At 37.0% G+C, this 57671-nt stretch carries 50 protein-coding genes and 7 pseudogenes (1 of these 57 cut by a window edge); 11 read left to right on the top strand and 46 right to left on the bottom strand.

Features of this window, described 5'->3' with window-relative positions; genetic code table 11:
• On the bottom strand, window positions 1-240 hold the beginning of the coding sequence (locus LDX58_RS02595; protein ID WP_227935287.1) for an MDR family MFS transporter. The gene continues 1188 nt to the left of window position 1, outside the view; only the first 240 of its 1428 coding nucleotides appear in the window; it begins with the start codon at window positions 238-240; the stop codon falls past the left edge of the window.
• Window positions 241-450: 210 nt separating this feature from the next.
• Here LDX58_RS02595 and LDX58_RS02590 point away from each other — a divergent pair, with 210 nt between their 5' ends.
• Window positions 451-1371 carry a DMT family transporter gene (locus LDX58_RS02590; RefSeq protein WP_227935286.1) on the top strand — a complete coding sequence of 307 codons (921 nt, stop codon included), beginning with the start codon at window positions 451-453 and terminating at the stop codon, window positions 1369-1371.
• A 2-nt stretch (window positions 1372-1373) separates the two neighbouring features.
• Here the strand turns inward: LDX58_RS02590 and LDX58_RS02585 are convergent.
• From LDX58_RS02585 to LDX58_RS02545, 9 genes and pseudogenes are all read right to left on the bottom strand, one after another.
• Window positions 1374-1755 (bottom strand): annotated as a pseudogene (locus LDX58_RS02585) (TRAP transporter large permease subunit); the annotation flags it as partial.
• Between the two features lie 362 nt (window positions 1756-2117).
• Entirely contained in the window at window positions 2118-3305 is a 1188-nt protein-coding gene (locus tag LDX58_RS02580) for a sulfite reductase subunit alpha (RefSeq protein ID WP_227935285.1), read from the bottom strand.
• Between the two features lie 618 nt (window positions 3306-3923).
• On the bottom strand, window positions 3924-4748 hold the full coding sequence (locus LDX58_RS02575; RefSeq protein ID WP_227935284.1) for a DODA-type extradiol aromatic ring-opening family dioxygenase: 825 nt from the start codon (window positions 4746-4748) through the stop codon (window positions 3924-3926).
• Window positions 4749-4787: 39 nt separating this feature from the next.
• Window positions 4788-4988: pseudogene (locus LDX58_RS02570) on the bottom strand (4-oxalocrotonate tautomerase); the annotation flags it as partial.
• A 266-nt stretch (window positions 4989-5254) separates the two neighbouring features.
• Window positions 5255-6040 carry a 2-keto-4-pentenoate hydratase gene (locus tag LDX58_RS02565; protein WP_372459065.1) on the bottom strand — a complete coding sequence of 262 codons (786 nt, stop codon included), beginning with the start codon at window positions 6038-6040 and terminating at the stop codon, window positions 5255-5257.
• A gap of 14 nt (window positions 6041-6054) precedes the next feature.
• Complete coding sequence (dmpG, locus tag LDX58_RS02560; RefSeq protein ID WP_227935282.1) at window positions 6055-7080, bottom strand: 4-hydroxy-2-oxovalerate aldolase; 1026 nt, start codon at window positions 7078-7080, stop codon at window positions 6055-6057.
• A gap of 32 nt (window positions 7081-7112) precedes the next feature.
• Window positions 7113-8000, bottom strand: coding sequence for an acetaldehyde dehydrogenase (acetylating) (locus tag LDX58_RS02555; protein WP_227935281.1), 888 nt, complete (start codon window positions 7998-8000; stop codon window positions 7113-7115).
• A gap of 24 nt (window positions 8001-8024) precedes the next feature.
• Window positions 8025-8804: a 2-keto-4-pentenoate hydratase gene (locus LDX58_RS02550; protein ID WP_227935280.1), complete on the bottom strand. Its 780-nt coding sequence runs from the start codon at window positions 8802-8804 to the stop codon at window positions 8025-8027.
• Between the two features lie 13 nt (window positions 8805-8817).
• The gene (locus LDX58_RS02545) at window positions 8818-10281 is read right to left on the bottom strand and encodes an aldehyde dehydrogenase (protein ID WP_227935279.1); all 1464 of its coding nucleotides are present in this window, start codon (window positions 10279-10281) and stop codon (window positions 8818-8820) included.
• A 223-nt stretch (window positions 10282-10504) separates the two neighbouring features.
• Here LDX58_RS02545 and LDX58_RS02540 point away from each other — a divergent pair, with 223 nt between their 5' ends.
• Together LDX58_RS02540 and LDX58_RS02535 are read left to right on the top strand one after the other, a co-directional pair.
• Window positions 10505-11290 carry an IclR family transcriptional regulator gene (locus LDX58_RS02540; RefSeq protein ID WP_227935479.1) on the top strand — a complete coding sequence of 262 codons (786 nt, stop codon included), beginning with the start codon at window positions 10505-10507 and terminating at the stop codon, window positions 11288-11290.
• Between the two features lie 21 nt (window positions 11291-11311).
• Window positions 11312-12253 carry an amidohydrolase family protein gene (locus LDX58_RS02535; protein WP_227935278.1) on the top strand — a complete coding sequence of 314 codons (942 nt, stop codon included), beginning with the start codon at window positions 11312-11314 and terminating at the stop codon, window positions 12251-12253.
• Window positions 12254-12311: 58 nt separating this feature from the next.
• Here LDX58_RS02535 and pobA read toward each other — a convergent pair whose 3' ends face one another.
• On the bottom strand, window positions 12312-13514 hold the full coding sequence (gene pobA, locus LDX58_RS02530) for a 4-hydroxybenzoate 3-monooxygenase (protein WP_227935277.1): 1203 nt from the start codon (window positions 13512-13514) through the stop codon (window positions 12312-12314).
• 140 nt (window positions 13515-13654) lie between these two features.
• On the opposite strand from pobA, the gene LDX58_RS26340 reads away from it, so the two are divergent.
• From LDX58_RS26340 to LDX58_RS02515, 3 genes are all read left to right on the top strand, one after another.
• Window positions 13655-14416: an IclR family transcriptional regulator gene (locus LDX58_RS26340; protein ID WP_227935276.1), complete on the top strand. Its 762-nt coding sequence runs from the start codon at window positions 13655-13657 to the stop codon at window positions 14414-14416.
• A 30-nt stretch (window positions 14417-14446) separates the two neighbouring features.
• The gene (locus tag LDX58_RS02520) at window positions 14447-15238 is read left to right on the top strand and encodes an IclR family transcriptional regulator (RefSeq protein ID WP_227935275.1); all 792 of its coding nucleotides are present in this window, start codon (window positions 14447-14449) and stop codon (window positions 15236-15238) included.
• 105 nt (window positions 15239-15343) lie between these two features.
• Entirely contained in the window at window positions 15344-16552 is a 1209-nt protein-coding gene (locus LDX58_RS02515; protein ID WP_227935274.1) for a CynX/NimT family MFS transporter, read from the top strand.
• 128 nt (window positions 16553-16680) lie between these two features.
• On the opposite strand, the pseudogene LDX58_RS02510 reads toward LDX58_RS02515, so the two are convergent.
• Window positions 16681-16941 (bottom strand): annotated as a pseudogene (locus tag LDX58_RS02510) (aldehyde dehydrogenase family protein); the annotation flags it as partial.
• 118 nt (window positions 16942-17059) lie between these two features.
• Here LDX58_RS02510 and LDX58_RS02505 point away from each other — a divergent pair.
• Both LDX58_RS02505 and LDX58_RS02500 read left to right on the top strand, forming a co-directional pair.
• Window positions 17060-17941 carry a transposase family protein gene (locus LDX58_RS02505; RefSeq protein WP_227935273.1) on the top strand — a complete coding sequence of 294 codons (882 nt, stop codon included), beginning with the start codon at window positions 17060-17062 and terminating at the stop codon, window positions 17939-17941.
• A gap of 40 nt (window positions 17942-17981) precedes the next feature.
• A complete protein-coding gene (locus LDX58_RS02500; protein ID WP_227935272.1) occupies window positions 17982-18368 on the top strand; it encodes a hypothetical protein in 387 nt (128 codons plus the stop codon).
• A gap of 188 nt (window positions 18369-18556) precedes the next feature.
• Here LDX58_RS02500 and dgoD read toward each other — a convergent pair.
• Window positions 18557-19182, bottom strand: a pseudogene (gene dgoD, locus LDX58_RS02495) (galactonate dehydratase); the annotation flags it as partial.
• Between the two features lie 13 nt (window positions 19183-19195).
• Here dgoD and LDX58_RS02490 point away from each other — a divergent pair.
• Window positions 19196-19513, top strand: coding sequence for a transposase (locus tag LDX58_RS02490; protein ID WP_227935271.1), 318 nt, complete (start codon window positions 19196-19198; stop codon window positions 19511-19513).
• A gap of 114 nt (window positions 19514-19627) precedes the next feature.
• On the opposite strand, the gene LDX58_RS02485 is transcribed toward LDX58_RS02490, so the two are convergent.
• The 27 genes and pseudogenes from LDX58_RS02485 to LDX58_RS02365 all read right to left on the bottom strand — a co-directional run bounded on the left by LDX58_RS02485 (window position 19628) and on the right by LDX58_RS02365 (window position 48265).
• Window positions 19628-20152: a 3-phenylpropionate/cinnamic acid dioxygenase subunit beta gene (locus LDX58_RS02485; protein ID WP_227935270.1), complete on the bottom strand. Its 525-nt coding sequence runs from the start codon at window positions 20150-20152 to the stop codon at window positions 19628-19630.
• Window positions 20149-21501 carry an aromatic ring-hydroxylating oxygenase subunit alpha gene (locus LDX58_RS02480; protein WP_227935269.1) on the bottom strand — a complete coding sequence of 451 codons (1353 nt, stop codon included), beginning with the start codon at window positions 21499-21501 and terminating at the stop codon, window positions 20149-20151. The genes LDX58_RS02485 and LDX58_RS02480 overlap by 4 nt, the downstream gene beginning before the upstream one ends.
• A 401-nt stretch (window positions 21502-21902) precedes the next feature.
• Window positions 21903-22685, bottom strand: a complete 783-nt coding sequence (locus LDX58_RS02475; RefSeq protein WP_227935268.1) for an IclR family transcriptional regulator — start codon at window positions 22683-22685, stop codon at window positions 21903-21905.
• Window positions 22686-23140: 455 nt separating this feature from the next.
• Window positions 23141-23245 (bottom strand): annotated as a pseudogene (locus tag LDX58_RS02470) (transposase); the annotation flags it as partial.
• A 187-nt stretch (window positions 23246-23432) separates the two neighbouring features.
• On the bottom strand, window positions 23433-25334 hold the full coding sequence (locus tag LDX58_RS02465) for a TRAP transporter permease (protein ID WP_227935267.1): 1902 nt from the start codon (window positions 25332-25334) through the stop codon (window positions 23433-23435).
• Window positions 25335-25445: 111 nt separating this feature from the next.
• A complete protein-coding gene (locus LDX58_RS02460; RefSeq protein WP_227935266.1) occupies window positions 25446-26471 on the bottom strand; it encodes a TAXI family TRAP transporter solute-binding subunit in 1026 nt (341 codons plus the stop codon).
• A 54-nt stretch (window positions 26472-26525) separates the two neighbouring features.
• Complete coding sequence (locus LDX58_RS02455) at window positions 26526-27347, bottom strand: MBL fold metallo-hydrolase (protein ID WP_227935265.1); 822 nt, start codon at window positions 27345-27347, stop codon at window positions 26526-26528.
• Between the two features lie 228 nt (window positions 27348-27575).
• Entirely contained in the window at window positions 27576-28769 is a 1194-nt protein-coding gene (locus tag LDX58_RS02450; RefSeq protein WP_227935264.1) for an ROK family transcriptional regulator, read from the bottom strand.
• Between the two features lie 809 nt (window positions 28770-29578).
• The gene (locus tag LDX58_RS02445; RefSeq protein ID WP_227935263.1) at window positions 29579-31048 is read right to left on the bottom strand and encodes an aldehyde dehydrogenase family protein; all 1470 of its coding nucleotides are present in this window, start codon (window positions 31046-31048) and stop codon (window positions 29579-29581) included.
• 727 nt (window positions 31049-31775) lie between these two features.
• Window positions 31776-32702 carry a LysR family transcriptional regulator gene (locus LDX58_RS02440; RefSeq protein WP_227935262.1) on the bottom strand — a complete coding sequence of 309 codons (927 nt, stop codon included), beginning with the start codon at window positions 32700-32702 and terminating at the stop codon, window positions 31776-31778.
• Between the two features lie 210 nt (window positions 32703-32912).
• Window positions 32913-33128: a transposase gene (locus LDX58_RS02435; protein ID WP_227935478.1), complete on the bottom strand. Its 216-nt coding sequence runs from the start codon at window positions 33126-33128 to the stop codon at window positions 32913-32915.
• Between the two features lie 117 nt (window positions 33129-33245).
• The gene (locus LDX58_RS02430) at window positions 33246-33452 is read right to left on the bottom strand and encodes a transposase (RefSeq protein ID WP_227935261.1); all 207 of its coding nucleotides are present in this window, start codon (window positions 33450-33452) and stop codon (window positions 33246-33248) included.
• Window positions 33453-33467: 15 nt separating this feature from the next.
• Window positions 33468-33593: a hypothetical protein gene (locus LDX58_RS25750; protein WP_265416523.1), complete on the bottom strand. Its 126-nt coding sequence runs from the start codon at window positions 33591-33593 to the stop codon at window positions 33468-33470.
• A gap of 216 nt (window positions 33594-33809) precedes the next feature.
• Window positions 33810-34064, bottom strand: coding sequence for a transposase family protein (locus LDX58_RS02425; protein ID WP_227935260.1), 255 nt, complete (start codon window positions 34062-34064; stop codon window positions 33810-33812).
• A gap of 1087 nt (window positions 34065-35151) precedes the next feature.
• Window positions 35152-36249 (bottom strand): NAD(P)-dependent alcohol dehydrogenase, encoded by a 1098-nt coding sequence (locus LDX58_RS02420; RefSeq protein WP_308017418.1) that lies wholly within the window; start codon window positions 36247-36249, stop codon window positions 35152-35154.
• A 67-nt stretch (window positions 36250-36316) separates the two neighbouring features.
• On the bottom strand, window positions 36317-36583 hold the full coding sequence (locus tag LDX58_RS02415) for a hypothetical protein (protein WP_227935258.1): 267 nt from the start codon (window positions 36581-36583) through the stop codon (window positions 36317-36319).
• Window positions 36584-36626: 43 nt separating this feature from the next.
• Window positions 36627-37697: a TAXI family TRAP transporter solute-binding subunit gene (locus LDX58_RS02410; protein WP_227935257.1), complete on the bottom strand. Its 1071-nt coding sequence runs from the start codon at window positions 37695-37697 to the stop codon at window positions 36627-36629.
• A gap of 19 nt (window positions 37698-37716) precedes the next feature.
• A complete protein-coding gene (locus tag LDX58_RS02405; RefSeq protein ID WP_227935256.1) occupies window positions 37717-39684 on the bottom strand; it encodes a TRAP transporter permease in 1968 nt (655 codons plus the stop codon).
• Window positions 39685-40082: 398 nt separating this feature from the next.
• Complete coding sequence (locus tag LDX58_RS02400) at window positions 40083-40856, bottom strand: hypothetical protein (RefSeq protein ID WP_227935255.1); 774 nt, start codon at window positions 40854-40856, stop codon at window positions 40083-40085.
• A gap of 303 nt (window positions 40857-41159) precedes the next feature.
• Window positions 41160-41449, bottom strand: a pseudogene (locus tag LDX58_RS26960) (IS4 family transposase); the annotation flags it as partial.
• Window positions 41450-41747: 298 nt separating this feature from the next.
• The gene (locus LDX58_RS02395; RefSeq protein WP_227935254.1) at window positions 41748-41924 is read right to left on the bottom strand and encodes a hypothetical protein; all 177 of its coding nucleotides are present in this window, start codon (window positions 41922-41924) and stop codon (window positions 41748-41750) included.
• A 270-nt stretch (window positions 41925-42194) separates the two neighbouring features.
• Window positions 42195-42719, bottom strand: coding sequence for a 3-phenylpropionate/cinnamic acid dioxygenase subunit beta (locus LDX58_RS02390; protein WP_227935253.1), 525 nt, complete (start codon window positions 42717-42719; stop codon window positions 42195-42197).
• A complete protein-coding gene (locus tag LDX58_RS02385; RefSeq protein WP_227935252.1) occupies window positions 42716-44068 on the bottom strand; it encodes an aromatic ring-hydroxylating oxygenase subunit alpha in 1353 nt (450 codons plus the stop codon). Before LDX58_RS02385 ends, LDX58_RS02390 begins: the two co-directional genes overlap by 4 nt.
• A gap of 272 nt (window positions 44069-44340) precedes the next feature.
• A complete protein-coding gene (locus LDX58_RS02380; protein ID WP_227935251.1) occupies window positions 44341-45114 on the bottom strand; it encodes an IclR family transcriptional regulator in 774 nt (257 codons plus the stop codon).
• Window positions 45115-45262: 148 nt separating this feature from the next.
• Window positions 45263-46570, bottom strand: coding sequence for a TRAP transporter large permease (locus LDX58_RS02375; protein WP_227935250.1), 1308 nt, complete (start codon window positions 46568-46570; stop codon window positions 45263-45265).
• A complete protein-coding gene (locus LDX58_RS02370) occupies window positions 46560-47132 on the bottom strand; it encodes a TRAP transporter small permease (RefSeq protein ID WP_227935249.1) in 573 nt (190 codons plus the stop codon). Before LDX58_RS02370 ends, LDX58_RS02375 begins: the two co-directional genes overlap by 11 nt.
• A gap of 32 nt (window positions 47133-47164) precedes the next feature.
• Window positions 47165-48265, bottom strand: a complete 1101-nt coding sequence (locus LDX58_RS02365) for a TRAP transporter substrate-binding protein (protein WP_227935248.1) — start codon at window positions 48263-48265, stop codon at window positions 47165-47167.
• 592 nt (window positions 48266-48857) lie between these two features.
• Here LDX58_RS02365 and LDX58_RS02360 point away from each other — a divergent pair.
• A complete protein-coding gene (locus LDX58_RS02360) occupies window positions 48858-49784 on the top strand; it encodes a ketopantoate reductase family protein (RefSeq protein ID WP_227935247.1) in 927 nt (308 codons plus the stop codon).
• Window positions 49785-49808: 24 nt separating this feature from the next.
• Here LDX58_RS02360 and LDX58_RS02355 read toward each other — a convergent pair whose 3' ends face one another.
• The 4 genes and pseudogenes from LDX58_RS02355 to LDX58_RS02340 form a co-directional block, all read right to left on the bottom strand.
• Window positions 49809-50531: an HAD family hydrolase gene (locus LDX58_RS02355; RefSeq protein ID WP_227935246.1), complete on the bottom strand. Its 723-nt coding sequence runs from the start codon at window positions 50529-50531 to the stop codon at window positions 49809-49811.
• Between the two features lie 886 nt (window positions 50532-51417).
• Window positions 51418-51612 (bottom strand): annotated as a pseudogene (locus tag LDX58_RS02350) (5-methyltetrahydropteroyltriglutamate--homocysteine S-methyltransferase); the annotation flags it as partial.
• Between the two features lie 58 nt (window positions 51613-51670).
• Entirely contained in the window at window positions 51671-53035 is a 1365-nt protein-coding gene (locus LDX58_RS02345; RefSeq protein ID WP_227935245.1) for an MATE family efflux transporter, read from the bottom strand.
• A gap of 293 nt (window positions 53036-53328) precedes the next feature.
• A complete protein-coding gene (locus LDX58_RS02340; RefSeq protein WP_227935244.1) occupies window positions 53329-54150 on the bottom strand; it encodes a hypothetical protein in 822 nt (273 codons plus the stop codon).
• A 1057-nt stretch (window positions 54151-55207) separates the two neighbouring features.
• Between LDX58_RS02340 and LDX58_RS02335 the strand changes: the two genes are divergently transcribed.
• Window positions 55208-56473, top strand: a complete 1266-nt coding sequence (locus tag LDX58_RS02335) for an L-lactate MFS transporter (protein ID WP_227935243.1) — start codon at window positions 55208-55210, stop codon at window positions 56471-56473.
• An 87-nt stretch (window positions 56474-56560) separates the two neighbouring features.
• Here LDX58_RS02335 and LDX58_RS02330 read toward each other — a convergent pair whose 3' ends face one another.
• Window positions 56561-56701, bottom strand: a complete 141-nt coding sequence (locus LDX58_RS02330) for a hypothetical protein (RefSeq protein WP_227935242.1) — start codon at window positions 56699-56701, stop codon at window positions 56561-56563.
• Between the two features lie 136 nt (window positions 56702-56837).
• Window positions 56838-57593: a DNA polymerase beta superfamily protein gene (locus LDX58_RS02325; RefSeq protein ID WP_227935241.1), complete on the bottom strand. Its 756-nt coding sequence runs from the start codon at window positions 57591-57593 to the stop codon at window positions 56838-56840.
• Between the last annotated feature and the right edge of the window lie 78 nt (window positions 57594-57671).

The following is a 57671-nucleotide window of genomic DNA, read 5'->3' as shown; positions in this document are numbered from 1 at the left end:
CGTAATAAAGAGCTGTCTCGTTGTAAATCTCTCTAATAAAAAGGCACTTATCGGGATCATAATTCCATTTACAAGCATAAATACGGTAGTAAGCCATTGTGCACTGTTTGCCGTCACATTCATTTCTTCCATAATCGGCGGTATTGCTGTTATCATTAGCGTTTGATTTAATATTGCTATAAAAGATCCTGCTAGCAAAAGTGCAACAATCGTCGACTTCTTATAACTTATTGAATCCATTCTTTCCCTTCTTTCTTTACATACGTTAACTGTAATGTCTATCAAACAAAAATAGATACTTTTACAGAGTAAATGATTACAAAAAAATAATCTATCTTTTTCCCAACAAAGTAATCGATTATTAATGAAAATAAATTCCAAAACGGTATTTTATATAGCTGCGATACCTTTGTGTTACAATTACCACTGAGAAAAGGTGGAGATTTATATATGCTACGCTCTTATTTGTTCCTTATAATAACTATGATTTTGTTTTCAGGCAATATTCTAATTGGAAAAGCAATTAATGATTTGCCTCCGGTTACGATTACGTTCTTACGTTGTTGCATTGCTTTTACGATTCTTTTTCCTCTCGGCTTTAATGAACTAAAGAAAAATCGTTCACTTTGGATAAAGGAATGGAAACCTCTCGTTTCTCTATCTTTGAGTGGGATTGTTCTATTTAATTTCTTTTTGTATGCCTCTTTACAGTATACTTCTTCAACGAATGTAGCTGTCATTGAAGCAAGCACCCCCATTTTTGCCATAATACTAGGAATGGTCTTTTTACAGGAGCGATTAAACATCGTACAATACGTTGGGATCTTTTTATCATTAGTAGGTGCCTTATGGGTGATCACAAAAGGATCCTTGGAAGTGATTAGTCAATTTCAATTTAATATTGGAGATATCCTTGTCTTAATTGCCGTTTTTGTTTGGGCTATCTACTCTTTGTTAATTAAACAACACAATCATAAGTACCCTTTATATGGAAGTCTAGCAGTTATGTTGTTCATAGCCTTAATTATCTTGTTTCCATTTGCTGTCTATGAATGGCGAAAGGGCTTCGATTATTTATTTGATCCAAAGTTGATCGTTGGACTTCTATATTTAGGAATATTCCCTTCTGTGATTGCTTTAATTTTTTGGAATAAAGGAGTTGCTGCTATCGGCCCAGCTCGGGCATCTATCTTCTTAAACTTGATACCCTTTTTTACGATTATTGGGGCTGTTCTATTTTTAGGAGAAACCGTTACGATCATTCAGTTATTAGGGGGGATTGTGGTTATTGCCGGGGTTTATTTATCTACAAAAGCAACATCAAACGAAAAAACTAGATCGATTTCTAAAGAGCGAAAAGTTGACCTTTAGGAAAGGTTAATAATTAATAGAGTTATAATCCAATTGTCCGAAATCGCTAACATAAACTCTGTAACTTGAGCTGGGATTTTTTCTCGTGTTAAGTAAGACCCAAAAACAGAGGCCCCAACAATTATAAACATAATGACAGATGTAATTTGAATGGAAGAAGTGAATATATAATGCAAATCTTTCCACTTTATTTCTCGGTAAATCCTATCTCCTGCAATTAAGCCATACACAACTGCGACAAGCGCTGCTTCCGTTGGCGTAAATATCCCTCCGTAAATTCCACCTAAAATAATGACAGGCATCAAAAACGCAATCAGAAATTTTCTTGAAATTATATTTTTCGCCATCGCCGTATCCTTTTATAATTGAGATGACATATACGAGATCGTCAAAAAGCATCGATCCAGTCTTTAAAATTGGTTTGAATTTATTTATTAGAAAACTGTACGAAAGGCCTGAGTGGAAAAAGTTCCTGCCCAAATTTAATTAGAAATGATTAATCTGATAAACGTAATCAATGTTTTTAAACGTTGAAGAAAGGCATATGAACAGTTTCTACAGTTAGACATCCCACGGCACAAAAGGACGCATCCTTTCTACCGTCTATTAATGGTTTATCTGAGCTCCCCAAAGGCGGACTTGTACTTCCTAGTTAATGAAGATACCTCGTACACACAAATAAAGAGACAGGGAAAAGTCCTGTCTCTAAAGAGGTTTAGATTATAATTGTCATTAAACTTTTTCTTTTAATATACATCACGCTGGTATCGTTTTTGCTTTTGCATCTCAGTTAAATACTCTTCAGCTGCTTCACGGCTCATACCGCCTTCTTTTTCAATAATATCTATAAGCGTGTTGTGGACGTCTTTGGCCATATATTGCTTATCCCCACAAACGTAAAAATATGCACCATCTTCTAGCCAAGCAAACAATTCCTTGCTGTTTTCAAGCATTTTATGCTGTACATATACTTTCTTTTCTGAATCACGTGAGAACGCAGTACTTAGTTTTGTTAGTACACCATCTTTTTGGTACTTTTCCAACTCGTCTTCGTAAAGAAAATCAGTTGCCGAATACTGGTCCCCGAAAAATAACCAAGATTCACCTGTTCCTCCATTCACTGCGCGTTCCTGGATAAATGAACGGAATGGGGCGATTCCTGTCCCTGGACCAACCATAATTATTTTTGTATCTGTGGAGTCTGGCAGAAAAAAGTGCTTATTTTGCTGAATGAAAACCGGAATCGTGTCTCCTTGGTCAAGACGTTCTGCACATTGTACAGAGCATACCCCTTTTCTCTCACGTCCGTGAGCTTCATATCGAACAGCACCAATTGTCAGATGCACTTCATCTGGAGTTGCTGTTAAGCTACTGGCAATAGAATACAGACGTGGTGGCATCTTTCTTAATAGAGAGACAATCTCTTGCGCTGACCCCTTCCATGGACCAAAGTCACGCAAAAGATCGAGCAAATCGCGCCCTTCCATATATTCTTTTAGTTGATCTTTGTTCTCCGGTAATACAAGATTCTGAATTTCCTCATTTTCTGTTAGTTGTGCCGCTTGTTGCAGAATCTTTTTCGTTAATAAAGTAATTTCAAAGTATGTTGTCAGAGCTTCCTGTAGTGGAAGCTTATCATCTTTTTTATTAATTGTAACGCTTTCATGTGCGTCCCATTTCATTTCCTCAACAAGTGTAGCCACATATTCTGGGTCATTCTCTGGAAAGATACCAAGGCAATCACCAGGAACATATGAAAGGTTCGAATCTTTTAATGATAATTCTATGTGTCGCGTTTCTTTATTAGAGCCAGGTCGATTTAAATTTAAGGTTTCAAGCACTTCGGCTAGAAACGGATTCGTCCTTGAATATGTAGCTGAAACCGCTTTTTCTTCTTTGTTCTGTTCAGTATTTTTCACATCATTAAATTGCATAAATTTCACCTCACCAAGTATTTTAAACTTTTACATTGCTTAATTTTAGACCTATCTTCGATTAACCACAAATAAACTTTACAACTAAATCGAGTTAATTATACATATAAAAATTAATCTATAAATATTATAACGATAGAGAAATTGAATGTAAACTAAATTCGGAAAATTATAATTATTATATTTAAATATGTTTCTTTAACTTATGTGAGTTATAAGCAAAAAAAGAGACATAAATACTAACTATTCAACATTAAATATACTATCAATATACAAGTTCCTATTAACCCTCTTCCAACTCCAACAACAAATCCCCTGTTTGAATCTTCTCATTTCCCCACATGAATCGCTTTTACTACAACAATTGAATTCACATTATTATACTTGGTGAATATCTTTAAAGATATTTTATAAATCACTTTATTCTTTTTCAATGCCTTCGTTCCTACCTACAGTTTCCCCTAAAAAATCTATTGTTTTTTAAAAAAAAGACTATTTGGTCTGTTTAAGGGATATGGACTGCACTCTCAATCAAGTCAAAAATTCAAATAAAAAAGAGAAAAGACATTCCTCTATAGAATATCTTTTTGCAAGCATTCTTTGCAGTGTTCGCACTAATCATTTTGTACCTTGTAAATGATTTTCTAATTCAAATGTCATGATGGCATTCCCGCTTCCTGATGATTGAGCATACGTATGAAAAGTTGGTTTATATTGATCTTCTAAAGCACCTAGCATCATGGCAAGATGACGCCCTCCACCTTCCACCCCAGCGACTTTCGCATATTGTGGAAGCATCTCATTAGCTAGTTCCCAGTTTTTATTCATCACATAATCAATAAACTGTTTATCTAAAGCCTGTTCAGATACGGTCGGCATATGATGACGACCACGTACTAGATTATGAGCAAGCGCACCACTAAAAACAAACACATATTTTTTATCGGATTGATTTAACACTTTGCCTATTTCTTCGCCCCATTTATACGTTTCTTCTAAACCAGCTGCCATCGTGATAGACAAATTGACAACTGGAATATCTGCATTGGGTACAAGATAACGTAAAGGAACGACTGTGCCATAGTCCCATACATATGTTGGATCATTTACAGCAATAACGGGAAGTTGAGCATGTTTTCCTGCCAATACTAATGCGTTTCCAAGCTCTTGGTCGCCAGGATAATCATATTCAACATCAGAAATAATATCGGGACATTCGAATGCGGTTAAAATTCCTTTATGTCCGGGTAATACATCTACATAATGGTGAAAAGTCGATTGCCAATGACACGAAACCAAAATTACGGCATCTGGCTTCATTTCTGTTATTTTCACTGCAATGTCATCCATTTTTGTGACGATATCTTGTTGAAATTGAGGTACATTTTCTCTATGACAAATACTAGGAACGTGAGCAGCTAAAATGCCTAATTCAATAGTCATAAATAACCCTCCTACATTTAATTTATTTGTGATTCAAGGCTACTTTGAAGCGTTACGTTTCTCTACAGATTCCCCTGCAATTCCCCAGTGACTCTTAGGAATCTCCGTGACAATCACTCGAACCGTCTCTTTCGGAACTTCTAACGTATTTGTAATCGTTTCCGTAATATCGGCAATAACCCGTTCTATTTTTTCCTTAGGACGCCCTTCCATAATGTTAACGTTTACAATTGGCATCTGCGTTCTCCTTTCTAATTATCTTTATGTTTTATTGGGTTAAATTTGAGATCTATTAACTTCTATTCTATAAAAAGATTTGCGAGATCGTACAAAAAGGAAAACCACCTTTTTGAATCTAAAGATTTAGCAAACTCTATGAAGGCAATGGCTTCTCTCGCTGCGCGCCTTATGAGAAAACCACTCATAAGGCTTAAAACATGGCAGCGGTTTCGCTCATTGCTTCGAGATCGTACAAAAAGGAAAACCGCCTTTTTGTACGATCTCTCTTATTCTCCTACTGAAAAGCTTACTTCACCTAGTCCGTCAATTTTAGCGGTTACATGGTCTCCGTAGGATAAAGGGACAGCTCCTGTGATTCCACCGGTTAAAATGACTTGCCCTGCTTTTAACTTCTCGCCTTTGCGGTGGAGCATGTTAGCGAGCATCGCAACTGAATTTGCCGGATGACCTAAGACTGCCGCACCAGCGCCCAGATCTTTTATTTCACCATTAATAGATAAGACGGTTCCAACAAGATCCAATTCAAGTTCTTCTGGTTTACGAACTTTGTTTCCAAAAACCACTTTAGAAGATGAGGCATTATCAGCAATCACATCTGGTAGGGTGAAATTAAAATTTTCATAGCGACTATCAATAATTTCAAGCGCCGAACAGACATATTCTGTAGCCGCTAGAACTTGAGCTCCAGAGACACCCGGTCCTTCGATATCTTTTCCTAGGATAAAGGCTACTTCAGCCTCCACTTTAGGGTGAATAAAATCAGCCAACGAAATTTGAGATCCCTCTGAAACAACCATATTATCGAAAATATAACCAAAAATTGGTTCTTCGACATTCATTTGTTTCATTTTTGCCCGGCTTGTTAAGCCCATTTTTGGTCCAACAATTGAATGACCTTGCTCTAACTTTAAATTTACTAGTTCTTCTTGAATTGAATATGCTTCTTCTACCGTTAAATTAGGAACTTTATCTGATGTGATTCGTACAACATCTTTTCTCTGTAATTCTGCATCTAATAAAAATTCAGCTATTTCTTTATTCGACATACTCATATGATTTCCCCCTATTAAACTCTAAGACTATTTTTTTTATTTGCTATTTCAGCAGCTACGTCGATAATCATATCTTCTTGCCCTCCGACGACTTTTCTCTTTCCTAGTTCAATTAAAACATCTCGAGGATCAATTTTAAATTGTTTCGCTGCTCTTTGGGCATGAAGTAAGAAGCTAGAGTATACACCTGCATAGCCCATCACTAAACTATCTCTTGTAATCTCTTGAGGCTGCGTTAAAATAGGCGCAACAATATTTTCAGCCAAATCCATCATTTTATATAAATCAATGCCGCTCTTTAATTCCATTCTCTCTAAGACAGCGACTAATACTTCTGTTTGTGTATTTCCAGCTCCTGCTCCTAAACAACGAACGCTACCATCGATTCTTGTAGCTCCTTCTTCAATTGCAACAAGAGTGTTCGCCATCGCAAGAGACAAATTGTTATGCGCATGAAAGCCTATGTTGATTGTTAAACTTTGACGTAATGCTCTAATTCTTTCCCGTACTTGATTTGGGAGTAATGCACCCGCTGAATCAACAACATAAACAGTATCAGCCCCGTAGCTCTCCATTAATTTTGCTTGTTCAACAAGCTTATTCACTGGAGCCATATGCGACATCATTAAGAAACCAACTGTTTCCATACCTAGTTCTTTTGCTAGATTAATATGTTGTGGAGACACATCTGCTTCTGTTACATGAGTTGCTACTCTTGCCATTTTCGCCCCAATTTCAGCCGCTTGTTTTAGATCGTCCTTCGTTCCAATCCCTGGAATTAACAGAACTGCTACTTTCGTTTGGTCACAAACAGATACGGCAGCTTCAATTAACTTCATTTCATCAGTGAGCGACAAACCATATTGCTGGGAAGATCCCCCTAATCCATCTCCATGAGCTACTTCCATATACGGTACCCCTGCATCATTTAATCCTCGAGCTATTTCTGTTACTTGTTCAATCGTATATTGATGTCTAATGGCGTGACTTCCATCACGCAAGGCAACTTCAGTAATAATAATATCTCGATTATCGGTCATCCAAAACATTCCTTTCTGTGAGTAGGCAAATTTTATAAAATCGCTGAGTTCAGCTTGTTTTTTGCAAGCTCTTCTGCGACTTTCACAGCTGCAGCCGTCATAATATCCAGATTTCCAGAATAAGAAGGTAAGTAATCACCTGCTCCTTCCACCTCTAAGAAAATCGTCACACGGTTGCCATCAAAGATTGGCTCTGTACGTAACCGGTAACCTGGTACATAGGATTGAACTTTCTCGGCCATTTCTTTAACAGACTTTGTAATGGCTACTTCATCCATTTTTCCTGGCTCTACAACCGCATAAACCGTATCTCTCATCAGAATTGGTGGTTCGGCAGGATTTAGTATAATAATTGCTTTCCCTCTCTTGGCACCGCCAATTTCCTCAATACCCCGCTTCGTTGTTTGCGTAAACTCATCGATATTCGCCCTTGTACCTGGACCCGCACTTTCACTTGAGATCGTCGCAACTATCTCCGCATATTCAACAGGACACACACAATTAACAGCGTGCACCATCGGAATCGTCGCCTGACCACCACATGTGATCAAGTTAACATTTGGTACATCTAAATTCGTTCCTAGATTAACAGGTGGTACAACAAAAGGTCCTCTTGCAGCTGGCGTTAAATCAAGCACTTGCTTTTCTGCTTCTTGTAATAATTTCGCGTGTCTAACATGCGCTTTTGCCGAGGTCGCATCAAAGAAAATATCTGCTATTTCGCTATTCGTTGCTAAAAATTCTTCTAATCCATTTGTAAACGTTTGATAGCCTCGCTCCTTTGCTCTCATCACGCCATCTGAATCAGGATCAATTCCAATAAGGGCTGTTAATTTAAGCGTAGCTGATCTTTCTATTTTTAACATCAAATCTGTACCGATATTTCCGGTTCCAATTATCGCTACTTTAATTTTTCCCATGTGAATCACCTTTCCCACCTTTAATTATGAAGAAAAACGTACAGAAACCTCTCCTAAATGGGCAATTTTTGCCGTGAAAACATCTCCAGGCTTTGCCTCTACAGCAGCCGAAAGAGCTCCAGAGAGAATGACTTCTCCTGCTTTTAACGTAATATCAAACTCACTTAATTTATTCGCAAGCCACGCTACACAGTTAATTGGATTTCCTAGTGCAGCCGCTCCTACGCCTGTGTTGATGATCTCTCCGTTTTTAATAAGAACCATGCCCGCTAGCGCTAGATCAACCTGATCAATCGCAACCGGCTTTCCACCCAGAACATAATGACTACTAGATGCATTGTCAGCAATCGTATCTGGTAATTTTATTTTCCAATCCTTCACACGGCTATCAACAATTTCTAAAGAAGGAAGAACATAATCTGTTGCTTGAATCACATCTAATGGTGTGACATGGGGTCCTTTAAGATTTTTTTTCAAGACAAATGCGACTTCCGCTTCTACTTTTGGTTGCATGACGCGTTGATAAGATAATTCACTTCCATTTTCTACGACCATTCCATCTAGTAAATGGCCGTAGTCTGGTTCATCAACTCCTAGTAATTTCTGCATCGCAAGTGAAGTTAAACCGATTTTCTTTCCAACAATGGTCTGACCTTGCGCTAATTTTTGTTTAATCACTTCCAATTGTACGGCATAGGCATCTTCAGTCGTAAAGGAAGCGCTTTGATCGGTTAAAGCAGCTGTTCCGACTCGGTCTTTTTCGGCTTGTAAAAGTTGTTTGGCGAATGATTCAGTTGAACTCATTGTTATTCCTCCCTTAAAGCTTAATGCAAATATTTTTTAATTCACTATAGAATTCAAAGCTGTGCATTCCGCCTTCACGCCCAATGCCGCTTTGCTTTAGTCCACCGAACGGTGTGCGTAAATCTCTTAAGAACCAAGTGTTGACCCAAACAATTCCTGCTTCTACTTCATTTGCTACACGATGTGCGCGACGAAGATCGTTCGTCCAAATCGAAGCGCTTAAACCATAATGAGAGTCATTTACTTGCGCAATCACTTCGTCTTCTAAATCAAAAGGAATGACCGTAACGACTGGTCCAAAAATCTCTTCACGGACACAACGAGCATTTCGATCAAGGTCTGTAATAATCGTCGGTTCAATGTAATAGCCTTTTTCAAATCCATCTGGACGACCGCCACCTGTACGAATCGTTCCGCCTTCTTCTCTTGCTAAATCTAAAAAGCCTAAGACACGATCATAATGTTCCTTACCAATCATAGCACCAAGATTGGATTTCTCATCAAATGGATCTCCAACCACTAGCTCCTTTGTTTTTGCGACAAACTTTTCAATGAATTCATCATAAGCAGGACGTTCAACGTAGATTCTCGATCCACATAAACACACTTCCCCTTGATTAATGAAACTTGATTTAATCGTGGTTTCTAGCACTTCATCAAGATCTGAATCAGCAAAGATAATATTCGGATTCTTTCCACCAAGTTCATATGAAAGCTTCTTAAGTGTATTAGCCGCCGCTTTCATAATCGCTGTTCCCGTTGATGTTTCACCAGTAAATGTAATTGCATCGACATCTGGATGTTCTGTAAGAGCCGCACCAGCTGAGTTCGGTCCAAACCCATGAACGACGTTAACAACGCCATCTGGAACTCCTGCTTCTTTACAAATCTCTGCTAACACTGTTGCTGTCATTGGAGTCCACTCTGCTGGTTTCATTACCGCTGTATTACCTGCTGCTAAACAAGGAGCAAGCTTCCAAGTTAATAAAAGCAATGGTAGATTCCAAGGGTTAATTAAACCAACAACCCCAACTGGTTTACGAACAGCATAGTTAATCGCTACATCATCATGCTGATAAGCTTCTGTTCCCATTGACGTCATATAATCCGCAAAGAAATGAAAGTTGTATGCTGCTCTTGGAATATCAATCGTACTTGATAACCAAATCGGCTTCCCTGTATCTAATGACTCTAAACGAGCCAACTCATCTTTTCTTTCTAAAATAAGATCTCCAATTTTACGTAAGATTTTTGAACGCTCTGTTAGCGGCATTGTTTTCCAACGACCATTAAGCGCTCTTCTTGCAGCTGTTACAGCTAGGTGAATTTCTTCTTCTCCACCTTCAGAAACCGAGCCAAGTACTTCTTCATTTGCTGGATTCGTATTTACAAATGTTTTGTTATTGATAGAATCCATATACTTTCCATTAATGTAATGTCTGCAATCAATTCCTGTTGCCGTAGTAATCGTTTTCATGTTTAATTCCTCCATTTATTAAAGTTTGTAGTGGTTACCTTTTGTTACATTTAGAATACTCAATTTTCGTACCTTATAAAACATCATAGTTCCTCTATATGCAACATCAAAAACTTTTTTTAAAAATTTTTAGATTATTCATTTTTCTCAATTAATATGATATAGTAAATTCAAATCCCATAAAAGAACACAGTTCCTCTATAAACAACAAAAGGAGGTATTCATCTTGCAGACAGAAAAAAAAGATTACACGCTATCATCGGTTAGAAATGCACTTCGCATTTTACGCAGGTTTTCTATGGATGAATCTGAGTTGAAAATTACTGATTTAGCAAAAGACTTAGACTTAGGAAAAAGTACAGTTTCAAGATTAATGTCAACATTAGCTAGTGAAGGTTTTGTAGAAAAAAATCCTGACAATCAACGTTACCGTTTAGGATTATCGATTTTATCTCTTGCCAGTGTTTGTACATCTAACTTTGAAATTCATAAAGAAGCTATGCCAGTTTTGCATGATCTTGTTGAAAAGACCGGTGAAACGTCGCATTTAGCCATTCTCGATGGGCTTGATGTCATTTACTTACATAAAGTAGAAAGTAAGCATCATGTCCGGGCATTTACTCATATTGGTAAAAGAAATCCTTCATATGCAACAAGTTCTGGAAAAGTAATGCTAGCCTTTAATGACGATCATTATGTAGAAAGGACGATTGAGAGAGGACTGGAGCCATTCACAAAAAATACCATTAGCGATCCAAAGAAATTAATGAAAGCTCTTGAAGAAATTCGCACAAATGGATATGCAATTAGCATTGAAGAAATTTTTGAAGGCGTTGTCTCTATCGCCTCTCCTGTTAGAGATTACACAGGACAAGTCATTGCATCCGTTAACATTGTCGGACCTATGCAACGTCTAAATGATCGCACAATTCCTCCAAATATTAAGAAAGTCATTGAAGCTGGTAAGCAAATCTCTGAGAGACTAGGCTACAGACCACATCATTTCTAAAATAAAAAGGAGCTGTTCATCATGCATGATTTTCATACTCACTTTATTCCTAAAGAAGTCTTAACGTGGATTAAGGACAACAAACAAACCGTAAACGCTAATTGGGTCAAGAAGAACACAGAGAAAGAAGCTTTCCTATCGATCAACAACAAATGGGCATTTGAGTTAAAACAAGAATTTACTAATGCTAGCTTGTATCTAGAAGAAAAAGAAAAAATTGGCGTTTCTCATGCGATTGTTTCACCGATCCCACAGCTATTTTTATATGAATTTGCTTCTGAGATTACAAGCGAGCTAGCAACGGTCTATAATCTTTCGCTTGCAAAGTGGTGTCGATCTAATAGCGAACAGTTATCAGCCTTAGGAACCGTTTCTCTTAACAATCCTGAGTTAGCTGCTCGTGATTTAAGAGAAGCTATGGATGCAGGGTTGAAAGGAGCCATCATTGGTCCTGGCCTAAATGGTAAACTGCTTTCAGATCCTCAGTTTACTCCTTTTTGGGAGGAAGCAAATAGCCTAAAAGCAATCATTTTTATTCATCCTTTATTATGCGAAGACCCACGTTTGAAACAACGGATGATGCCGAACTTGATTGGGGTTCCGTGGGAAACAACCATATCAGCAACAGACCTATTACTTAGCGGGATGCTAGATACATACAGTGATGTAAACATCTTATTAGCTCATGGTGGCGGCTTCCTTCCTTATCAAATTGGACGTTTAAATAAAGGATATGAGCAATGGCCTTTAGTCTCAAATGCGTTGAATAAAGAACCGATTGAATATTTAAAAGATTTTTGGTATGACAGCGTCTTATGGGATACAAACACCTTAGAATACTTAGCTAAAACGGTTGGGGAAGATCGAATTGTACCCGGATCTGACTTCCCATTTGATTTATGTTCTTGGCCTCCCATTAAAGATTTCGCAAAGGGTTCCGACTCCTTACTACGACTTAAATAATCGTTAGGGCTACCATTTTCACTAATGGTAGCCCTTTCATTTTCTAATAACGACTACTTTAGACTAGCAATGACTTCGGACTTTCCCATTCCAATGGTAAACCAATGTAGTTTTCAGACAAACTTGTTAAAGCTGCCCGAGATGAAGTTACATATTCTAATTCACTAAGCTGAATACTTCTTTCAAATGAACTATGACTAAAGTTGCGATGAAGTGTAGTTGTCATCCACGACGAGAAACGTTGCGCTTTCCAAATACGACGTAAAGCAATTTCAGAGTATCGGTTTAACATATCCGTACTCCCTGTTTGATAAAATGTCTCAATACCTCGTTTTAAAACCTGGACATCAGACATCGCTAAATTCAATCCCTTTGCACCGGTTGGCGGAACGATGTGAGCAGCATCCCCTGCGATAAATAAGCGACCGTATTGCATGGGTTCACAAACAAAACTCCGCATCGAAACAATGTTCTTTTGTATAATCGGGCCATCTGGTAACTTCCAGCCATCTTTTGTTTCAACTCTTGCTTTGAGCTCTGTCCAAATTCGATCATCCGACCAATTAGCAATATCATCACTTGGGTCAACTTGAATATAATGTCGTTGTATTTCTGGTGTCCGTGTACTTATTAAAGCAAAGCCTCTGTCGTGATTGGAATAGATTAATTCCGGATTCGCAATCGGAGTCTCAGCTAGAATTCCTAACCAGCTAAATGGATAGATTTGCTGTTTTTCCTCCCGAATTGCATCAGGAATCATTTTCCGACTTGGTCCATGGAAGCCATCACAGCCTGCAATAAAGTCACAGCTTAATTCCTCCTCTCCTCCATCATGCTTAAAGCGAATCTTTGGTGAATCGCTATCAACATCATGTAGAGTCACATCACTCACACTAAAATAAATCTCTGCACCGGCTTCAAGGCGCGCTGCAACTAAATCTTTTATTACCTCATGTTGAGGATAAACCATGATACTCTTTCCGTCTGTGAGTTCATGCATATTGACACGGTGCCTGATTCCATTATATTGGAGCTCAATTCCATGGTGAAGATGACCTTCACGCATCATTCGCTCCCCGACCCCTGTAGCGTTTAATAGATCAACGGTTCCTTGTTCAAGTACACCTGCACGAATCGTTCCTTCTATTTCTTCTCTTGACCGATTTTCAAGAATGACAGATTCAATTCCTTCAAGGTGCAAAAGATGTGAAAGCATAAGACCAGCTGGACCAGCACCGATAATTCCTACTTGAGTTTTCATCAAAATTCCCCTCTCTGTTCAATTAATCGTTGTAAACGCTTACCTAACTCATTTAAAATGTTAATATAAGAATGTTCAGAATAAAAGATCAGGTTTCTTTTATATGAAACAACTAACGAATTCTGAGGTGATTTTATAAAGTGCTAAACGAAGGGATCTTAAAATCAGTTCATAATGGGCTTTCTATTTTACGATTATTTTCAAATGAAAAATCAAATTGGGGAATCACAGAAATTGCAAATGTTCTGTCTTTAAACAAAAGTACGGTGAGTCGTCTTGTAAAAGAACTAGTAGAAGAAGGATTTTTAGAAAAGTCTGGTACAACCTATCAACTTGGGATTTCCGTGCTTTGTTTAAGCGGTGTCATTACTTCTCATTTGGAGATTTTTCGTGAAGCGAAGCCTTCTTTACATAAACTAGTAGCGAGAGTAGAAGAGACCGCTCACATTTCTGTTCTTGAAGACTCAAATATTACTTATCTACATAAGGTTGATTGCAAACAACCCGTTCATCTCATGTCTTTTATTGGAAAAAACAACCCGGCAACCTGCACGAGTTCAGGAAAAGTTCTTTTGGCATTTCAGCCAACGGAAGTGACTCATCGTGTCCTTGATAACGGACTTCCTAAATGTGGACCTAACAGCATTACGGATCGAGAAGAATTATTACAAGAACTACAAGCTATTCGCCAACAAGGTTTTTCCATTTGTGTGAACGAATTGCATGAAGAGGTTGTCAGCATTGCTGCGCCGGTTAAAGACTATACAGGTGAGGTAATGGCATCCGTAAGTATCGTCGGACCTAGTCAGAGGATGAGGAAAGATCAATTCCCTGAATACATAAAAGCAGTCACCACAGCAGGTCAGGAGATCTCGAAAAAATTAGGCTATATCCATCACTAAATTGCCGAAAAAGGTAGAGGGGAGAAATCTATGAGGTATCCAGCTCTTAACAAAGAATCGTTTTCTTCAATGAGAAATGCACTACGGCTATTAAACTTGTTTACGATTGATGAACCAGAATTAACGTTAAGTGAAATGGCTGAAAAGTTACAAATTGCCCATAGTACCGCGCACCGCTTGACTAGTACGTTGACTCATGCAGGCTACCTAGTAAAAGAGCCGATTTTAAAAACCTATCGCCCCGCTTCTTCCATTTTATCAATGGGGAACACCTTTCTATCGAAGTATCGATTATATCAAATATCTGAACCGACCCTAGAAGAACTCACAAAGAATACAGGAGAAACAGCTCATATCTCGATCTTAAAAGGAAACAAAGTTGTTTACTTATATAGAGTTGATAGTCTGCATCCTGTTCACCTACTTTCACATGCCGGAAAACAAAACCCCATCCATTGCACCAGCTCTGGACAGGTGATTCTTGCTTATCAACCGGAATTTATCATCGAAGAAGTTGTCAAGCAAGGGTTACCATTTTATACAACTAAAACGGTTACATCGCCCGTTACATTTACTAACTTGTTATCGACTATTCGAAAACAAGGATTTGCGATTAGCCAAGAAGAAATGCATAAAGGTGTTTCATCTATTGCAGCACCTATTAGGAATACTCAAGGTAAAGTTATGGCATCGGTAAGCATCGCAGGCCCCACAACTAGAGTGAATCAATTAAAAATAGATCAATTTGTTAAATTAGTAAAAGCAGCAGCTAATAAAATTACTGAAGAGTCTAATAAACTATTAAAAACATCCAATTCCTAATCATATGTTCTTCTATAAGTAATCATGTCCTTGTTATCATTTACATAAAGTGTAAAATGAATGGAGGGAATTATTTATAGAGCTTCTACTCAGAAAGAGGTGTCCATGAATACAAGATCATTATTCACCTATAAAAACCTTCTATTTCTTATTGGAATCATTTTTGTAGCTTTTAATTTACGTTCATCTATTACAGCTGTTGGACCTTTAATTGGATTCATTCGTGCAGATACAAACCTTTCTAACAGTTCCATAGGCTTACTTACTACTTTACCCTTACTAGCCTTTGGTATATTCTCAACCCTCGCACCAAGGTTGGGACGGAAATGGGGAAACGAAACAACCGTATTTATCGCTTTAATTATTTTAACTATAGGAATACTTTTTCGTTCAATCGGGATGGTTTTTGCTTTGTTTGTTGGAACAGCAATGTTAGGGCTAGGAATCGCCATCTGCAATGTCTTAATTCCAGGTATTGTTAAAAATGAATTTCCTGAAAAGACGGGAGTCATGACGGGTGTTTACATAACTTCGATGGCTACTATGGCAGCACTCGCATCTGGAGTCAGTATTCCTTTGGCACAAGGGGGCAATCTAGGCTGGGAAAAGTCCCTTTCCGTTTGGGCTATTTTAGCAGGAATTGCTGTCATCATTTGGATGCCACAATTACGAAATAAGCAAAAAACAACTACAGTTTCCAAATATTCAAAAAGTTCGATTTGGTCTTCCTCCCTTGCATGGCAAATAACTCTTTTCATGGGTTTGCAATCTTGTATATTTTACTGCATCATTGCTTGGGTTCCTGAAATCCTTGTTAGTCGCGGGGTCGACATACCAACGGCAGGATGGCTTTTAACGCTTACTCAAATTGCTGGTCTACCAGCAACTCTTTTCATCCCCATTTTAGCAGGGCGTCTAACGAACCAAAGGAGTATTGTTTTAGTCATTACTTTTCTTTATTTTTTTGGATTCCTAGGACTCTATTTCGGAGGGAATATCGGGGTTATTACCCTTTATATGATCTTCTTAGGTGTCGCACAAGGAGCTGGGATCAGCTTGTCTCTAAGTTTGTTTGGTTTACGATCTCAAAACACCTATGATGCCGCTAATTTATCTGGTATGGCACAATCTATAGGGTATCTATTAGCTGCGATGGGGCCTCTTATTATGGGTATTTTCTTTGATATATTTCAGTCTTGGACACCAGCTTTCCTCTTATTTTTTAGTCTTTCAATTACAATGGGGATTTTTGGATTATATGCTGGTCGGAGTCAATTTGTTTTCCAGTCGGAACCCGAAAAACTTAGAGCTTAACTATTACAAAGCAATCCTTATTTTTGACACTCTTCTATTATTGATTATTTATTCCCCTAGAATAATAGTTATTAAATGAGCCAACCCGCTTCATGAAAGAAGCGGGTTGGCTCATTAGATTTTTTGTATTAAAAAGCAAACTGACGATACTTCGTTTGCACCGACACCCATTTGGTCGTCGTAAACTCCTCCACCACCCACGGGTTTCCAAAACGCCCTAGTCCACTCGCTTTATTTCCACCAAACGGAATATGAGGAGCGTCATTGACCGTTTGATCGTTGAAATGCGTCATTCCCGCATCCACCTGCAAGGCGAGTTCTTCCCCGCGCTCAAGATCACTCGTGAAGATCGCCGAACTTAGCCCATGTTGCGTATCGTTGGCCAGCTCTGAGGAGTAAAAATTCTTCGGGATAATTTTCGACAATACTAACCCTAAAATATGCTAAATATGAGATAATTTAACTACAATAACACTGTCATACAGGGCGTTTTAGGGGGATTTCATTTTGGCTACGAGAAGAGAGAAAAGAGAACAGGAAAAAGAAATAAATTATTTTGTCGAGTTCCTAAAAATTCAGAAGCATTTTTTCAAAGAGCTTACAAATAAACTAAAAAAGGTAAAAGACCACCGATCACAAAACTATATCACCTACGGTTCAGAAATTATTTTATTTACCATTCTATTGAAAAATATGACGGGTTTGAAATCCATGAGAAGCATGAGCGATGGTTTTAATAAAGAGGAATGTATCGAGAATATAAGAACAGTTTTAGATTTGGAGTTTCTAGAGGAACTGCCTCATTATGATACCATTAACGATTTTCTTTCTAGACTAGAAGTGACGGAACTAGAGGAAATCAGAAACTATATGATAAAGGAACTGTTAAAAAAGAAATGTTTTGACTCGTACAGAATAGAGGGGAAGTATTGGGGAGTCATTATTGATGGAACTGGAGTACACACCTTTCATGAGAAACATTGTGACCATTGTTTGAGAAGGAATTCTACCAATAAAGAAACAGGAGAAATCAAAACGACTTACATGCACCATGTACTCGAAGCAAAATTAGTAGTAGGTGACATGGTTTTTAGCATTAGCTCGGAATTTATCGAAAATGAATCGGAGGATGTCACCAAGCAGGATTGTGAACTAAAAGCATTCCATAGACTGGCGAAGAAACTAAAACAAACATTCAAAAGGTTACCTATTTGTATCATAGGAGATAGCCTTTATGCATGCGAATCTGTATTTAGTCGTTGTGATGAGTATAAATGGAAATACTTATGCCGATTTAAAGAAGGCAGAATCAAAAGCATTGCGTCCGAATTCAAATCAATAAAAGAAGGAACAAAGTCAAAAGCAGGATCATCTTTTTTGGGCAAATGACATTTCCTATAACGAAAGAACCGTTAATCTTATAGAATCCATGCTAGAAACAGAGGATGGAAAAAACATTCAGTTTGTATTTATCACCGACTTAAAAATAACAAAGAAGAATGCAGAAAGACTGATTGTCGCGGGTCGGAGCCGTTGGAAAATCGAAAACCAAGGCTTTAATCAACAAAAAAATATTCGTTATCAGATTGAACATGCCAATAGTCACAATTACACAGCAATGAAAAATCATTATCTCCTTGTCCAAATTAAAAACATCATCATACAGCTTTACGAAAAGGGATCAATCGTTTTTAAAACTCTCAAAAAAACGGCAAAAGAAAAATCCTCAAACCTGTTAGAAGCGATTCGGAGCCGCAAGATAACAGACGAGGATTTAGCTACTCTGGCAAAACCAATACAAGTAAGGTTTACCTAGCCATTTTATTATAGCAGAGGATGTGATGCGAAGAAAAGGGTAAAACCCCGAATTTCCAATTAAATACAACTAAAGAAAACAGGTTAGTCTTTTTGGCAAAAAAATAGATTAAGTATACTGGTAAAATTTCACTTTTTAAACGAAATGATTTTACCGATTAGAGTGATAATAGAAAAGTTTACTCTTCACAGCTGATATGCTTCCGCCATAGTTGCAATTTTTTTGTTTCTGTGATTCCTCCAGCATGAGAGAGATCTGGTTGAATAATATCAACATAGCCGTCAGCTAAAATAGATTTAAAATCCCATCTAGAGAACATGCGCTCACCTGTTGCAATCGGTATATGGGTACAATTTGCAATTTCTCTTAACGCTTCATTATTTTCTGCTAGAACTGGTTCTTCTATGAACATTGGGCGGTAAGGTTCCAACTCTTTAGCCAGGATTTTGGCCATCGGCTTATGAACTCTACCATGAAAATCGATCCCTATTCCAATATCATTGCCAACCGCTTCTCGTACTGCTACAATCCGTTCAATGGTTTGGTCAACTTTATCGTAGGAATCAATACACTGCATCTCTTCCGTTCCGTTCATTTTGACTGCCGTGAAACCAGTTTCTACTACCTTTTTAGCCGCTACCCCTACGTCCGATGGTCGGTCTCCACCTATCCATGAATAGACACGAATCGAATCTCTACATCCCCCGCCCATTAAGTCATATACAGGTGCATTATAATATTTTCCTTTTAATTCCCAGAGTGCTTGGTCGATCCCAGCAATAGCACTCATCAAAATAGGTCCACCTCTATAGAAAAGGATACCCTTCATGTGTTTAATCGAGGGTACTTTGATTTCCAAAAAATTTGATGATTATTGTAAGAACAATATTCGCTTCTGTACTCGAATTAAGGACAATACAATCATCCATGTCATTGAAGAACTCCCTGTGAATCCGTCATCAGCGATTCTACGAGAAGCTGTGGTTAAACTAGGAAAGATGAAATATCCAGTTCGATTAATTGAAACACAAGATAGTCAAGGAAATCTTATCAGAATCATCATTAATGATGCGAAAATGAGTGCAAAGGAAATCAGTGATCTGTACCGGAATCGCTGGCAAATTGAATTGTTCTTTAATGAATGAAGCAACACTTGGTTCTTAAAAAGTTATGGAAAGAGTTCAAACGCTGTTTACAATCAAATTTACATAGCTATGATTACTTTCTGCTTATCGTTATTGATGAAAATAGTAAACTCCTTACAAAAACATACTCATATTCATTGTCGTAATAACTGATTGATCAGGAAAAATGGTACGGGAAGCTATTTTCCATTGATCACCAACCTTTTGTACTATATCATTACGTTGTCCAAACATTTCTTCTATATCAGTAGTTGAACCTCTACTTCTTTTGAATAGAAAGTAACTTCGTACTCGATATTGATTCGCTTGATCACCCGGTTCAATCATCACATTTGAAATGAAATGTCGTTGACGTGTTGCTGGATTTTCAACCCAAGCTGATTTTGTATAAAGTCTGTTTACCCTAGTTCGAAGAGAGCCTTTTGTTTCTTCAAAAAAAGCAGAATCGATGGAGATATTTTCAATATTCACCCCTTCGACTGTCTCACGTAGGGGCATCTTATACTCAACCTCATCTGATAATAAATCTAGCCATTCCTTGTACATTCGATTATCTAAATAATACGCTTCTTGATAAAGAAGATTCGTAATTTCATCTTTCATCTCAAGCGTAATTTTTGATTTTACTTCGTTACTCATTTGCTCTCCTCCTTTACAGAGTTGTTTGCTGTTAGTAAATCAAGCCAATGCTCATGCATTCTTCTTGATAAAGCATCACAATAGGTTGTTGGGTATGCAACACCCGGTCCAGGAAAAGTTTTATCTTGCTTCACATGACTAAAGCCCATAAGATAGTTGCTTACATTATTATAATTTAATTCTTTATCGCGCATCATCGAGGCACCACTTACTTCAACAATACGTGCCCATGTTTCCGTATCATCTTGCTCTAGAGTACCAGTTGGGCCAAACGAACCGAGATAACCTCTGTAGGCATCAGCCTTGTATTCTTCTGGGGCTGCCTTATCAATCATAAACCAACACCAAACTTCTACTTTATCTGGGCCGAGCGGTCTCCATACTCTAAAATTGAGGTAATTATGTAAATGCCCTTCTGTTCCATGAATAGGACTTACAAAAGAAAGATTCGGATAAACTCCTCCAACAAAGACCGTGACTCTTTCTAGAATATCAGCTTGTTCAGGCGTTAAGTTGCGCTGAAACATTGGCCACATCGACTGCGGCATACCCTGGAATTCTGATCTTGAACGTCCTGTTTTTGAGGTAATCACATTAATGCCATGCGCATTCTTCATGACAACTTGGTGGCCATACCCCGCATAAAGTGGATCTTCTGGACTAATCCCCATTTCAACCGTAGATCGATGAGTCGTCTGAACATGATACGGGTCTGCTGCAAAGTTTTCCGCTGTTGATTTCCAGTTTGCTTTTGCAACCCAACGTTGCGGAAGGCCAATGACTTCCATCCCACCATCGCTTCTACCTAGTAACATATCAAAATACCACTTCATTTCTCCCAAATAATCTTCCAACGTTTCTGCATTAGGATCTAGGCAGCCAAAAATCATCCCACGGTAACTTTCTAGTTTAGGAATCTCGCGCAATCCCCATTCATCTTTAGACATCTCTTCCCCATACACCTTGTTACCAGCGACAATTCCAACTAATTTACCATCTAAATTATAGCTCCAGCCATGATACGGACATGTAAACGTTTTCTTTTTTCCGCGATCAGCTGTACATAATTGCGTTCCACGGTGTGTACAGGAATTAAGATATGCTTTAATTTGCTCTTTACTGTCTTTAACAAGTAAAATTGGATCATTTACCATCCATCTCGTTACATAGCTTCCCGCTTCTTTTAATTCAGTTTCATGGCCTAAAAATTGCCATGTCGTTCCGAATACCTTCTCCTTTTCTAGCTCATAAATATCAGGATCTGTTATCACCCATTGTGGTAATAACCCCTCTGCCATCTTACCCTTTAATTGCTTAATTAACGGTTCATCCAATTCTCTCTTAATCATTTGAGACGTCTCCTCTCTTTAATTAACAATAATATAAAGCGTCCTGAAATTCGCATTGTGAATCGTAAGTTCCTATAATGAACTATGTATCTTAATTTTACCCATTTATTTCCGTCCTGTCAATATTAAATGAATATTCAAATAAATTCCCATTCATTAATTAGCTAATATAACGGCATCAGGGTTCACCTACCACTGAATAACAATTAGTCAGTAAGATTTTCGGTTAACAAATGCACATAAAATTTAATGATCATACAGAAAAAAGAAAGACGAAAATCGGTCTGATTTCCGCCTCTCTAAACTTGGTATGGTATTAACCTCTATTTCGAACCTGTAATATATAGTAATACCATCTCATTTTAAACTTTCTCTAATCATCAAACATCTCTTTCTTTTCATTATCGTTTAGATAATGATTGCCCCATCTGCATCGAAATTTTAACGGCTGCTTTCTTGATTTTTTCAATTAATTGTATTCGTCTTTCGCCTTCCATTTTGAAAGAGGGACCTGAAATGGCAATCGAGGCAATTGCCTTATTTTTGCCTTGAAAAATGGGTGCGGCAATTGCGGTATAGCCTATAAAAGTCTCGTCTTCGTCAATAAATACATTTTCCACCCTGATCTCTTTAAGTCGTTGTAAAAATACACCTTGGTCCGTAACTGTCTTTGGGGTGTGTGGTTCAAGCGGATATGCTTTAAGAAGCTTATTAATGAACTCCTCATCCATATAAGCGAGGAGGATAATTCCTAGAGCCCCGTTATGTAAAATTCGTCTCCGGCCGACGAAGTTATTAGGTTGAAGTCCTTCATCACTATCGAATCTTAAGACATATTGAATCGTTTCAGATTGAGGCTGTGCGAGAATCACAGAGTGACCTGTTTCTTCATGTAATGCCAATAGGATGGGCTCAGCCTCTCTTCGTATATCTAGATGTTCTAGCACGATTCCTCCATACTCTAATAGCTTTGTTCCAAGCCGATATTCATTAGTCTTTTGATTGTATTGGATCAGATAGTTACGTTCTAACGTCCAAAGTAAACGATAGGTTGTCGTTTTAGCTAATTTCGTTTGTTGCATAATTTCATCAATTGACAGTTCCGTATTTTCAAAACTAAAACAGTTTAATATTTGAATGGCTCTTTCTAATGATTGAATTGGCTCTAAGTTAAGTTCTCTCATGATTAACCTCGGTTTCTATAAGCGATTGTTCCTATATTTAACCATCAATCTACTTTTTTATCAAATCAAAAAAACCTCACTCTATAACCTGAGTTTATCATTAGGTACTATATAATATAGAAAAAAAGGGAGTTATTGTAGAAATAATATGAAGATTAATCAAAAGGTTGTTCAAAAACGTTGGCATGATCATCAGTTGTTTTCATTTTTCAAGGAATTCATGTGTGTAAGGTGTTAAAGACTATTGTAAGCGCTAGAGGCAATGTGAGGTTGTCTTAATATTTTCATGATTTACAAACTTGTCAACTACCAATGATTCGACACAGCTGTGAAGAGTAAACTTTTCTATTATCACTCTAATTGGTAAAATCATTTCGTTTAAAAAGTAAAATTTCACCAGTATACTTAATCTATTTTTTTGCCAAAAAGACTAACCTGTTTTCTTTAGTTGTATTTAATTGGAAATCTATGATTTGTCTTCTGTACTTTGGAGCAAAAACTATGTGATACTTACAATTCCATGTTGTGTGTGCTAAACTATTCATGTCCTTCACGGGCATACCTCCTTCTATGGTGAGATGAAGTGGTCGGGAAACCAACTTTATCCTACCATCAAGTGAGTTTTTTTTAATACCACGCTAGAAGCTCTTTAGAACCCCTGGCATAGCCAGGGGTTTTCTAAACCACTAAACAAAAGACACCGTCTCCTCATTCAGCAGACGGTATCTTCTCCCATAAACATTTTACTCATACAATCTCTTTTGCACTATAATCTGATTCAACAATTAATTTCCTGCCTTTTAATTCATAAAGCAATGTGAGAACAATCATTAATAGACCAATGAAGTCAAGTATGATTCCTACATTTATTAAGAAAACGGCTCCTAAAAATAACATGCATCTTGAAATGATTAGGATTGGTTGTTTTAAATACCCTTCTAAAGAAACTGCTAAAGCATATATCCCAATAAGTGCGGTAACTGAAGCAAGTACAATCGTTACTACACTACCTTGGAAAATTAATGCTGGACCATAGACAAACATGAAGGGAACGATAAAAGCTACTAAAGCTAATCTCACTGCAGTCACCGATGTTGCCATGGGATTGGATTTAGCTATCCCACTCGCCGCATACGCAGCTATCGCTACTGGAGGAGTAATTCCGGAGAGTACTCCATAGTAAAATATGAACATATGAGCTGCCATACTTGGTACTCCAAGTTGCGTTATTGCTGGTGCTGCTAAGACGGCCAGGATGATATAAGAGGCTACAGGAGGTAAACCCATTCCCATAATGACAGAAGCAATCATTGTTAATAAAAGCAATAGAAATAAATGACCACCAGAAAGTTCAATCAAGATACCAGAAAACCTTAAACCCATCCCTGTCATGTTGATAACACCTATGACAACACCAGCACAAGCACAAGCAGCAGCTACAACTAATGATAGCTTCACTCCTTGAACAATGGCTTCTTTAATATCATGTAAACTCATTCTAGTCTCTTTACGTAACAGACAGACAAGAGGAACTGCAACAATACCCCAAAATGCTGCTTCTGGAGGTGCAAGCTGAGGAACAACCAATAAATAAACTAAAATTAATAACGGAATAATTAAATGTCCTTTTGTTATAATCATTTCTTTAAGATTTGGAACTTGATAGTCACTTTGTACCTGTTCTCCCATGCGAGCAGCTCTTAAATCAACCATAATAAAAATGGCTATGAAATAAAGCAGTGCTGGGATTAAAGCAGCTAGAGCAACTTTAATATATTCTACTTGTAAAAAATCAGCCATTAAAAAAGCTACCGCGCCCATCACCGGAGGTAAAAGCATCCCACCTGTTGACGCAACTGATTCAACTGCTCCTGCATACTGAGCCTTATATCCTCCACGTTTCATTAACGGAATGGTTAATATTCCTGTTGTCGCCACATTTCCAACCTGGCTTCCACTAATTGAGCCAAATAACGCACTAGCTACAATCGAAACTTTAGCAGCCCCACCTCTAAAGCGTCCCACTAAAGAAAATGCCATGTCGATGAAAAATTTTCCTGCTCCAGACTTTTCTAAAAAAGACCCAAATAGGACAAACAACACTACGTATGTAGCAGAAACACCAAGAGGTATACCGTATACCCCTTCATTTGATAATCCAACCTGAGTAATAATACGCTGAGTGCTATAACCTGAGTGAGCGAAAAGCAAAGGTAATTTATCCCCTAAGAAAGCGTATACAAGAAATAAAGCGGCTAATATCGGTAAAGCCCAACCAATAATACGACGCGCTGCTTCCAATGTTAAAACAATACTCAATATCCCCACTACTAACATCGTCGTTGTTGGAGAACTAAAAGCCATCGATAATTCAATAAAATTCAAATAAATATACACAGACACAAAAATCGTCGTCCCTGCCAGTAAAGTATCTGTGATCCAAGCTAATTTCCCTCGAGATGCTAAATCTTCTTCATTAGATTTTTTAATAAAAGGAAATAGTAAAAAAATCAGAGCAAGAGCAAAACCAAGATGGACTCCTCGCTGCTGCATAGAAGGGAATATTTGAATCCCTCCGGCATAAAGGTGAAAAAAAGCCAAGAATAGAGCAAGAATTACTACGACCCTAGTGATCCCTTTCTGAAACATAATCTACACTCCTCACTGTAGTTTCCGGAAGTTACATACATTAATTTAAGATACTGTTCGAGAATAAATGCTTTTGCATTATTCTCGAACCTGCTGTTTTGAAATTTCAAGTTATTGTTGAATCTCTATACCGTGATCTTCAAAATATTGTAGCGCTCCTGGGTGGTATGGTATCGTCACACCTTCTACCACTGTTTCCGGTACGATATCAAATGTTGGATGTATCTCTTTAAGGCCTTCTGCATTTTCCATTATCGTTTCTAAAAATTTATAGACCATTTCATCATCAGTCTTTTCGTGCGTTATATAAATGGAATAGAATGCACCAATACTAATATCCTCGTCTTGTCCTTTATATGTGCCAGCTGCAATGTCGACAGAGGAATAATAAGGTTGTTGTGCAACAAAATCCGCCATTATGCTAGGTTCTACAGGAATAATTCTAACATCTTCAGTTTGGGCAATTTCTCTAACTGTTGGCGCAGGTATCGCTCCCATTAAATAACCTGCATCTACACTACCATTAAGAATAGCTTCTTGTATTTCCGTAAAACTGCTAAGTGGTAATAATTGATAATTGTCTTTACTAACTCCATGAGCCTCCATCAAATCTTCAAGTAATTCAGTAGGAGGTGTTCCGATCGCTGCAACTCCAATCCGTTTTCCAGCTAAGTCTTTAAATGAATGAATTGGAGATTTTTCAAGAACGACCAAATGAAGAGCATTATAACTTAAGAAACCTACACCTCTTAAATAATCATGTTCTCCAGGAACCGGATCTAAAACTCCATTAAAAGCTTGATCAGCTCCTATTGACCCTATTCCGCCAAAAGCCGGTCTACCTTGTTCATGCCGTTCAGACATGTATTGCACAATTTCTGATGTTCCATTCGTCGCTTCAGTAGCAAATGAAGCACCAGGGATGACCTGTTCGTTATTTAAAATATTGGCTAAACCAGCACTTATAATATAATTAATCCCGCCAGAACCTGGTGTGTAGACAGGAATTATCCCTGAAAAGCTACCTTCTGTTTTATTCTCATCATTTGTTGGTTGACTTAAGTTACCATTTCCACAGCCAACAAGCACAAGTGAAACAAGAAATAGGAAAACTAAACCGACATGAACATGCTTCATTAAATCATCTCCCCTAGTTTGGTTTTAACTCTTACAAAAGTTTAAATTAGACCCTTATTCTACTGCAATAACTTCCAAATCTTCTGGTACAATTACTTCTCCGGAAAACACAGCAGATGCCTCCTTGAATGCAATACGTCCATCAGCCTCCGGGAGAAAATGGGTAAGGACAACCTTTTTTACCTTCGCTCTTTTTGCAATAATACCAGCTTGGGTAGGACTACAATGTTCCTTTTGGAGCTGATCCCAAATTTTTTCGAGGGCTTGACTCTTCTCTCCTGTTGTCAGACCTGCATTCTGAATTAATAGATCGGCCCCTTCTGCTAGATCTACAATTTCCTCATTCGGTGATGTATCACTTGATATAACAATCGTTTTCCCACCGATTTCAAAACGAAAAGCAAAAGTAGGAACATTGTGTATCATACGTGCTGTAGTGATCTTGTATGGTAAAGGATTCTCCAATAATTCTCCAGGCTCACTGAATTCAATAATACGAACATCACGAATCCCCGCTCCAGACCGGCCAAGTGAACAACGATAGTCGATATCATATGAATACATTTTCAAGATACTTTCATGAAGATCCTTTGTTCCCTTTGGACCAATAACAGTAAGTTCTGACCTGCCCTGTCCCCAACCACCAAGTAAAAACTGAGCGTACCCTAGCGTATGATCTGAGTGTAAATGAGTAAAAATTACATAATTAATTGACTCTGGCACAATCCCGGCTTTCATTAACTGAGTAGTCGTACCTTCCCCACAATCAACTAAAATGGTTTCATTGCCGATAACCAGTGCCTGCGCTGGTTGTGATCTGTTCAAATTTGGACGTGGACTTCCCGTTCCTAGCATAACGATTGAGATTTCTGACATGGTAATCACTCCCTATTGTTTTTGTTTTTTTCCGATCCTGTTTTTCTTTTTTTCATTTTGGATAAAAGAGACCAAAATGAACCGCTTACATTTTCCGGTGTATTTAATCCTTATTCCTCCACCAACCTTAAATTCATTTTGGATAAAAGTGGTTAAAAATATAATAACTCATTCAAACGAAAAAATAAATAGAATTTTTAAATTTTTCAATAAATTATATACAATCAACTAATTTTCTTCTCTCCCAAATAATGAAGAAAAAATAGTAACAGCTGCCCCAACTGAAGCAGATGCCTGCAATGATTTTTCTTGAACAATTATTACGTTCTTATTCAAAGTAATATGTTGCATGGCTGTTTCTTTTACCTTTTCAAAATAGCCTTTGTACAATTGAATTAGTGGTCCTGAAAGTACTGCCACTTCAGTTTCAAGAAGGTTAATAATATTAGACAATCCCACCCCATAATAATAAGCTGAACGCATAACAGCTTCATACGTAACCTCGCGATTACGGTTTAGCTCCTTAATCAATGGAATTGTATTATCTCTGAACCAAGTTAAGTCCCTTTTCTCTGAAAGATAATTAGACTCCAAGTCTTTTAAAATCGCATAAAGTGAAGTATATGCTTGCAGACAGCCTCTTTTACCACACTTGCATTTATTTCCACCAATATCTACAACCATGTGACCATATAGTCCGACATTTCCATTATGAGCCCTAACCACTTTTCCATTCGAAATGATACCGCATCCTATTCCCCAGCTACTGATTGAACAAAGAATATTCTTATAGTTTGAACTATCTCCTTTATATTCTCCTAATGCTGCCAATGTTGCACCGTTCTCAAGCATTATTTTCACCGGGTAACGTTTTTTAAACTCCTCTACAATCGGAACATTTTCCCATCCTGGAGCAGCAAACGGTTCTGGTTCTAGAATGACCCCTTGTTCTCGGTCAAGTGGACCAATTGCTCCAATCCCTATTCCGAGTAAATCGTCTATTGTGAAATGATGTTTACTCATAAATCGCTGAATATTCTTGAAAGTCTCATCGATCACGACCCGAGGTGTATGACTTTTCGTCATTGAAATAGAAACTTCATCTAGACTTTCAAATTGAAGGTTATGCAAACAAACTCTCGTAAACATCCTGTTAATATGTATAGAAATGATAAACCCTAATCGAGCATTGATCTTATATAGAATAGGTGGACGCCCGCCGTTTGATTCCCCGTATCCGCACTCCACGATCAACTTTTCCTTTTCCAAACGTTCAATAATACGAAACAAAGTTGTCTGTGTCAGATTAGTCTTCTCTAAAAGGTCTGTCTTAGTAGTTGGACCATGGTCATGGATCAATAAATAGATCGTTTTTAAAATTTGATTTTTTGGAAGTTCATCTTTTATAAAGGACTTCAGCATAATTAATACACCAACTTTAGTAGAATAGCTCGCATTTTTATTTTATCACTCAGTGAATTCCAATGTCTATTTAAGTATTGCTGAATAACTCTATAGATTCACACGATTTCAATTTACTTTTATCGGTACTGAAGTTCCTGGTTCTAAACCCATGAAAAAAATAAAAATTTCTCGAAGGGCTTTCGAGAGATTCATGATGAACACTTGAAGGGAAATGGCCGTTTCACTGATGCTTTGAAGGCGTGCTCCCTAACGGTCGCTTCTTCAATTCAAGAAGCCCAATTTAGTCTTTTCCAAAGATCTTTGATATACCGCCAGTTTAGTTGCGAAAACAGAAAGAAGTACATTTTCACAGATTTTTAGAGCTATTCTTTCAGTTGCTTCAACTGAAACTCCACATGACTAAAGTCGGTGGAATTCTAAGGTACTTTTAGGCTTCTTTGTATCTGATTTATCTGACACAAACACCAACCTTGTTCCCTTAGACTTTCATGAACAACGCCTGTCCTAATAGACTACGTTACCGTTTTGTCGGCCCGTTTCAAAACCGTTTACTAAATGCTTATACTTGCTTACCTCAACGTATCGATTTTCTTTATCATTCCCCTCATGCTTCAACTTGTTATCCAAAATCGTCCATTATTTCCTGATTTATTAATTTACTTTCCACTTATCCCTAACAACTGCCCACTTAATATTACAATTCGTCACAAAAAAACACCCCTGATAAAAGTACTATTTTTGATTGTACCATTTTCAGAGGTATTTTATTTTCACTGTTTTAGGTTAGTCCATACACCAAGTTAACGTTAGTTACTAGCTCCAAACGGAAAGGCTCTTTCTTTCTCCTGTAAAGAAATCCATTTCACCGTAGTAAACTCTTCAACAGACCATTCTCCTCCATGTCTACCAATACCTGAATCTTTTTCCCCCCCAAAAGGTACCATTGGTTCATTATTAACGGTTTGATCATTGATATGGATCATTCCTGTCTTAATTTGCTTAGCTACGTTAAGCGCACGTTTAGTAGATCTTGAAAAAACAGCTCCACTTAATCCATATTGTGAATCATTGGCAATTCGGACTGCCTCATCTTCATCTTGAACTGGTATAATTAAGGCAATAGGGCCGAAGATTTCACTTTGTGCGATTGACATATTATTTTTGACATCGGTTAATACAAATGGGGTTACAACATTTCCAACTATTTTCCCTTCAAGGGCCACTTTCGCCCCTTCTTCGATTCCTTTTTCTAATAAACCTTTAACTGTTTCGACTTGCTTCTGATTAATTAATGGACCAATTACAGTCTCCTGGTTCTCGGGATCTCCTACTTTTAAATTAGATACTTTATGAACAAACTTTTCGACAAACTCATTATAAACAGCTTTGTCTACAATAATCCGGTTAATAGCCATACAGATTTGCCCCTGGTGTAGGAATTTACCAAAAACAGCAGCTTTTGCAGCATTTTCAATATTCGCGTCGTCTAAAACGATGAATGCATTATTTCCGCCAAGCTCAAGAGAAACCTTTTTTAAATTTTCTCCAGCTACTTGCGCTATCTTTCTTCCTACTTCTGTCGAGCCAGTAAAAGAAACAATTTTCGGAACTGAGTTTGTAATAAATGAGTTGCCAATATCTTGGCTTGAAGCTACAATCACACTTATTAACCCCGCTGGTAATCCTGCATCCTCAAATATTTTTGCAAGCAGGAGTCCACCAGTAATTGGTGTATCAAGTGATGGCTTTATGACTACTCCATTCCCTGTAGCTAGTGCTGGAGCCACAGAACGCATAGATAGTGAAAATGGGAAATTCCATGGGGTAATGATACTGACAACCCCGACTGGTTCTTTAATTACCATATTTGTTTTTCCTGGTACAATAGAAGGGAATATACGAGTTTCCATTTGAAAAGGGTACGAAGCTGCTTCCTTTACTAAATTTATCGAACCTGAAACTTCCATGTTCGCCTTGATTCTACTCCCCCCCGCTTCATTAATAATTAAATCAACAATTTGTTCTCTTCTTTCTTCTAGTAAATCGGCAGCTTTTCTTAAAATCTTTTCTTTTTCATAAGGTGAAGTTTGAGCCCATTTCTTTTGTACACGTTCCGCCTCTTCATACGCCTTATTTACATCGCTTGTAGTAGCCATTTTAATTTTAACGAGTTCTTTATTCGTATATGGATTTTCCACAGATAAAACTCGATCACTTGAACCATCTCTCCACTCTCCAGCAATAGGGCACATAAACCACTCCGAATAACTTTTCATTTTGTTTCCTCCTCGTTTTCCCTTTAAATTAGAGCCGTTACCATCCCTTTATCGGAGTTGACACGCCATAGGTTAACTCTCATATATCTTAATCTACTTTAATTACTTCTCACTCTTCTGGAACAATGACTTCACCTGAAAATGCGACTAAATCAATCTGAATATACACTTACGGATAAGGTTTGGGTTTGTTACATGATCTTATAAGAGAATAAATCCAGAAAAATTTCTAAATTTATTCTCTTATTACAAGCATACCTTGATGTCTTCGATTTGCTCAAAAAAAAGGGGATACTGTTGGATCATCGTCCATAAACAAACGGTTTTGTAAGTTCAACAGCAACAGTCACTTTAAAACTTCCTCTCTAAATTAATTTTTTCTTGAAATAAAAATAATAAAAAACTAATAACTTTTATAATCAGAAATATAGTAAACGCTTACATAATTCATTTTTTAGGACATAATGCTAACAGCCCCATTTTTAATAATGCTATTTACTTCTCTCCTTTTTGAACAAAAGTGGTGGTCATTTGTTAAAAAATCGTTTAAACATTATGTGAGTCGTTGGTGGAAAGCTCAGGAGCTATTTTAAAAATAACCCTTCTCTCCTTTCTGTTTAACAGAATATTTTAATTGTTTTTTATATTATGTCATTAATCTAATTAAACAACAATGCAATTTCTACCTCGGAAATTGCATAAGGGTATACCTTTTTGTTATATTTGCTTATAATGATAAATTCTTTCTTGTTTTGTATATTGGCATTTCTTTTAACATATCAATAAATTTCTCGGTCCCCAAATGAGGAAATCGACTCTTCCTCATAACGACGTATAGTGGTCTGATTATCTTGAAATTTATGATTTCAATTTCTATCAGCCTCCCTGCTTCTAGTTCTTTTTCAGCAGCTATTCGTGAGATAAAAGAGATACCAAGTCCTGATTCCACAGCATTTTTTACCGCTTGAGTAGTTTCTAACTCTATGTAAGTCGTAACCCTATCAAGTAAATTGTACTTACTTAACTCTTTTTCAACTCTTAATCGGAATTCAGATTTTGCAACTCTTCGTACTAATTGCTCATTAATTACTTCATGTAATTCAATCATTTTTCTAAACCGCCAAGGATGATCAGGACCGATTATAAGAATGAGTTCATCTTCAGTCAATAATGCTGTATGAAATTCTTGATGATCAAATTCACCTTCTACTATTCCAATATGAAATGTACCTTGGGTGAGTCCATCAACAATGTTCTTTGTATCGCCAATCTTTAAGGATAATTTTGCTTCAGGGTGATTCTTTTTAAATTCCCCTAATAATTTTGGTAATATATATTCTCCAACTCCTAATGAAGCGCCAACATGTAGTGTGAAATGGTGTTCATCATTCATTCTTTTCATCATTTCTATGGAACAATTAAAATCATTAATTATAGCCTTTGCTATTGGGTATAAAGCACGTCCGGCTTTCGTTACTGTTAACTTATTGTCTTTTCTGTTAAATAGTGATAACCCATAGAAATCTTCTAGTGCTCTGATCTGGCGAGTCACTCCTGGTTGCGAAACATAGCTAAGTTGTGCAGCTTTACTAATGCTCTTCTCCTCAACGACTAAGCAGAATATTCTTAAATTGTCAATATTTATTTTCACCATCTCCTTTATTACCTTTATAAATTGTCTCTTCACCAATTATTGTGATTTACCTGAATCTGGGGGTTATGTTAGCTGAGATGAAGTATGAATATAGTTCCCTTCTTTATTGGCTTAACCTCGATTCAGTTTTGTAGTGTGAGAGTTGAAGTGCTCTCCTTGACAGCTAGCACACTACCAACTACACTTCGAAAAAGCCAAAAAAGAGGATTTTCACAGCTTAGTATTCCCATTGATCAAGAAACTAACTAAAGAATGTTGAAGTTTTCTAGTACACTCAAGAACCACACGTGTTCTAAAACGTTTTCTGTTTCTAAACCCATAAGATCTACGCTTAATGTTCTTAATCTTATGGGTTGTTCCTTCTGTTCTAGCGTTTGTGTAGCCAGTTGTAAAATATTGGAGGATTTCTTCTTCCCACTTTTTAATCGTTTAGCTGCTTTCTTAAAGGCTTTAAAAGGACTAATACGAACTAGTTCACACCGGATAACCTTTCCTTTGCTTGAGAATATGAGTCAGATTCATAAACATGATCAAAGTATTGATCTAGTTTTTCTTTTGCCAATCCTTGAAGTTTTCCTTGCTTTTTAGTAACAGTAATCCACCTCTTTTTAAAGAGCGATTTTTAGACTGGATCTCTTTGCGCACTTGGTCTAATGCTTGGGTGACTTTTCGAATGACATGGTATTTATCTATGACTATATTGGCATTTGAAAGTGTTGCTTTTACAGTGTTATAAAAAGGCTCCCACATATCACTGACGACCGTTTAAATAGAATCTGGAGACAACACTTTCTCGTTTTGAACAAAAGTAGAAACAGCTTGTGTTGTGCGATCTTTTGTCATACCAAGGACGTTACCAACGGCTAAATTCGTAATGACCTTTTCGTACAACTACTTCATCTATCCAATAACTGATGCTTGGTCTTGTACCTGTCCTGTTCTTGTTGTTTCTGAGCTTTTTCTTCGGCAATTTCATAGAAGATTCTTTCAAGCATTGTATAGGGAATCTTTTGTTTTTTACTGCCATCTTTAATCGTCGTTCCTAAGCATAACTCATAAAGATGTTCACGATATCTAATGGTTTGACCTTGATTCCCTTTAATGGATTCAAAGGACTTGAGAGAATACTTCATCACAATTTTGGCAACGGAAACGAGTGACATGAACAAGTAAGTACAAAGCTTTTTCTAATATCGCTAAATCTCGAACTTTACGTGTACGATCATCGCGTTTATAATCCTTGAATCCACAATAAGGACAGCGTTCATCCTTAGATTTTTGAACTTCAAATTCATAACAAGATTCTTGAACTGTAAGTTTAAGAACTTCAAATTCTGGCAAATCTAATGGTAACGAAAGCACTTGCGATTCCTCCTGTTAATGTTTGTTTCGTCGCTAACATTATTGCCGGGATTTCACAGGTGTTTTATTTGTTTTTATACATTTTTCACAATTTTTGGTGATGAATCTATAAATTTTCCTTATCTCCTTATCTCCTTATCTCCTTATCTCCTTATTCTCTTTAAAATTGAAAATGACCTTTATTTTAGTAACAGGATTTGAACACCCCTAACTCTTTTTGAAAGTGTAATAGTGGATAGGGTATCCAAGCGCATGCCGTATATACGGACAAGATCCTGTTCTGAAAGTGTAAGAGCCGTGCTCATATCTAATTTTTTAAACTCTTAATTTCACCTTTAATTCACCTTCTAAAAATCTTGCTTTTTTTAAATTTAAATATTTTCCCCTCTTTTTTTTCGCTTTTGGTATGGCTTCCTTGTCATATAATGGTCATAAAGGGAGTCTTCCTCCAGTCTTTAGTTTGGTCTGGTATCTAACTTATTCGACTTTTGGGGAGGTACTGCTTTTTTCGGTCTTGAAAACCTTGCGAGACTAAGGATTCAAATCATGAAATCTACTCAATTATAAGGAGTTTTAAATTTTGTTTATCAGTAATGTTGAAGAAAGCGCGCGACTCTTGCTTTTGAGCGGACACAAAATCCGTTATTTGTTGTAAATAATTAAAATGTAACTGATATTTCCATAATCACGGAACCACAATCCGTTATCCCCTGAAATTAAAGCCTTATGACAAATATAACGGAACTACAGTCCGGATAATCCGCTTCGTACCTTTTCTTTTGGTGATTCACGAAAATAAAAACGACACCATCCCTTGCAGAAACGGGTCGGTGTCGTATTAACAAAAAAAATGGAGCATAACGTCGGTAAACCGAGTTAGTCTAATTCAATGAAAAAGCAGATAGTTTATGATCATATTTGAACAAATAGTGAGCATATGGTCTTTGTATCAATACCCATTTTACATTCATTAGTCAAAATGAATTAAAAGATGAAGTAATAATTGTTTAAAACTCATAGCCTTATATTCTGAACTTCTATTGACTATAAAACTTAATAATACGAGCTTCTCTTATCTTTCTTAACTCTACTCAAATAGAATCACAGGTTTAATCGCAGTTCCATTTTTTGTATCTTCAGTCGCTTGATTAATTTTTTCCAATTTGTAGAATGAAATCAGTTTATCAAATGGTAGTTTCCCTTGCTTATATAACTCAATCATTTGTGGAATAAAAACTTGAGGTTGTGAGCTACCTTCAACAACACCAGTAATTGTACGCTCCTGCCGCATCGTTTTAATATCAAGGCTGACTTCTGTTCCAATAGGAGCTGCTCCAATAACAGCGCACGTTCCTAAAGAGGCTAAGCAATCAACCGCCTGACGAAGTACCTCAGGTCTACCACTCGTTTCTAGAGAATAATCGGCACCCATTTTTGTTATTTTCTGAATCTCTGCCATACTATCAACTTCTCTAGAGTTGATAGTATGAGTAGCACCCAATTCTTCTGCAAATACAAGGCGACTATCCTGAACATCGACGGCAATAATGGTTGTACAGCCTACGATTTTTCCAGCCATTATTGCACTTAAACCAACAGAGCCACATCCAAATACAACCATTGTGGAACCAGGTTCCGGCTTTAATTTATTCATAACCGCTCCACAGCCAGTTTGGATTCCACAACCAAGAGGACCCAACATTTCTATCGGAACATCTTTCGACACTTTGACTACATTTCTCTCTGAAGCTATTGCATAATTAGCAAAGCTAGACTGTCCAAAAAAGCTCGAAACCTCAGTACCATTCTCCATAGATAATCGATTTGTTCCATCTATCATCTTTCCACCAAAATTCAGAGAAAAAAAGTTTACACATGCGTAAGACTTCTCATTATGACAGTTCTTACAGGTTCCACATGAGCTAAAAGAAAGCACCACATGATCTCCAGGTTGCACACTGGTTACACCTTCACCGATCTTTTCAACTACCCCAGACCCTTCATGTCCTAAGACAATCGGAAAAGTGACTGGAAATTGAGCATCCCTTACGACCAAATCGGTATGGCATATTCCTGAACCTGCTATTTTCACTAGAACTTCACCTGGTTTTGGTTCATCTATTTGTAGTTCTGTAATTTGAAACGGTTCTCCTTTACCTAAGGTAACTGCAGCTTTTGTTAACACATCACCCACTCCTTCACCATTTATCATTGTCACAAACCTAATATACTTTGTTTCATTTTGTTTAAGTTTAATACTTTAATACCTTCTCACGCATATCATCTACAACCTTATTAAGCTCGGATCGATCTTTTTCACCGTTTATTACTTCTTTTGTTATCTCTAATATTTCCTTTAAAAATTGCACGAACATATCGTCTTCTTGTTGAAACAATTCATTCCATAATTCATTTAACTCCTCTTTATATATGGAAGCATCCTCGTGATTATTTTCACGCTGTTCAATTACATCAATTAATTCAAATACATTTTTACTCCACACCTCAAAATCAAACATATTATCCTCCTCTTATATCTTCACTGTTTTTTTACTTGTTCTGTTACTCTATAGAATTCATCAGTTCTTGATGATATTCATCAGCTTCATCTGTCCAAATTCCAGCTTCCTTAAAATATTCTATAGCACCAGAATGATATGGAGCAGATGGTGCAGGATTAAACATTTTATCTGGAGTTAAGTCTTTATACCAACCAAATATTTTTGGTAACTCCTCATAATGTTCCCATAAAGCTTTTGTGATCTCATAAGCTTCCTCGTCAGAGACTTGATTAGAACTAACTAATGTAACACCAAACCTATATATAACTGTATCTTCTTTAATGATCCCACCCTTAACTACTACTGGTTCAAGAGAAGGGACAAATTTCTGCATGTCTTTTACAAGATCGTCCTTATATATATCTAATTCATCTGGACTGACATCTGCATAATTCAATGCTGTTATTCCAATAGCATTATCTAGTTCAAGAAAAGCCCCTTGAGTTGGGTTTCCTGTAAAAACTGCGTCAACCCTTCCTTCCCGCAAAGCGTCCAGACCAGCGTTGTTATCTGCAATCGTTACTAAAGTGACGTCATCGCTTGTTAGACCTACAGATGCTAATTGAGCTTTTAATAAATATTGTATTATCCATTCTCCGTTATAACCTGCTGCGACTCTTTTCCCTTTTAAGTCACTTAACTTTTCTATACCTGAGTTCTCTCTTACAGTGTAGCCACTCATATTGAGCATTCCGATTGAAGCAATCGTCCTAATGTTTTGATGACTTTCATTAAACATCCCTTCACCATTAACAGCCCAATAAACATTTGGTTCTTCGGATACTCCCAGGTTCACATGGCTCTCGTTAAGTAGAGGCAGCCATTGAGTTGCTCCTACATATGGACGGACTGTAACATTTACTGATGAATGATCACTAACGACGCTTGCAATGGCTGACCCTGCGCTATTAAAAAATAAACCAGAAGGATTGGTAGCAACACTTAGGTTAGAATTTTCTGTTTCACCAGTAGCTGAGTCAGACCCACCACATGCTGTCATTACGCCTGTTACAACAATTAAAAACATGATAGTGGTTAATTTTCTCTGAAGAGACCTTCTTTTTAAAAACATTTTTGGTCTACCTACTTTCTTAGCTTATTTGTACTTCTTTTTCTACAAGTAGAGCTTGTTTATACGTTTTTCTTCTTAGATACTCTAGTGTAAAGACAATACTTGCTATAACACATCCAGCTAGATCCCCCCCCCAACCCATTCCAAGAGTTCCAGGGATCAGAATTAACACTGCAGACAATATCAATAGTAATCGTTTTATCCAATTTAAATTTTCGAATAAAAACCCAGCTACAGCTACTGATAAACTACTTACAGCAAAAATCGCAAGTAAGATTGATAATAAAACACTGGTAATATTAGCGTCTTGAGAACTACTTAATAAAATACTGGAATTATATACAAAAACAAAGGGGATAATGTACCCGATAATTCCAAGCTTAGTAGCTTCAAACCCAATCTTATGTGGACTCTCTTTTGCGATAGGCGCTGCAGCAAAACAAGCTAACGCAATTGGTGGTGTAATATTAGACATCGTCGCAAAGAAAAATACAAAGAAATGAGCTGCTATTGCTTCAACACCTAATTCTACTAACGCTGGTACAACTAACACAGCTACAATAGCATAAGCAGCAACAGCTGGCATACCCATCCCCAATATAATACAAACAACCGCACTAGCAATTAACAAAACAAATAAGCCATGTTGACCAAAGCTCGTTATCACTTGCACAAGATTGAATCCAAGCCCCGTAATGGCAATTACACCAACTATTAAACCAGCAGCGGCTAGTATTACACCTATTTCTAACATCGTCTTTCCTGTATCTGTTAAAATACTAATCATTCTAGGTAAAAACTCTTGTCGAATTTGTTTTTGCAAACACAAAACGATAACGGCTATACCTGATGCGTATACTCCTGCTGTTGCCGGCGGAAGGCCTTGAGCAAACAAAAAGTAGACTAAAAAGAAAAAGATAGGCACGATCAACCAAGTCTTTTTTAAAACAGAAGCTTTATCTGGAAGATCTTTCTCTGGAACTTTTCTAATATTGTTCTGACCTGCTTTTAAATCTACTTGAATAAATAAGGAGAGATAATATAAAAAAGCAGGTACTATTGCAGCTATTACGATGACTTGATAGGACACTCCTAAGTTTTCAGCCATCATAAAAGCTGCAATTCCCATTATTGGAGGAGTAATCGTTCCTCCAGTAGAAGCTACGGATTCAATGGCCGCAGATTGGGAACTTGAATAACCACTTCGTTTCATTAATGGAATAGTCATACTACCCGTTAACAAGACATTTGCAACCGGATTTCCTGTAATACTCCCTACTGCACCTGATCCGACGACAGAGGCTTTTGCGGGACCTCCCCTAAAGCGCCCAAACATTCTAACAGCTAAATCGTTAAATATGTCTCCACCTTTTAAGTTTAATAATGTTTGACCAAAAAGGATAAAAGCAAAAGCCATAGTGGCCGCTAAATATAAGAGATCTAACAAACTATTCGCATCTAAATATAAATAGTTCAGCAACTGGTCATAAGACGTTCCTTGACCTTTAAATGCTCCCGGCATATAAGGAGCTACGAACCCATAGCTTAAAAATACCGCTACAATGATCACTAACGACAAACCAAACATTCTTCTTAAAGCTTCTAGAATCAAAAGAATGACTATGCCGCTAAAAAAAAGGCGAAGCGGAGTAATGACTCCAAATTGATAAAGGATGGCAGGATAAAAAATGACGATGTACAACCCACCACAAAATCCTAAAATAGACATACACCAGTCATACCATGGAATAACTGTTTTTGAAGAGCGTATCGTTGCTGGGACACCAATAAACACTGCCGAAAGTACTAATCCCATAAACCAAGCTGCATATTGTTGTTTCATGATCGAAATACCAAAATAATCAAAAAAAGACAATATGAATAAAATACCAGAAAGGGGGATTAGGACTAATAACAGGCCCCAGAGAAATGCCTGCCATCCCATAAATTTCCTGAATTTAGAGATTTCTTCGTTATTTTTCTCCACTTTATGACACTCCTTTCCTTTACTATAATTAGTCACCATTCCTTTATGAATGAATGTTGAAAGAGAGAAGAAATTTAGGACGGCAGACTAAGAGGGGAACCAAGTTAAGATACTATTTAAAACAGCTTGGTTTCATTCTAAAAACCCCCCCTAAAGTGACTGTCCTTGGAAACTCACTTTGAATGTAACCGCTTAAATATTATTGGTGCGTTTCTGGCTTGTCGATCTGTATGAATTGAATGATAGTCTTCTTTCCAAATTCAAGAGAAAACATATTTTATCTTTCCCCTAATCATCCTTCCTAATTTTCTTCTAGTTCCAACCATACCGTTAAATGAAATTTATTGGGATCTAAAATCAATCCCCAAGTATTTTCTCTTGTTTTGTTTTGTTTTCTTTTAAATAGTTGGAAATTGACCAACTGGCTTAGCGCCCAAAAGTTCTAGATCTCTAACAAGAATTTTAATCGTATTTTCTAACCGTTTACATTGTAATTCTAAAAGTTTGCGACGTTTCTTTGCGTCCCCACAATATTTCTTCATAATATCTTTTCCTACAGCAATATGTCTTGGTTCATCAGCTACCACACTCTTTTTAATATCTTTCAGCAATTCTTTTGGCAATAAACTATAGGTAATACTTTCATCAGGTTTTAAGGTTCCATAACCAAATAAATAAACTAAAATGGGCTCTCCTGTTAATTGTAGATTTACTGCAATTTCGGCAGGGTCATCATAATCATTTGTCAATTGGAACTGTTTGAGAACCTCAGGACTAACCTCGTAATCTTGTAATCTCGGGCTACCTCCATAATGCTTGCACCATTTCCCCCATGTACGTTGATGTTGCACTTCATCAATAATTTGTTGTGCAAGACGAATGCGGATTCCTAAATCTTCAGTTTTTTTTTCTAACATCACTAACTGTTTTGAAGGTGGATGTACACCATTATAAAATTCTCGCCACGCTAACCTTGCACAGAATTCAACCAAATTGTTTTGTCGTGTCTGTTCATCAAGCTCAACAGCCTCCCAATTCTCTTTAAGGAAAAAGTTTTCAGCAAACATTTCCGACTTCCCAATCATTTTTTCCACAAATTCAGCAGGTGTCCATTCCATTAATTCCTCATCTGATAACTCTTGGTACTTTGGTAATTCAACAGCAACAGCCATTACACAACACCCTTTCTTAGATTAGTTTCATTGTTTTTTTCTTTTTGGATGAAAGTTAGTATAACGATATAAAGCTACTAACTTCAAACCCCAAGACCGAAAACGCTTTCATTTTTTTCGGGACCAATACCACACCTTACAACGTTCTCTACTTACGGTTTTACCAATTTAAATGAGGTGGTTTTCACTATTACCACACTATTTAAATCTTCTCTATATTCTGACATTAACCTATCTAAAAGACAATAGATTTAAACACTCGAAAAATGCATAAGGGTATACTCTTTTTTTATACTTCCTTACTCAACTTTCGCAGAGTGACTTTGGCAAATTGCCTTGATATAACTAGGCAAATTGCCAAACCATGCTAGAGTTGACTTTTAATTAGTTTTTTGTTTTTTTTATTTGTCTTATTGATGGCATCTTCAAGAAGCTCGAACAATTGCTGTAATGCGACAGCCAGTCGAGTTCATTAATTCATCACAAAGGTTATAGAAAGGACCTCCGATTGTACGTTGACCCAAGACAGGACAACGTATCAGACAAATACAATGGTTGTAACGCCTCTGAAACTCTTTTTGAAGGCGTAATATCATATAGAGGCACCTATTCTGTTTGGTAGTGATTTCTCGACAATCTCACTATACCAAAGAACGAGTTTTTTTTTCATTTATTGAACACAGTGTCAAGGAACCTACTTAGCTGATAACAAAAGTAATAACGTCAATGACTGCACTTATTTTTCAGGTGCCAAAGTTGAGAAATTTATAGTTTCAGTTATTTATTTTAATGAAGAATGGGCATAATAGCATAACTATTTGAAAATAAATCGAAAACCCTTTACGACAGTTTGATAAGCTTTGATACAAAAAGGCTGGTTATTTCACCCATTCAGATGATCAGCCTAAGCTTTTTCAAAGTGGCCTTTTTCAGGAAAACGCTTTCACCCCCTTGTGTTGGGGCCTGACGAGATAATTCTTGGTATTTATCTGTTACTGGTTTTCTTCTTGACTGAAATGTTTGTAACGCTTCCGCAATAGAGTCAGCTTCACGTAAAGCTTCAACCAAAACTCCTGCATCCTGAATAGCATTATTTGCACCTTGACCTGTATGATGAGTCTTTTAGATTGTATAGTAACATCAAATGAAACTTGCTTTCTTCGCCATCCGCTAGCACGATAAACGGACTGTTTCCACCTAATTCAAGCGCCACAGAATCTTTAGACTCTAGGTTATAGCAAGCGCCTACAACAGATTTTGCGATGTTCTTTTTTTCAAAGAAAAACGTTCTTGTAAGCGGAAACACTCACGGGAATTTTACTTATTTTATTAAACTACTTACAAAAACATACTCATATTCATGGTCGTAATAACCGATTGGTCTGGAATGATGGTACGCGAAGCTACTTTCCATTCATCACCAATTTTTTTAACAATGTCATTTCGTTGCCCAAACATTTCTTCGATATCGCTAGTTGAACCTCTACTTCTCTTATATAAGAAATAACTCCGAACACAATACTCATTCACGCTATCACCTGGTTCAATCACCACGTTTGAAATAAAATGTCGTTGACGTGTTGCTGGATTCTCAACCCAAGCTGATTTCGTATAAAGTCTATTCACCCTAGTTCGAAGAGAGGCTTTCGTTTCTTCATAAAACGCAGAGTCCGTTGAAATGTTATCAATATTCACCCCTTCGACCGTTTCACGTAAAGGCATTTTATAATCTAGCTCATCTGCTAATAATTCTAGCCATTCCTTGTACATTCGATTATCTAGATAGTAGGCTTCTTGGTAAAGGAGATTCGTAATCTCGTCTTTCGTCTCAAGAGAAATTTGTGATTTCACTTCGTTACTCATTTGCTTTCCTCCTTTATAGAAGCGTTTTCTGTAATCAAATCTAGCCAATGTTCATGCATTCTTCTTGATAAAGCATCACAGTAGGTTGTTGGATACGCTACACCTGGCCCCGGAAATGTTTCATCTTGCTTATCATGACTAAATCCCATTAAGTAGTTGCTTACATTATTATAATTTAGCTCCTTATCGCGCATCATCGAGGCACCGCTCACTTCAACAATACGTGCCCAGGTTTCCGTATCATCTTGCTCGAGAGTTCCAGTTGGACCAAATGATCCAAGATAGCCTCTGTACGCATTTGCTTTGTATTCTTCTGGAGCTGCCTTATCAATCATAAACCAACACCAAACCTCTACTTTATCAGGGCCGATCGGCCTCCATACTCTAAAATTAAGATAATTGTGTAAATGTCCTTCCGTTCCATGAATAGGGCTCACAAATGAAAGATTCGGATAAACTCCTCCAACAAAGACGGTGACTCTTTCTAAAATATCAGCTTGTTCAGGTGTCAAATTACGCTGAAACATTGGCCACATTGATTGCGGCATTCCTTGGAATTCCGATCTTGAACGCCCTGTTTTTGATGTAATCACATTAATTCCATGCGCATTCTTCATGACAACTTGATGGCCATACCCTGCATAAAGAGGATCTTCTGGACTAATTCCCATTTCTACTGTAGATCGGTGAGTAGTCTGGACATGATAAGGATCTGCTGCAAAGTTTTCCGCTGTTGACTTCCAGTTCGCTTTTGCGACCCAACGTTGTGGAAGACCAATCACTTCCATCCCACCATCGCTTCTACCTAGCATCATATCAAAATACCATTTCATTTCCCCTAAGTAGTCTTCCAATGATTCTGCATTAGAATCTAAACAGCCAAAAATCATGCCACGGTAACTTTCTAGTCTCGGGATCTCACGTAGTCCCCATTCATCTTTACACATTTCTTCCCCATACACTTTGTTACCAGCAACAATCCCAACCAATTTCCCATCTAAATTATAGCTCCAACCATGATAAGGACATGTAAACGTTTTCTTTTTTCCACGATCAGCCGTACATAATTGGGTACCGCGGTGTGTACAAGAATTTAAATAAGCTTTTATTTGTTCCTTACTGTCTTTAACTAGTAAGATCGGATCATTTACCATCCATCTCGTTACATAGCTTCCTGCTTCTTTTAATTCGGTTTCATGACCTAAAAACTGCCAAGTCGTACCAAATACCTTCTCCTTTTCAAGTTCATATATATCTGGATCTGTAATAACCCATTGTGGAAATAAACCTTCTGCCATTTTCTCCTTTAATTGCCGAATGAGTTTTTCATCCAATTCTCTTTTAATCATTGAAGCATCCCCTCTCTTAAGAAAGCATTAATATAAAGCGCTTTCAATCCGCATTGCGAATCATCGATTTACATAATGAATTAACTGTCTTAAATTTACCCATTTTTTTCCGCTTTGTCAATATTAAATGAATATTGAAATAGATATTTATTGCCACAAAACAAATTAGACATACCTATCAACATCACAAAAAATCGAGGTGAATTTAACGATTCCACCTCGATTTCAATTCATTATATTTTAAGTAAATAGTCTTTAACTGATTACACGCATTAATATCGATAGCCCATCTGTATAGAGATTTCAAGAGCAGCTTTTTTTATACTATCAATTAACTGTTCTCGTCTTTCCCCTTCCATCTTAAAAGATGGGCCAGAAATTCCAATAGAAGCAATTGCCTTATTTTCATTTTGGAAAATAGGTGCTGCTATAGCCGTATAGCCAATAAAGGTTTCATCTTCATCAACAAAAACACAGTTCGATCTTATTTCTTTTAGCCGTTTCAGAAATACACGTTGATCGGTTACTGTTTTAGGTGTGTAAGGTTCAAGTGGAAATTCTTTCAGAAGCTTAATAATAAAGTCTTCATCCATAAAAGCAAGTAATACAATACCAAGAGCCCCGTTATGTAAGACCCTTCTTCGTCCAACAAAATTATTGGGTTGAAGTCCTTCATCACTATCGAGTCTTAAAACATATTGGATTGATTCAGATTGAGGTTGCGCCAAAATAACAGAATGACCTGTTTCTTCATGCAACTTAAGCATGATGGGTTCAGCTTCTCTACGAATATCTAGATTTTCTAACACGACTCCCCCATATTCTAGTAATCTTGATCCAAGTCGATATTCATTAGTCTTCTGATTATATTGTATAAGATGATTACGTTCTAAAGTCCAAAGTAAGCGATAGGTTGTCGTTTTAGCTAATTTTGTTTTTTTCATAATCTCATCAATAGACAATTCTGTTTTCTCAAAACTAAAACAATTTAATATTTGAATAGCTCTTTCTACTGATTGAATTGGTTCTAAATTCAGTTCTCTCATTTTCAACCCCAGTTTCTGTAAGCAATTGATAATCATATTTAAACATCAATCTACTTATTAATCAAATTAAAAACCCCCTTACTATATAACCTAAAGTCTTATCATTAGGTTGCTATATAATAAGGAGGGTTTTTAGTAGAAGCATTCATTAAGACCTAGTTAAACTCGGTAAATAAGTTACAATTTCTGGAAAGATGATTAAGAGGATCGTAAAAAAGACCATGACAACAACCATTGGTGCTACACCCCTAAATATTTTTTGAATAGGGACATCCTTAACGACTCCACTTATAATATAGACACTAAGACCAAGAGGCGGCGTTAGAACCCCAATGTTAATGACCATAACCAAAATAATCCCAAACCATAAGCCATCAAACCCTAATTGTGTAACCATTGGATAAACAATTGGTAGGGTTAATACCATAATAGCTATCCCTTCCATAAACATTCCTAGAATTAAATAAACGAATAAAATCAAAGCCAAAATGACAAATGGAGAAACATCAAGTGATCCAACAAAAGAGGTAAGTTTCATCGGGATCTGACTTAACGCTAGAAATCTACCGAAAATACTTGCACCAATTAAAATTAAAAAAATCATTACTGACAATCGAATGGTATCATCTAAGGACGATAGTAATTTAGACCATGTTAGTTTTCTCGTAATTAAAGTGACAAAAAAAGCCCCGATTGCCCCGATTCCTCCTGCTTCCGTTGGTGTGAACACACCTAAGTAAATCCCTCCAATACTCACCATAAAAATGAGTAAAAACGGCCAAATCGTAGCTAATGAACGAATTTTCTCATTAAATTTTGCCGATTCCAGTGCTCTTGGTGCAATATCCGGTTTTAAACGAACCTGTATATTAATTGTAATCATAAAAACGAGTGCTAATAATATACCTGGTACGATTCCCGCTATTAACAAAGGACCTATTGGTTCCTGTGTTAACGCTCCATATAAGATTAAAATAACACTAGGAGGAATCAGAATACCTAACGTACCACCTGCTGCTACAGCAGCGGTTGACAATGAGGATTTATATTTGTAATTATCCATTTCCGGGATGGCAATTCTGGCCATTGTTGCAGTAGTTGCATTAGTAGAACCTGAAATAGCTGCAAAAATAGAACTCGCACCAATCGTTGCAATCGCTAATCCCCCCCGTGTGTGGCCTAACCATTTATCCACTGCCTTAAAAAGGTCCTGACCTAACCCAGTGTTGGACATAAACATCCCCATTAATATAAATAACGGAATGACACTTAAACTATACGCATTCGCTGTTCCAAAAGCAGCTGTTCCTAACTGAGCTAGACCAACGCTCCAATCTGTTAATAATGAGACACCTAGAAACCCCACTAAAAAAAGCGAGAGCCCTACGGATACATTTAAAAGAATAAGCACTAATAAAAGAATAATGCCCAATCCTCCAACTACTTCAGGACTCATTCTTTTGCACCACCTTAGCTACAGATTTCCACATCGTTAGAACAATGGTCAGAGCGTAAAATAGTATACCAATCGCCGCCACAATGGCAAAAATACTCATTGGTATGCCTAAATCCCCACTTGTCTGATTTCCAAATCTCCTCGAGTACTCAAACAATTGCCAAGAAGTTAAACTAAGTAGCACTAACATAATGAGCGATGTCAATACATTTAGGATACTCTCAATTTTAATAGGTAATTTACTTGTTAGAAAATCAATGGAGATATGTTCCTTTTTTAGCTGAGTTTTACCTAAACTTAGGAAGATCACAACCACCATTGCCAAACCTGTTAATTCGTATGTCCCTGTAATAGGTTTGTAAAAGAAATACCTTCCTATTACATCACCTGTTGTAAGAAACATCATTAAGAAGAGAACAATCATTGAAACTTTATGTGTAATATTATTAAGAGAATCAACAAACATTTCAAATCTACTCGATTTATCTTCTAAAGAAGTCGAATTGTTGGGATCCTCAGATCCCAACAGTTCCTTTTGAACTTCCTTTGCGTTAGAGCTCATTTCCATCACCCCAAAAGGATTATCATTTGGTCTTAATTTTCTTGCATTAGTTTCAAAGCTTCATCTAAGATGGCTTGACCGTCAATCCCTTTTGATTCCATATTAGAAAGCCATTCCTCTGTTACACCTTGTGCAGCATCTTTAAATCTCTGTAATTCAGCTTCATCAAGCTCAGTAAACTCAATGCCCACTTCTTTTGCTTTATTCATAGCTTGCTCTCTTTGGTAATCAAATGCTTCTCCTGAAGTTCTAGCCATAGGCTCTCCGATCATCTCTGCAATAATGGCTTGATCTTCCGCTGGTATTTTACTCCAGCTATTTTTATTCATCGCTACATAGAATAACGCAGTGTTAAAGTTACCAATTGTTACATAGTCAACGACATCAAATAAATTAAAATCTGCTAGAGCTGCGACAGGAAGTACACCTCCGTCAATAACTCCTCTTTGCAGCGAATCATAAATTTCCGGTGCCGGCATTGAAACTGGCGTTGCTCCCCAAGACTCAATCATCTTACCGCCTTCAACTGAAGGTGTTCTTAATCTTAAACCTTTTAAATCTTCTAAACTCGTTACTTTTTTTCCTTTAGTAATAATCGCATAAGGGTCAGCTGCATGTACCCACATTAACTTTACGTCATCATATTCCGCTTCGATTTCAGGAAATTTATCATGTAATTTTTGGGCAATGACACTTAATTTAGCTGCATCTCCCTCTGCTAAGAATGGCAATTGCATCACGGAATGCACTTCCCATTTTCCAGCATTGTATCCTTGTAGTCCCCAACCAGAATCCATAATACCAGTAACTATATTATCAAACGTTTCAGCTGGAGAACCTAACGCTCCACCAGGGTATAGTTGAAAATTAAAACGCCCTTCTGTTGCCTCAGCTACTTCCTCACTAAATGGTCTCATTGACATAGAATCCTGCACATGATCTTGCGAATTCATATGCCCCATACTAAATGTTACGGATTCAGCAGATGGACTAGCTTCTGTAGTCTCAGTCGTTTCAGAACTACTCTCATCCCCACTTGGGTTTGATGAACTAGTTGAACCACATGCTGAAATGAGAAATAATACGAGAACTAGTAAACCGATATATGAAACCTTAAATGTAAACCCTTTCATATTTGAATACCCCCAAGATTTTTCTTTTGTAAATCAACTTAAAAACAAATTGAGTATTAATTGTTTCCTTTTCTGTTATACGACCTCCCTTTATAAAAACCCAATAAGTTATTTGGTAACTTTTTGAATTTTCCTTATTTTCTATTTTTGATTGTAATATGGATTTTTTAATCAAACAACATATATGTTCTTTTATGAGCAACAATATAATTTTTTTTGAAAATAAAAGAACTCCTTAATTTAAACTTACAAAATAGGATTTTCTTTGCTGTATATATTCTTCTTATACTTTTAAAACCCTTCTATTAGCGCTAAAATCAAGACCAAATGATACTAAGTTCCTCACAACAAATAACCCTTGATCTTTTTTAAGAGACAGGGGTTACCGTTTTATAGTGAACAAAGCAATTATTATCAGGAACTTTACAAAAGTAAGTAAATACCTCTAATATTCTTCTTGAATATTCCATTCACCACACTGTTAAAAACGAAGTTCTCAATGAATCTAAACTACAATCGATATCCTTTTGTAGGAGAAATAAATTTTTTGTTGAATTTAGTATTACTAGCTAATAGTTATGGAGGAAAAAACATGATTAACAAAGTTTCACTAATTGGACTCGGAGGAATCGGAGCTGCTTATGCCAGTAGATTACATACGATGGATCCACAATGCCTACAAGTCATTGCAAATGAGGAAAGAATTAACCGTTATAAAGAAAAAGGGATCTTCATTAATGGTGCACGGTATGATTTTAATTACATAACACCTGAAGAAAAAACTGAACCTGCAGATCTACTCTTGATCACGGTCAAGTATGAAGGTCTTGATCAAGCTCTAAAAGAGATTCGAAATCATGTCGGCCCAAATACGATCATCATGTCTTTAATGAACGGTATTGCGAGCGAAGAGATCATTGCTGATCAGCTTGGTAATGATCATCTCTTGCACGCTATGTGTGTAGCAATTGATGCCGTTCGAAAAAATACATTAATCAGGTTCTCAAACATTGGGAGAATTTGTTTTGGAGACACAAAGAATGCAAGCTTTTCTTCAGAAGTGAGCAGCGTCAAAGAATTATTTGATCGGGCAACGATTCCTTATGAAGTTCCAGACGACATCCTTCACGCTATGTGGTGGAAATTCATGATTAATGTAGGGGTCAATCAGACTTCTGCGATCTTACATGCACCTTATAAAGTATTTCAACAAATTTCAGAATCCCGTAATTTAATGATTTCTGCCATGCAAGAAGTCGTATCTCTTGCTCAAAAAAAGGGCATTCAATTATCGAACGATGATTTAAATAAATTCGAAAAGATCTTAATCGAAGACCTGTCTCCTGAAGGGAAAACGTCAATGCTTCAAGATATTGAAGCAGGTCGAAAAACGGAAGTGGATTATTTAGCTGGAACTGTTTGTAAGCTAGGTCAAGAACTCCAAGTTCCTACTCCCGTTAATGACATGTTTTTTCAATTCATTAAAGTGCTAGAAAAAAAGAATGCTCACTTTTGTTAAAGTGAGCATTCTTTTTAGAGGGTCTTACTTGCTAAATAACCCTTCTTGTTTAGTTAATTTACTATATAACTCTTCCAGTGTTCCATGATCATCAATCGAATAACGCGGTTCTCCACGGTCAATAACATGTCCCTCAACTAAAAAGGTTTTCATCCCGATGGAGCTTGCAACCATATCTTCTTGCTTATCGTTCCCGATCATGATGCAATCCTCAGGCGTTACCCCTAACTGCTTTGATATTTCATGATAATATTCTACATGTGGTTTCGTAAAAGTCATATTCTCATATACAGTGACGAGTTCAAATGGGACTTCAGCTATTTCTGCCCATTTCAATCGGTGATAAATCGCAGCCTTTGGAAAAACTGGATTTGTGGCCACCGCTAATTTATACCCTTGTTTTATCGCTTCTTCAACTACTTGTTTTGCCATTGAAGTTGGCTTCGTTAAATGAGAAAAAGTCGGAAAGGTTGATTCATAAAAGTCATCCAAGGTTGGCCAAATCTCCTCTTTTTTCAAAGATGTCATTGGTAAAAAGGTTTCTTCAAACACTTGCTCATTCCTTTTGGTAGAGTCCACATTCTTCATCATCGCATCCGTACTAGCCCAAAGTGCTTTAACAAAATAATTTGGGTCGATGATATGTGCCACTCTTGAAGCGAGCTCAGCTATGTAATTTTTGATGAATTGATCTGTATCCATCGGAAGTAAAGTTCCATCTAGATCAAATAATAATGCTTTTGCCAACGTAATCGCCTCACATTTTCAGGTTGTACTAAAACCAAATTATACCATACTAATAATCATCTTAAATTTGAGCTCAGTGCTTAAGTTCACGTTTCTTGTACAATTAAATTTATTCTCGTGCATAAGTTCGTGAATCTTGTGCAATTAATTTTATTCTCGTGGATAAGTTCGCGAATCTTGTGCAATTATTGAGCTCATCGTTTGACTAAACATATTTTTAATAATTTTGTCTGGTACTTTATATTGATTAATCAGTAGATCTAGACATTGTTGTCCGTCCTTCTCAGTTGGAAATGCATTCATGGTTACTTGTTTCCTTCTGGTGCTCGTTATACTTGCTGTATTTGTGCATTCTATTAGTTTACGATTTCATGAGATAATTTGCACGTGAAGATATAATTGAAATAACTTCCACCCCATTATGTGTAAACATTTCCGAACAGCCTGTTAAGACAAGTGTAAGGATAGCCTTACACTTGTCTTAACAGGCTATCTATTACGGACTTACTATAAAAAAACAGGGAATTATGCGTATCTCTTAATTTGAAATTATGAAAGTTTCACAGTTTCTATTAAATAAAAAGAATACGCTTATGCAAACACGCTCCTACAGACAAAAAGTCCCCACTAAACCAAGTGAGGATTCTCAACTTATAATGGTATCGGTTTAACCAACCCAGTGTTTTTGTTTTCGAACGAGCTGAAAATACAATTCTGGTTTGTCTTCCTCCATTGTAAAACTGCATCCTGTTCTTTTATGATTGCTTCAAACTCTCTCACTCATTAAAATTTCTCATAATTTACGAGTATACGCTGCAATGACCTCGTTTCGACCTTCTTCAAAAATTGATCTTTTGACATGTAATAAATGCCACCAACCGCGTCAGAATTCTTCGTCTGTTACGGCTTGTAATCCGATTTCCTTTGGCTTTTCCATAAGACTTACAATCTCTTCATCTTTAATGGAACGTAATTCACTTGCAGTAATCTTTCCATAATGTGCCTCTTTTAAACGCTCTGGTCTTAAGAAACTACCAACATGATCAGCTCGAAACGGTGCTTTTATTTGTACTTTTGTCATTGGGGAATCAAGTAACAAAAACTAGCAACTATTTACTCGGGATTTTTCGAATGCTTGGTCAAATACCCTCACTCGCTTCAATCACTCTTTTTTGCACGATAATTAACCGAATAAGAAAACCAATCGCTGCACAAGTCAAACCGAGAATAATACCAATCCAAAAACCAAAAGGACCGAGAGTAGTAAAAGCAGCCAGCACATAACCTGATGGAATCCCAACAATCCAATAGGAAATAAAAGCAATTATAAACGGAATCTTTACATCTTTATACCCTCTTAAAACACCTTGTAATCCTGATTGTGCACCGTCAGAGATCTGATAAAAAATCGCTAAGATGAAAAATTGCCCTGCAAGTAAGACTACCTGACGATCCTGCGTATAAAGGTAGGCAATCGGCTCTCTAAATACAAAAAGAAACACAGAACCAATGATTAAGATCCCAATTCCTCCTAGAACACCAAGAAGACTATATTGTCTAGCTGCTTTAAATTTCTTTCCACCGACCGAAAAGCCAACGACAATCGTTAATGCCATTGAAATGCTTAACGGAATCATAAAAACAAGGGATGTAAAGCTAAATGCCACTTGATGTGCAGCAATGGTAACGGTCGTAAACATCATTCCGATCAACAAAGTGACAATGGCAAATATACTTGCTTCAAAGAAAATCGAAAGCCCAATTGGAATTCCAATTGAAAGCTGTTCTTTCCACGCTTTCCACGAAGGCACGGCCCATAGAATAAATAATCGATATTTCCTAATTGCCTCAACTTTAAACGTCATCCAAATACTAAATAAAAGAATGATCCAATAGGTGATTGCAGTTGCATATCCGGCTCCGATCCCACCGAGTGCTGGCAAACCAAGTTTCCCAAAGATAAATCCATAATTTAAAAGAACATTAAACGGAACAGCTAGAACCGTAATAATCATCGTGATTCGCGTGTACCCATGTGCATCAAAGAAATAGCGAAGAACATTGGCAACAAACAAAGGAATAATTCCAAGAGCAAGACCTATCAAGTAATGAAAAGCTATATGGTAAACATCGGGGTTCAGATTCATGAGCATTAGGATTGGATCAAGTAAAAAAAATCCCGCAAGAACAACCGCAACAGCCAACACTACCGATAAGTAAAGTCCCTGTATGACAGAATCAGATATTTTTTCTCGTCGGCCACTACCGATTAAATGCGCTACAATTGGGGTAACAGCTAGTAAAATTCCATTTATCCCAGAAAAAACTGGCAACCATAAGCTCGACCCGATGGCTACCCCTGCTAAATCATTTGTTCCAACCCGCCCCGACATCATCGTATCGACTAGATTCATTGCATAAAAACTAACTTGAGTCACCATAATTGGCCATAAGATAGCCAAAAATAACCCTAGCTTTTCTTTCCATATTTCCGCATGATACATGCTAATTCCTCCGTAATGTATGATCTTAGTCGTTTATTTTTGTAGTTATACGGTCAATTTAAATAAAACTTCCAACTAACAATTCACTACACTTTTTCATTATATCTCAACCGCATTAATAATTAGGAACACAAAAGGCTCCTAACTTTTTGGTCAAAGGAGCATCCCTCTATTGTACACTTCCTAGTCTGAAATGTCTTTGCTTTTTTCTATACGCAAGACTGCCTTCCCTACATAAAAAAACATAAGAAAACGACTCCCGTCATTTCTTATGTTTTCTAAGTAAAGAGAGACTAAACAGATTTAACAGAATCAAAAGCTGATTTATTCTGAGTTTGAATTTGCTTCACCTCAGAATTTAATTTAGCCAAAGACTGATTGAGATGTTTCGTTACTTCTGTCGAAACCGCTTTAAGTTGGATCAATTGTGTGTATAGTTCTAAGTGCATTTTCTCTTGCTCTCTATGTTGTAGCACTAACGCTGCTGTTTTTTTCAGCAAATCCTCTACTTGCAACTGAGTCAATTTATACTCTTCTTTATTCTCTTTCACTTTCTTTAGTAAGTCTTCATGGTCAATCTCTTGTAACGCAACTTGTTGAACTAATTCATCATGCCTTACTTTCTGATCAAGTTGCTCGCTTTCCACTTTTTGAAACTGAAGCACTTGTTCTTGTATATAAGTGTGATGTTGACTGATTTCTCCATATAAGTCTTTTTTTGCTTTTTCCAGATGAATAACTTGCTCTTCTAGCATGTGTTTAGATTGTATCAATTCTTCAAACTGCTTTTTAAAATCGTTATTCTCTTTTTCATATCTTTTTACTTTCATAAGGAGTTCTTGCTGTATATCACTTTTTTCTTGGACTGTCTCCTTTAGTTCATCATGCATTCTTTCAAGCTTTTGCGTGAATCCTTGCTGCTCATTAAGCTGGTTTGAAAAGGTTCTATGAACTTGCCCATGAGTTCCGATCGTTCGTTGTACTTCACTGAAACGCGCGTGGATATTATCCATTTTACTGTTTCTATAAAAGAATGGTTGATTAACATGGTTGGGTTGTTTCTCTACATATACCTTAGGCTCTTTGTTTGTATTCACTTCGTTTTCCTTGCTCAAAATATCCACTCCTTCTTAATGATGTTATCGTTAGTTTATGAAGGCTTAGGAAAGTGGGTGTATAAAGAATAAAGGTTTTTACGACTTGTTCTAGAATGGCAACTAAGGCAAAACAAAAACGACCTCCTACCCAACTTGGATAAGAGGTCGCTATACTATCGATTCGTCATTCATGAACTTGTTAATCCCTTTCTTACACAGTGATGTATTTACTTTCCTTATACCCCGTGTATCATCTGATACACTTCGCTAACGCTACGTCATTGGAATCAGTCCTTTCATGGCATTCATTTATGGTAATGCACCTGCTAAGAAGAACTGCTTCACTTCCTTAACTCCTTTCATTAAATTTGATTGCTTAGGCTTTTGCCTACACTTATCATAGTGAATAATTAAACTTTTGTAAATATTCAGATTAGTTAGTTTTTTGTAGTTATTATACTTTTTACTTTATTTTTCTCTTTAAATCTACAAATATCTAACTATTTTAAATTCTACTTTAACCACGTTTCCTACATAGAAATAACTGCTCATCACACCGATTAAGAAGCCCTCCATTTTTCAAACCAAAAAGTAACTCGAATATCGAAGGTTCGCTTGATTCAAGTCAAGTTTCAGAAGTAAAGTACCTCTAGAAAGAACTTCAACTGATTTATTTTTCTAGCTAGCAAAATAAATCAGTTTACCCTAATGCTCGCAGTACTAGTACTGTTGTTAAGTCTCCAAAAACGATAGCTGTAGTGGCAAATGTGCTACTCCGAACAGAAGAGCTACGAGAAAATTCGGTATCTCTTCCCCTTATTTGCTTGAGGTTAACACTTTGAGCCACACGATCAAAGTCATACCAAACAACCGAAGCATGATTTCTTCGGTAAGGCCGCCATAAAACATCGCTAAATAACCTTTCCACCAAGCAACAAGTGCTGAACTTAAAATAACTCAACCTGCGTTACACCATACAATGTTTATAAATTATTTAAATTCATTGATTTTTATCATAATGGGATATATCCTAATATATGTAAGGGCTTTCAAATTGATTTAAAGGAGGAAGAACATGAAAACAACTAAAAACAGGTGGTTCATCGCGTTATCCGCAATTGCTATACACCTCTCTATTGGTGCAGCCTACGCATATAGCGTTTACACCTATCCGATCAGCGAAGCTATGGGTTGGTCACCAACCCAGGTGACCATCGCCTTTACCATTATGATGGCACTTGCAGGGTCATCAGCTGCTTTATTTGGAAAGTTCGTCGAACGCAATGGACCGAGAAAATCGGCCATGCTTGCTGCCGTACTATTCGGTTTAGGCCAAGCTGGATCTGGTATTGCCATTGCCATTGGATCATTGCCACTTTTTCTACTTACATATGGTCTAGCAAGTGGCCTCGGTCTAGGTATCGGCTATATTTCACCGGTGTCTACACTTGTTAAATGGTTTCCCGATCGTAGAGGATTGGCAACAGGAATGGCCGTACTCGGATTTGGTGCAGGGGCTTTAATCACAGCTCCCGTTGCTGCTAATTTAATGGCGACAATTGGTATAACAAATACATTCTATTTATTAGGGAGCTGTTATTTTATTCTAATGATGCTAGGCGCCTCTTATATTGCGCCTCCAGAAGAGGGCTGGATGCCAGCTTCTATGAAAAAAGACATTGCCTCTGGAAAAAAAATCATCAAAAAAGACTTACAACAATTAACCTCTAAAGAAGCAGTAAAAACGAAACGTTTTTGGATGCTTTGGACAATGATGCTAATCAATACAACCGCTGGAATCATGATGATTTCTGTAGCTTCTCCAATGGCTCAGGAAGTGGTAGGTTTATCAGCCGCTGCCGCTGCTACATTGGTTGGAATCATGGGAATCTTTAACGGTGGCGGTAGGCTTGGTTGGGCAACCTTATCCGATTATATAGGACGCCCTACAGTGTTTATCATTTTCTTCTCAATTCAAATTATAGCTTTTTTAACACTGCCTTTTATAACAAGCATTATTATGTTTCAAATTCTGATTCTGCTTGTTGTTAGTTGCTATGGTGGCGGATTTTCAAACCTCCCTGCTTTTGTCGGAGACTTATTCGGAACGAAACAGCTCGGTGCAATCCATGGCTATCTGCTAACTACTTGGTCTTTAGGTGGTGTTTTTGGACCGATGATCGTTTCTCAAATTAAAGAGAGAACGGATAGTTATATTCCTGTTTTTTACGTTTTCTTGGCATTAATACTTTTCGCCTTCATTATTTCTATTATGATGAAGCTAGATATTAAAAAGAGTGAAAAAGCACTGCAAGAAAAACAAAAGCACGCCGTTTCTTAATAGAATAGAAAGACTAACCAGTCGGTCTGATGGATTACAAAACAATAGCAAAAAAGGCAAGGAAGACTCCTTGTCTTTTTTGCATCATTATTCTTTTATCCCTTCAAGCCAATCCTTGTAACAATCGGGACATAACGCTTTATCTACGTGTTCATTTCTTTGAATAAATAACCCATGATGATAATTATCTTCAAAGGTTGCTTCACAATAAAAACATTGCTCATCCATGTTTTCGTTTCCCCCTAAATGATCAGCTTGTTTATATAATGACCAATAGGTCTAAAAATAAAATGAGCGTTTTTTGTTAATGATGACAAAAAATACATTTAAGAGATAAGTTATAAATTTGTTTCAAGTAAGCAAACTAAATTCGAAATGAACTTTTTTGTATTTCAAGTGAAATAGTTTGAGCAATCATCTTATATAAAATATTTGCTACCGTTTCCTTTACCTCTTCTCTAGATGGTTGTTCCATGTACTTTTTTTCTAACAATTGAAAAACGGTTAATTTCTCTTTCATTATTTCATCGTATTGATCTTTCGTAAATAATCCATTTTTGATTCCAATCATAAACTTTCGACTCTTATCATCGTACTGAATAGCCTCTTTAAAACTTGTAAATTCATTTGCTGAGAATCTTTCGATAAAATCTAAAATACGATAGGCATGCATTGCAGACTTCGAATCAAAACCAACTTTTTCTACCAAGTATCGTGTTCCTTTATTTCCCTTTTTAATATATTTTTTTTTACTTTCATACATCCCCTTGCATGCTCTGTATAAATAAGGCAGATTCATGGTAGCAATCTCGTCTCTTTGCGCAATAATTTGTTGGATGTAATTATTTATCGGTCTATTTTGATTGATCGTCATATCAATCGAGAAAAGTACTTCAACAAAATTCACATTTGACTTCCAGAAAAGATGAACTAATTTTCTTATGTCATGAAATTCTTCATCAATTGTTTCCCCCACTTTGCTCTCTGCGTAAAGCTTTCCATGATATAAATCAGCAAACATAGGAATCACAAACACTTTATAATCCTTATCTGATTCTGGAGTGGCTAAATTATAGTTAGCTGATCCAACTAATGCTTTGAATGCGATTTCTCGTTCCATGGGTCGCCCTCCTGCCTTTGTGTACTATCCTTGTCTCAGAAAAAGGAGACTTAAACTTGTTAAGCTTCATTTGTTCCT

Origin of the sequence: Alkalihalobacillus deserti, from assembly GCF_020734105.1 — a bacterium.
Lineage (GTDB): Bacteria > Bacillota > Bacilli > Bacillales > Bacillaceae_D > Halalkalibacter > Halalkalibacter deserti.
This window is presented reverse-complemented; position numbering and strand designations above follow the sequence as displayed.

Bases quoted from the DNA above. Each gene is read 5' to 3' on its own strand.
- LDX58_RS02590 (WP_227935286.1), top strand. From the start codon at position 451: ATGCTACGCTCTTATTTGTTCCTTATAATAACTATGATTTTGTTTTCA.
- LDX58_RS02580 (WP_227935285.1), bottom strand. From the start codon at position 3,305: ATGCAATTTAATGATGTGAAAAATACTGAACAGAACAAAGAAGAAAAA.
- LDX58_RS02575 (WP_227935284.1), bottom strand. From the start codon at position 4,748: ATGACTATTGAATTAGGCATTTTAGCTGCTCACGTTCCTAGTATTTGT.
- LDX58_RS02565 (WP_372459065.1), bottom strand. From the start codon at position 6,040: ATGAGTATGTCGAATAAAGAAATAGCTGAATTTTTATTAGATGCAGAA.
- dmpG (WP_227935282.1), bottom strand. From the start codon at position 7,080: ATGACCGATAATCGAGATATTATTATTACTGAAGTTGCCTTGCGTGAT.
- LDX58_RS02555 (WP_227935281.1), bottom strand. From the start codon at position 8,000: ATGGGAAAAATTAAAGTAGCGATAATTGGAACCGGAAATATCGGTACA.
- LDX58_RS02550 (WP_227935280.1), bottom strand. From the start codon at position 8,804: ATGAGTTCAACTGAATCATTCGCCAAACAACTTTTACAAGCCGAAAAA.
- LDX58_RS02545 (WP_227935279.1), bottom strand. From the start codon at position 10,281: ATGAAAACGATTACTACGGCAACAGGAATTGATTGCAGACATTACATT.
- LDX58_RS02535 (WP_227935278.1), top strand. From the start codon at position 11,312: ATGCATGATTTTCATACTCACTTTATTCCTAAAGAAGTCTTAACGTGG.
- pobA (WP_227935277.1), bottom strand. From the start codon at position 13,514: ATGAAAACTCAAGTAGGAATTATCGGTGCTGGTCCAGCTGGTCTTATG.
- LDX58_RS02520 (WP_227935275.1), top strand. From the start codon at position 14,447: ATGAGGTATCCAGCTCTTAACAAAGAATCGTTTTCTTCAATGAGAAAT.
- LDX58_RS02515 (WP_227935274.1), top strand. From the start codon at position 15,344: ATGAATACAAGATCATTATTCACCTATAAAAACCTTCTATTTCTTATT.
- LDX58_RS02500 (WP_227935272.1), top strand. From the start codon at position 17,982: ATGCTAGAAACAGAGGATGGAAAAAACATTCAGTTTGTATTTATCACC.
- LDX58_RS02490 (WP_227935271.1), top strand. From the start codon at position 19,196: ATGTGTTTAATCGAGGGTACTTTGATTTCCAAAAAATTTGATGATTAT.
- LDX58_RS02485 (WP_227935270.1), bottom strand. From the start codon at position 20,152: ATGAGTAACGAAGTAAAATCAAAAATTACGCTTGAGATGAAAGATGAA.
- LDX58_RS02480 (WP_227935269.1), bottom strand. From the start codon at position 21,501: ATGATTAAGAGAGAATTGGATGAACCGTTAATTAAGCAATTAAAGGGT.
- LDX58_RS02475 (WP_227935268.1), bottom strand. From the start codon at position 22,685: ATGAGAGAACTTAACTTAGAGCCAATTCAATCATTAGAAAGAGCCATT.
- LDX58_RS02465 (WP_227935267.1), bottom strand. From the start codon at position 25,334: ATGTTTCAGAAAGGGATCACTAGGGTCGTAGTAATTCTTGCTCTATTC.
- LDX58_RS02460 (WP_227935266.1), bottom strand. From the start codon at position 26,471: ATGAAGCATGTTCATGTCGGTTTAGTTTTCCTATTTCTTGTTTCACTT.
- LDX58_RS02455 (WP_227935265.1), bottom strand. From the start codon at position 27,347: ATGTCAGAAATCTCAATCGTTATGCTAGGAACGGGAAGTCCACGTCCA.
- LDX58_RS02450 (WP_227935264.1), bottom strand. From the start codon at position 28,769: ATGCTGAAGTCCTTTATAAAAGATGAACTTCCAAAAAATCAAATTTTA.
- LDX58_RS02445 (WP_227935263.1), bottom strand. From the start codon at position 31,048: ATGAAAAGTTATTCGGAGTGGTTTATGTGCCCTATTGCTGGAGAGTGG.
- LDX58_RS02440 (WP_227935262.1), bottom strand. From the start codon at position 32,702: ATGGTGAAAATAAATATTGACAATTTAAGAATATTCTGCTTAGTCGTT.
- LDX58_RS02430 (WP_227935261.1), bottom strand. From the start codon at position 33,452: ATGTGGGAGCCTTTTTATAACACTGTAAAAGCAACACTTTCAAATGCC.
- LDX58_RS02415 (WP_227935258.1), bottom strand. From the start codon at position 36,583: ATGTTTGATTTTGAGGTGTGGAGTAAAAATGTATTTGAATTAATTGAT.
- LDX58_RS02410 (WP_227935257.1), bottom strand. From the start codon at position 37,697: ATGTTTTTAAAAAGAAGGTCTCTTCAGAGAAAATTAACCACTATCATG.
- LDX58_RS02400 (WP_227935255.1), bottom strand. From the start codon at position 40,856: ATGGCTGTTGCTGTTGAATTACCAAAGTACCAAGAGTTATCAGATGAG.
- LDX58_RS02390 (WP_227935253.1), bottom strand. From the start codon at position 42,719: ATGAGTAACGAAGTGAAATCACAAATTTCTCTTGAGACGAAAGACGAG.
- LDX58_RS02385 (WP_227935252.1), bottom strand. From the start codon at position 44,068: ATGATTAAAAGAGAATTGGATGAAAAACTCATTCGGCAATTAAAGGAG.
- LDX58_RS02380 (WP_227935251.1), bottom strand. From the start codon at position 45,114: ATGAGAGAACTGAATTTAGAACCAATTCAATCAGTAGAAAGAGCTATT.
- LDX58_RS02375 (WP_227935250.1), bottom strand. From the start codon at position 46,570: ATGAGTCCTGAAGTAGTTGGAGGATTGGGCATTATTCTTTTATTAGTG.
- LDX58_RS02370 (WP_227935249.1), bottom strand. From the start codon at position 47,132: ATGAGCTCTAACGCAAAGGAAGTTCAAAAGGAACTGTTGGGATCTGAG.
- LDX58_RS02365 (WP_227935248.1), bottom strand. From the start codon at position 48,265: ATGAAAGGGTTTACATTTAAGGTTTCATATATCGGTTTACTAGTTCTC.
- LDX58_RS02360 (WP_227935247.1), top strand. From the start codon at position 48,858: ATGATTAACAAAGTTTCACTAATTGGACTCGGAGGAATCGGAGCTGCT.
- LDX58_RS02345 (WP_227935245.1), bottom strand. From the start codon at position 53,035: ATGTATCATGCGGAAATATGGAAAGAAAAGCTAGGGTTATTTTTGGCT.
- LDX58_RS02335 (WP_227935243.1), top strand. From the start codon at position 55,208: ATGAAAACAACTAAAAACAGGTGGTTCATCGCGTTATCCGCAATTGCT.
- LDX58_RS02330 (WP_227935242.1), bottom strand. From the start codon at position 56,701: ATGGATGAGCAATGTTTTTATTGTGAAGCAACCTTTGAAGATAATTAT.
- LDX58_RS02325 (WP_227935241.1), bottom strand. From the start codon at position 57,593: ATGGAACGAGAAATCGCATTCAAAGCATTAGTTGGATCAGCTAACTAT.